Source organism: Salinarimonas ramus, assembly GCF_014645695.1.
Lineage (GTDB): Bacteria > Pseudomonadota > Alphaproteobacteria > Rhizobiales > Beijerinckiaceae > Salinarimonas > Salinarimonas ramus.
In genome coordinates this window covers 1-48533 of the sequence record NZ_BMMF01000019.1, presented here as the reverse complement: position 1 = coordinate 48533, position 48533 = coordinate 1, and the positions used below count along the sequence as shown (strand labels likewise).

The window sequence follows — 48533 nt, the reverse complement described above, 5'->3', positions numbered from 1 at the left end:
TCCCGCCGTCAGCCTGCCAGCGATGGAGCCCTGACGAACGATCCGGCCACGCCCAGGATCGTCCATGGCACCGCGTCAGCTACACCACGCCTCGGGACATGATCAATCGCCCGATTGCGGGCGAGCTCGATCAGGTCGGTCACGATGAGTGAATCGACGCCCTTCTGCTGTCCCTGAGAGTTCATGAAGCCGAGGCGCAGTTTCACGTGATCCACGTGCGCGATCGAGACGTGCTCCGGCGTCAATCCCCGAGCACCGGGTGCCCCGTCGTACCAGTAGACGCGCAGCAGTTCCGCGTTACTCTTCTCCCGAGCGAGGTCGATCAGGCGCTGAAGAACCACGGCTTCGTCGAGAAGGAGGGTGCTGCGAGAGCGTTTGGAGCCGAACAACGCTGCCGAACCCTGGGCGAACAGATATCCGGCATCGACGAAGACGGCCACACGCGACACGACAGCCCCCGAAAATAGAAAGGGCTCCCGCAGGAGCCCTTTGCATAGGCCGATGCCGTCCATAAGGTTAGCGGACAACATCCAGCTTCGATTGCAATATGTGTTCTAGCGCCCTTGCTGTCAAGGCCATCGATCTATCGCCATCCCCCGCACCCGTTCTCCCGCCACGCTTTGACTTCCCCATCCGCATCGGCCACAAGGCCCGCCTTTCCGGACGTCGCGCCCGCGGGGCTCGCGACGTGGGAACCCGAGAGGCGTTCAGATGAACAATCCCGTTCTCGTCGAGGTGACGCGTGGCGCGCTCGTCGAATCCCGCCATCGCGGCGCGGTGGCGGTGGTGGACAGCGAGGGCACGGCGGTGCTCACGGTGGGCGACGTCGACGAGCCCGTCTTCCCGCGCTCGGCGGTGAAGGCGATCCAGGCGCTGCCGCTGGTGGCGAGCGGCGCCGCGGACGCCTACGGCCTGACCGACGCCGAGCTCGCGCTCGCCTGCGCCTCCCATTCGGGCGAGCCGGCCCATGTCGAGGCCGCGGCGGCGATGCTCGCCAAGGCCGGACGCGGGGAGGGCACGCTCGAATGCGGCTGCCATTGGCCGCTCGACCAGAAGGTCGCCCGCGCGCTGGCCGAGAGCGGGGCGAAGCCCGGCGCGCTCCACAACAATTGCTCGGGCAAGCACGCGGGCTTCGTCTGCCTCGCCTGCGCGTCCGACGTCGATCCCGCGGGCTACGTGCGGCCCGAGCATGCCGTCATGGAGACCGTCCGCGCCGCCCTCGAGGAGGTGACCGGGGCGACGCACACGCAGGATCATCGCGGCATCGACGGCTGCTCGATCCCCACCTATGCGATTCCGCTGCCCGCGCTCGCCTACGGCTTCGCCAAGTTCGGCTCCGGCCTCCATCTGTCGGAGGCCTATTCCGCCGCGGCGGCGCGCATCCGCAAGGCGGTGGCGGCGAACCCGTTCATGGTGGCGGGGACCGGGCGCTTCGACACGCGGGTGATGGAATGCCTCGGCCCGCGGGTCTTCCTCAAGACCGGGGCGGAGGGCGTCTATTGCGCCTCCTTCCCGGAGCTCGGGCTCGGCGTCGCGCTCAAGTGCGACGACGGCGCGACGCGGGCGTCCGAGGCGATGATGGCGGCGATCATCCGCCGCTTCCTCGACCTCGACGACAAGGAACGCTGCCTCGTCGACGCCGTCGCAGACGCGACGCTGAAGAACTGGGAAGGCGTCGAGGTCGGCGCCGTGCGGGCGGTCGGGCCACTCTCCGCCTGAGCGGCGCGCGCGACCCTCACGGCCTGGCGAGCACGATCTGGCGGACGTCGGTATTGCGGGTGGCGAACCCTACCTCGCAATAGGCGAGATAGTAGGTCCACATGCGGCGGAAGCGCTCGTCGAAGCCGAGCGGCGCGATGCGCGGCCAGGCCTCGGCGAATCGGCCGCGCCAGGCGCGAAGCGTGAGCGCGTAATCCTCGGCATAGGACGCGTCCGAGACGATCGGCATGCCGTGCCGCTCGCTCAGCCGCGCGACGACGGCGTCGGAGGGCAGCATCCCGCCGGGGAAGACGTGGCGACGGATGAAGTCGACGCGCCCGCGATAGGCCTCGTAGCGCGTGTCGCGGATCGTGATGAGCTGCAGCCCCGCGCGTCCGCCGGGGGCGAGGCGCGCCTTCATCGTCTCGTAGAACGCGTCCCAATAGGCCTCGCCGACGGCCTCGAACATCTCGATCGACACGATGCGGTCGTAGGTGCCGCCGACGTCGCGGTAATCCTCGAAGCGCAGCTCGATCAGGTCCGAGAGGCCGGCTTGCGCGATCGTGCGTGCGGCGTGCTCGTGCTGGGCGCGCGAGATGGTGAGCGCGGTGACCCGGCAGCCGATCTCGCGCGCGGCGTAGAGGGCGAACGAGCCCCAGCCGCAGCCGATCTCGAGCACGTGGTCACCCGGGCCGATGCCGGTCGCCTGCGCGAGAAGCCTGTGCTTCTCGGCCTGCGCCTCCTCCAGCGACCGCGCGCCGGTGGCGTAGACGCCGCTCGAATAGGTCATGGTGGGGTCGAGCCAGGCGGCGTAGAAGGCCTCGCCCAGATCGTAATGGTCGGCGATGTTGCGCCGCGCGCCGGTGCGGGTGTTGCGGCGCGTCGCCTCGCGCAGGCGCCGCCACAGGCGCAACGGCAGCGGCTCGGAGACGACGCTCTCGCTCTCCTTCCGGTTGATCGCGAAGAGCGTGAGGAGCGCGCCGAGATCGGGCGTGTCGAACAGCCCGTCGCAATAGGCCTGCGCGAAGCCGATCTCGCCCTTCAGGAAGACGCGCGATGCCAGGCGGGCGTCGGCGATCGTCATCCGTGCGTCGGGGCCGGGCCGGGTGCCGCCGAAGGCGAGCACGCGTCCGTCCGGCGCGACGATCTCGAGGCGTCCGGCCTCGATCCGCAGGGCGATCGCCAGCAGCCGCCGCAGCAGGAACGGCAGGCCGCGCGTCGCGGCGGCGAAGCTCGTCGTGGTGAGCGGTGCTTGTCGCACGTCTGCCGGGCTCCTTCCCCGTTCGCCGCAGGATGCGGGCGATCGGGGAAGGGCTTACAGCGAAGCCGCCGGGCGTGTCATCCCGTGGCGATCGTCACGGCGATCGGCTCAGGCGGCCTGGGCCTTGGGGCGCACCTCGGACATGTAGTCGTCCATCAGGGTCGCCGTGATGGTGGCGGGCGTGTAGCGGTGGGCCGCGATCTCGGAGACCGGGGTCACCTCGGCGGCGGTGCCGGTGATGAAGCACTCGTCGAAGGTCGAGAGCTCGTCCGGCATGATCCGGCGCTCCACCACCTCGAAGCCGCGGCGCTTGGCGAGGTCGATCACCGTGCGCCGCGTGATGCCGTCGAGGAAGCAGTCGGCGATGGGCGTGTGGATCGCGCCGTCGCGGGTGAAGAACACGTTGGCGCCGGTGCATTCCGCCACGCGGCCCTGCCAGTCGAGCATGAGGGCGTCGGCGTAGCCCTTGCGCTCGGCGGCGTGCTTGGAGATCGTGCAGATCATGTAGAGGCCCGCCGCCTTCGAATGGCACGGCGCCGTCGCCGGGTCGGGGCGGCGATATTGCGCCATGTCGAGGCGGATGCCCTTCATGCGCTCCTCGGGCTTGAAGTAGCTCGGCCAGTCCCACGCCGCGATGGCGAGGTGGATCGTGTTCGACTGCGCCGACACGCCCATCATCTCCGACCCGCGCCAGGCGACGGGGCGGATGTAGGCGTCGCTCAGGCCGGCCTTGGAGAGGACGAGCGCCTTCGCCGCGTCGATCTCGGCGACCGTGTAGGGAATCTCGAAATCGAGCACCTCGGCGGAGCGGCGCAGCCGCTCGGAATGCTCGGTCGACTTGAAGATCAGGCCGCCATAGGCCCGCTCGCCCTCGAATACGGAAGACCCGTAGTGCAGGCCGTGCGAGAGCACGTGCAGCTTCGCCTCGGCCCACGGCACGAACGTGCCGTCGACCCAGATGAGACCGTCCCGTTGATCGAAGGGCAGAGGGGACATGGGACCGCTTCTCCTTGGCATGCGGGTCTTGCGCGCCGGTCCGGGCCGGCTCCGTTGCTTCTCGCGCCGTGTCGTGGAATGCCGGGGATGAGACACGGCATTGCCGCTGAGGGCGCGAGAACGATCGATCCTTTCGCCGATCGGGGTTGACGAGTAACAATCGGCCTGAGATATGTCAACAAGGCTGACGTATAGGCGACGAGGATTTTTTCGGACGTGACCCAGGCGACCGCCAAGACACTGCCCGATGCCCCGCCCGAGACCCGGCCGGACGCCGCCGCGCTCCGGCTCGCCGGATCGGACGCGACCCGGGTGCGCGAGGCCGCGCGCGCCCATGCCCGCGAGGCGCCGGGGCAGGATCCGGACCTGCCGGCCTACGACCTCATCGAGCTGTTCTTCTTCGCCTATCGCGACTTCGTCGGCGACCCCGACCGCATCCTCGACGATTACGGCTTCGGGCGGGCGCATCACCGGGTCCTGCACTTCGTCGCGCGCAATCCCGGCCTCACGATCGCCGAACTCCTGGAGATCCTGCGGATCACCAAGCAGAGCTTGAACCGCGTGCTGAAAGAGCTGATCGAGAAGGGCTTCGTCGAGGCCCGCCCCGGGACAACGGACCGCCGCCAGCGCCTCCTCTTCGTGACGGAGGCCGGCGGCTCGCTGGCGCTGCGGCTGTCGCGGCTGCAGACGCAGCGCATCGGCCGCGCGCTGGCGGACATTCCGGCGGAGGGACGCTCGGCCGTGGCGGACTTCCTGCTCGCGATGATCGACCCCGGCGAGCGCGACGCCGTCGCGCGGCGCGTGGACGGCCCGGGAGAGGGCTCATGACGGATCTCGAGATCGCCGCCGGCAGCCCGGCGCCGGACGCGAGCGGGGAGGGGCGCGTCGAGCTGCCCGATCACGCGCCCCACGTCCTCGTCGTCGACGACGACCGGCGGCTGCGCGACCTCATCGGCAAGTACCTCACCGAGAACGGCTTTCGGGTCACCACGGCGGCGAGCGCCGCGGAGGCGCGGGCGAAGTCGGAGAACTTCGTCTTCGACGCCCTCGTGCTCGACGTGATGATGCCCGGCGAAACCGGCTTCGAATTCGCTCGCTCCGTGCGCGAGAGCGCGGACACGCCGATCCTGATGCTCACCGCGCGCTCGGACACGAGCGACCGCATCACCGGCCTCGAGATCGGCGCGGACGACTATCTCGCCAAGCCCTTCGAGCCGCGCGAGCTCGTTCTGCGGCTGGGCAACATCCTCAAGCGCGCGGCGCCGGTCGCCGCCTCCGGCGAGGCCGGCCCGGGCGACGAGATCCGTTTCGGCCCCTTCGTCTTCCGGCTGGATCGCGGCGAGCTGCGCCGCGGCGAGGAGGCGATCCGCCTGACCGAGCGCGAGCGCGAGATCCTCACCATCCTCGGCTCGCGCGCCAACGAGAACGTTCCGCGCGAGGATCTCTCGGGAGCGGGCGCGGCGCTCAACGAGCGAACCGTCGACGTGCAGATCAACCGCCTGCGCCGCAAGATCGAGGTCGATCCCGCCAACCCGCTGGTGCTCCAGACCGTGCGTGGGGTCGGCTACCGGCTCGTCGCGGAGCGCTGAGGGATGGACGGCGCCGGCGCCGCCCCTCGCGAGACGACGCCCCGCCGCGGCCCGCTGCGGCGCACGGCCTCGGCGCTGTGGGCGCCGATCGCCGGCTCCGGCCGCGCCTATCGCCGCAGCGCCCGCTGGCTCGGCTCGATCATGCCCAAGGGCCTCTACGCGCGCTCGCTGATCATCGTCATCGTGCCGATCGTGCTCCTGCAGTCGATCATCGCCTACGTCTTCATGGAGCGGCACTGGCAGACGGTGACGATGCGCCTGTCGTCGGCCGTGACGGCGGACATCGCGGCGCTCATCGACATCTGGGAGACCTACCCGCAGGACGAGGAGGGGCGCACGCTGCGCCGAATCGCCTCCCAGAGGCTCGGGCTCGACGTCGAGGTGCAGCGCGGCGTCGACCTTCCGCCGCCGGGGCCCAAGCCCTTCTTCTCCATCCTCGACGCGGCGCTCTCCGAGCAGATCGCCCGCCAGATCGGCCGGCCGTTCTGGATCGACACGCTCGGGCGCTCGAACCTGATCGAGATCCGCATCAAGCTCGACGACGCCGTCATGCGCGTGGTGGCGCGGCGCAGCCAGGCCTACGCCTCGAACTCGCACATCTTCCTCCTGTGGATGATCGGCTCGTCGCTGGTGCTGATGGCCATCGCCATCCTCTTCCTGCGCAACCAGATCCGCCCGATCCTCACGCTGGCGGAGGCGGCGGAGAGCTACGGCAAGGGCCGCGACGCCGATTTCCGGCCGCGCGGCGCCCGCGAGGTGCGCCAGGCGGGTCACGCCTTCGTCGAGATGAAGCGGCGCATCGAGCGCGCCCGCGAGCAGCGCACGACGATGCTCAACGGCGTCTCGCACGACCTGCGCACCATCCTCACCCGCTTCAAGCTCTCGCTCGCCTTGATGGACGCGCCCGACGTCGAGGACCTGCGCCGGGACGTCGACGAGATGAGCCGCATGCTCGAGGGCTATCTCGCCTTCGCGCGCGGCGACGCCGGCGAGAGCGCGATCGAGGTCGATCTCGGCACGTTGCTGGAGGAGCTGGTCGCCGATGCGCGTCGCCAGGGGCATCCGGTCGACCTCGCCATCGAGGGCGACACGACGATCATCGTGCGCCCCGACGCCTTCCGCCGCATGCTGATCAACCTCGTCTCCAACGCCGCCCGCCACGGCACGACGATCGCGGTGCGGGCGGTGCACGAGGGGCGCTGGCTGACGATCACCGTGGACGACGACGGGCCCGGCATCCCGGCGGACATGCGCGACGAGGTGTTCAAGCCGTTCGTTCGCCTCGACGAAGCGCGCAACCAGGACGAAGGCGGCTCGGGCCTCGGCCTGCCCATCGCCCGCGACATCGCCCGCGCCCACGGCGGCGACATCGCGCTCGACGAGAGCCCGCTGGGCGGCCTGCGCGCGACGGTGCGGCTGCCGGGTTGATGCGTACTTGATGCTTGATTTGAAGCGGCTTCGCGCGAGTCATTCATGGGTGCAAAAAGTCGGCGGCGGAGTAGAACGCCTATGAAGTCTGTCTAGCATAGGAATCGCGTACGACTTTCTCCAGTATGTCCCGAATTCTCATCAATGACAGGGCCCTGTTCCGGGCTTCGCACATTTTGTTGAATATAAATGGAGATTCAGTGAGTAATCTATTCAACTCAATTAGGATATTGTTTATCTGTTCGATGCTGTTTTTGTTAAATTCGGTTATATTGTTCATCTCATCAAACACGGATCTCCCACGATCAATCAATCGTCTTGCTACTAAGTCAATCCTGTCATCTCGATCTGCCGATTTCCATTCCACGTCATCTTTCGGAAAGACTGTGTAGAGACTTACTGGAGACCTGCCATGCCTAGAGCTTGTATGTCCCAGATACACTGTTCTGCTCCTGTGGATTTGTTCGAAAGCATAATACAATCTAAGATGATATTCCTCATACTCTGTTCGTGTCAGGCTTGTGCTCAATGTTTGTTCCATCAAATCGACCTGCTTTGAATTCGCATCGGCTGTTGCGCGGAGCTCCTCCCTTTGAGCATTGAGTACTTCGCGCGTAGCAATAAGCTCCTTTCTTTGAAGCCATGTAGCCATAAAGAACCACACAAAAGCAAGAGGTGCAAAGAATCCTGCTAGCATGTCGCCCAATTCATTGAGGGTGTAGGCGCCCAAAATTAGGTTGTCAGATCCAAGGAAGGGCGAAAACATAAGTGATGCTGCAAAGATCAGCCACAATATAGAGGCTATGCATACAATAGCGAACAGGGTCATTGTGTCATCCCGACCGACGAAGAAGCGCATTCAATTTATAGGTCAAGATCATGATCACGGACAAGCGATCATGGTGCCTAAAAAGGCTTCAAGCGGGCAAGCGGTGCCTAATCCACGTCCGTCGCTGCCGGACGCTCCACCGTGCGGGCGAGCTGCAGGCGCAGCATGATCACCGACGCGCCGAGCGCCCAGACCGCGCCCACCGTCCAGCCGGCGAGGACGTCGGTCGGCCAATGGACGCCGAGATAGACCCGGCTCGCGCCGACGAGAAGCGTCAACATGACGGCGAGCGTCACGAGATAGATCCGCAGCCGGCGCCGCTCCAGCACCCGCGAGAGGAGGGCGGCCAGGGTCAGGTAGACCGTCGCCGACATCATCGAGTGCCCGGAGGGGAAGCTCGCGGTGTAGACGATGCTGCCGTGGGGCACGAGGTCCGGGCGCGGCCGGTCGAAGCCGGACTTGAGCAGCGTCGAGAGCAGGATGCCGCCGCCGATGGCGAGGGCCACCGCGAGGGCGGCTCGCGGTGCGCGCGCCACGAGCAGGAAGCCGACGACGGCCAGCGTGATCAGGGTGAGGACGCCCGTGCCGCCGAGCGCGGTGAAGTCGCGCATCATCTCCTCGAACCAGCCGGGGCCGAGCGGATCCGACAGGTCGCCGGGCACGCGAAGCGCGACGAGGATCGCTTCGTCGATGGCGTGGGTCTCGCCTTCGAGCACCTCGTCGGCGAGCGCGATGAAGCCCCACAGGCCACCGGCCGCGAGGGCGAGGAGGAGGAGGGCCGCGCGGTTCTCGAGCGCGGCGTGGACGAGGAGGGAAGGCCGTTTCATCGCGACCCCAACGCCGAGCCTGGCGCGATCGATCCAGCCCGTCATGGCGCGGCGTCTCGCGTGGGCGGCGGCAGGCGCCAGGCGACGAGGGCCGCGATCGCCGCCCAGGCGGCCGCGAGCCAGAGCGCGGCGCCGAACCCCGAGAGAAAAGCCGCCTCGAGCGCGGCGCGGGCGGGATCGCCCGGCGGCGGCAGCGTGCCGAACCGCGCCTCCGTCCCGGCGGCGTCGCCGGCGCGGGCGAAGAACAGCGCGCTCGCGAGCGATCCCGCGATGGCGACGCCGAAGAGCCCGGCGAGGCGGCTCGCCGCGTTGTTGACCCCCGACGCCGCGCCGGCGCGGGCCTCGTCGACGGCGTTCATCACGCTCGTCGTCAGGGGCGCGACGGCGAGCGCCATGCCGCAGGACATGACGACGATGGGCGCGAGCACACCGAGCCAGTACGAGGAGAGCCCCGCGGCGAGCCCGGCGATCCCGAGCGCCACCACGGCCGATCCGAGCGCCAGCGGCAGCTGCGGCCCCACCCGGTCTCCCCAGGCGCCGGAGAAGCGCGAGGCCGTGCCGATGATCAGCCCGATCGGCAGCATGGTCAGCCCCACCTGCGTCGCCGAGAGCCCGCGCCGGCTCTGCAGCTCGAACGGCACGAGGAAGAGCGCCGTCACGAACGCCGCGTAGAGGAAGAGCGTGACGACGTTGGCTCCCGTGAACGCACGGCTCGAGAAGAGCGAGAGCGGCATCAAGGGGCTCCTCGCCCGCGCCTCCACCGCGACGAAGGACGCGAGGGCGCCGGCGCCGGCGACGAAGAGCGCGATCGGCAGAGCGAGGCCGATGCCGGTCTCCGAGCCGAGCGTCAGCGCCAGCGTCACGAGGCCGAAGCCGAGGATCGCCAGCAACGCGCCCGGCCAGTCGAGCGGCCCCGCGGCCTCGCTGCCGCTCGCGCCGCGATCGTCCGGCATGTGCGCGAGCGCGATCCAGATCGCGGCGGCGGAAAGCGGCAGGTTGATCCAGAACACCGCGCGCCAGGAGAGCGCGTCGACGAGGAAGCCGCCGAGCGGCGGGCCGAGCGCCGTCGTGATGGCGGAGGCGCCGGCCCAGATGCCGATGGCGCGCCCGCGCACGTCCTTGGGGAAGGAGGCGGCGATGATGGCGAGGGATTGCGGCACGAGCAGCGCCGCGCCGACGCCCTGGACGAGGCGCGCGGCGACGAGGGCGGCGGCGTTCGGCGCGAGCGCGCAGGCGAGGGAGGCGAGGGCGAAGAGGGCGATGCCCCACACGAAGATGCGCCGGCGCCCGACCCGGTCCCCGAGCGCGCCGCCCACCAGGATGAGCCCGCCCAGCGTCAGCGCGTAGCCGTTCACCACCCATTGCAGTGCGGTGAAGCCGGCCTCGAGGTCGCTCTGCAGCGCCGGAAGCGCGACGTGCACCACCGTGCCGTCGATGAAGGCCATCGCGGAGGCGAGGATCGTGCCCGCGAGCACCCAGGCCCGGGCGGCCGCCGAGAGGGCCGGGGCAGGTGGAGGAGGATGGGAGGTGGTGCTCGCCGCGGCGTCGTCCATCGCGTCCTCCCGCCGCGGCTTTTTCGTGCGCGCGTCAGCCGAGCGCGGCGACCACCGCGTCGAGGGCGGCCTGCGCCTTGGCGCCGTCGGGGCCGCCGGCCTGGGCCATGTCGCGGCGCCCGCCGCCGCCCTTGCCGCCGAGCGCCTCGGAGGCCGCGCGCACCAGCGCCACCGCGTCGTAGCGCTCCGTCAGGTCCTCGGTGACACCGACGACGACGCCGGCCTTGCCGTCCTCGGAGACGCCGACGATGGCGACGATGCCCGAGCCGAGCCGGCGCTTGCCCTCGTCGACGAGGCTCTTCAGGTCCTTGGGCGCGACGCCCTCGACGGCGCGGGCCATGAGCTTGACGCCCGCGACCTCGCGCACGTCGTCGGCCCCGCCGCCGGCGCCGCCGCCGCCCATGGCGAGCTTCTTTCTCGCCTCGGCAAGGTCGCGCTCGAGCTTGCGACGCTCCTCGACGAGGGCGGCGATGCGCCCTGGCACCTCGTCGACCGTGGTCTTGAGGAGGCCCGCCACGCCGTGGAGCGCCTTCGATTCCTCGGCGAGATGCCGGCGTGCGGCCTCGCCCGTGAGCGCTTCGATGCGGCGCACGCCGGCGGCGACCGCGCTCTCGCCGACGATCGAGACCATGCCGATCTCGCCCGTGCGCGTCACGTGCGTGCCGCCGCACAGCTCGATGGAATACGGCTTGCCGGCGAGGGCGCCGTCGGGGTTCGTGCCCATGGACACGACGCGGACCTCCTCGCCGTACTTCTCGCCGAAGAGCGCTCGCGCGCCCGAGGCGATGGCGTCGTCGACGCCCATGAGCTTCGTCACCACGGGCTCGTTCTGCAGGACGAGGGCGTTGGTCAGCGCCTCGACCCGGCCGAGCTCCTCCTCGGTGATCGGCTTCTGGTGGGAGATGTCGAAGCGCAGGCGATCGGGCGCGACGAGCGAGCCCTTCTGCGCGACGTGGTCGCCGAGCACCTGGCGCAGCGCCTCGTGGAGGAGGTGCGTCGCGGAATGGTGCGCGCGGATCGTCGCGCGGCGCACGTGATCGACGGTGAACTCCGCCGGATGCCCGACGACGAGGTGGCCGTCCTCCACGGTGACGTGGTGGACCCACAGGTCGCCCAGCTTCTTCTCGACGTTCGTCACCCGCGCGCGGAAGCCCGCGCCGGCGATGATGCCGGTGTCGCCGACCTGGCCGCCGCTCTCGGCGTAGAAGGGCGTCTGGTTGGCGACGAGGAGACCCGTGTCGCCCACGCCGATCGTGTCGACGCGCTTGCCCTCGCGCACGAGCGCGGCGACGACGCCCTCCGCCTTCTCGGTCTCGTAGCCGAGGAACTCGGTGGCGCCGACCGCGTCGCGGATGCCGTACCAGACGGTCTCCGTCGCGGCCTCGCCCGAGCCCGCCCAGGCGGCGCGGGCCTTCTCGCGCTGGCGCTCCATGGCCGCGTTGAAGGTGGAGACGTCGACGCCGATGCCGCGGGAGCGCAGCGCGTCCTGCGTCAGGTCGAGAGGGAAGCCGTAGGTGTCGTAGAGCGTGAAGGCGGTCTCGCCGGAGAGTTCGTCGCCGCGCCCGAGCGCCTTCGTCTCCTCGTCGAGGATGCCCAGCCCGCGCTCCAGCGTCTTGCGGAAACGCGTCTCCTCGAGCTCGAGCGTCTCGCGGATGAGCGGCTCGGCGCGGTTCAGCTCGGGATAGGCCTCGCCCATCTCCCGCACGAGGGTGTGGACGAGCCGGTGCATCAGCGGCTCGCGGGAGCCGAGCAGCTGCGCATGGCGCATGGCGCGGCGCATGATGCGACGCAGCACGTAGCCGCGGCCCTCGTTCGACGGCAGCACGCCGTCGGCGACGAGGAAGGCGGAGGCGCGCAGGTGGTCGGCAATGACGCGGTGGGAGGCCTTCTGCGGCCCCTTGGCGTCGACGTTCGTGAGGTTCTCCACGGCGCCCGTGAGCAGGCGCATCGTGTCGATCTCGTAATTGTCGTGCGTGCCCTGCAGCACCGCGGCGATGCGCTCGAGGCCCATGCCGGTGTCGATGGAGGGCCGCGGCAGGTTCACGCGCTCCTCCGGCGAGAGCTGCTCGTATTGCATGAACACGAGGTTCCAGATCTCGATGAAGCGGTCCCCGTCCTCGTCGGGCGAGCCGGGCGGGCCGCCGGGGATGTGCGGGCCGTGGTCGTAGAAGATCTCCGAGCAGGGGCCGCAGGGGCCGGTGTCGCCCATCTGCCAGAAATTGTCGGAGGTCGGGATGCGGATGATCTTGTCGTCCGACAGGCCGGCGATCTTGCGCCACAGCGCGGCCGCGTCCTCGTCCTCCGAATAGACGGTGACGAGAAGGCGATCGGCGGGCAGGCCGTATTCCTTCGTGATCAGGTTCCAGGCGAGCTCGATCGCCCGCTCCTTGAAATAGTCGCCGAAGGAGAAGTTGCCGAGCATCTCGAAGAAGGTGTGGTGCCGGGCGGTGTAGCCGACATTGTCGAGATCGTTGTGCTTGCCACCGGCTCGCACGACCTTCTGCGCCGTCGTGGCGGTGGTGTAGGGGCGCTTCTCGACGCCGGTGAAGACGTTCTTGAACTGCACCATCCCGGCGTTCGTGAACATCAGGGTCGGGTCGTTGCGCGGGACGAGCGGGGACGAGGGGACGATCTCGTGCCCGTTCTTGGCGAAGTAGTTCAGGAAGGCCGACCGGATCTGGTTGACGCCGCTCATGGAGACACTCTGCGATGAAATGGCGGACCGACGCCGCCGAAAGCGTTGCGCGGTTTTAGAGTTGGGGAGGGAACTTGTCGAGGGAAAGGGCGCGTGCGCCGCCGACGCGTCCTCACGCGTGCAGCGGGCCCGCGTCCGGATCGCCGATGAAGTTGCCGTGGAAGCCGAAGGTGACGATCTCCGGCGCCTGGGCCCGGGCCACCTCCTCCAGCGTCGCCGCGTCTAGGACGAGGAGGAAGGAGCGCTCCGCCCGCGCGTCGAGCACGACGGAGAGGAGCACGCCGTCGTCCTCCGCCTCGCTTCCCGGCCGGCGCACGAGGACCGGCTCGCCCGGCCAGGCGCCGTCCTCGCGCCAGACGCGCGCGTTCGCGGCGGGATCGCCGGCGAGATCGAGCTTCACGATGGAATCGAGGAAGTCGCCGCCGGCCTGCCCGTTGCCCCAGACGTAGCGGTAGGCACGCCCCTGCCGGTTCGGATAGTCGATGCGCGGCAGCTCGATCGGCGTGTGCGAGAGCGTGCGCATGGCCACCGGGCCGCCGCCGGGAGGAAGTGTCAGCCGGGTGAGGCGCCCCACCGCGCGCACCGGGGTCGAGCCGCGCAGGCGCGCGAGATAGAGGTCGTCGATGACGGAGGCGTCGTCGTAGGCGACGAGGTCGACCTCGAGCCCGGCCTCGGTCTCCACGGCGTTGACGTGGTGGAAGGCGAAGAGCGGCGGCGCGCTCCAGCGCCCGACGAGCGCGCCCGTCTCCTTGTCGAGGACGGTGAACGTCGTCCCGCGCGTCGGGTCCCAGCGATAGTTGCGGATGAAGGGCTCGTTCGAGAGGTAGAGCCGCAGCGGATTGACCACGAAGGGGAACTCGGCGAGCACGATCCGCCGCGCGCTCATGCCGAAGGAATGCATGTAGGACGGCCGATCGACGGGAATCCGCGCGATCTCGCGCTCGGTGCCGGCTTCGTCCACCGCATGGACATGGTAGGCCGAGCGGCGCCCGAACGAGATCAGGTAGGTGTAGGCGCGCTCGCCGTCGTGATGGGGATGCGCGGTCGAGACCGACCCGTCGACGGACGAGCCCCAATCATGAACGCCGAGCGTCTCGAGGGTCTGCGGGTCGAAGCGCACCGGCAGGCGCGTCTCGGTGAGCGCGACCATGTCGCCGCCGATTCGGTTGACGCTGACGACGGCATTGTCGGTGATCGTCGGCTCCAGAATCGCCTGGACGCGCCCGAACAGGCTGCGGCAGGGATCGGTGGCGAATTCCGCATGGACGATGCGGCCCTGCCGCTTCGCCTCGCCGAACGCCTCGGAGCGCAGGAAGCGGCTCGCATAGCGCACCCGCCCGTCCACGACGCCGAATCGGTGGAGGCGCGCGAGCCCGTCGAACCAATGCGCGTAGGATTGCGCGCCGACCTCGAACTGAGCGGGCGCGACGCGCAGGAGCGCGCCCGAGAGCCAATCGGGCAAGCGGCCGGTGACGGGGAGCTCGATCTGCGCGACCTCCCGATCCGTCGAGCGAAAGCCCGCTTCGTAGGGGGCCGCATCAGGGGAAGCCGCGTCGTCGGAGGTCGTTCGGCGGCGTGTCGCGTCCATTCGCATCCTCGGCCTCGCCACCCTTCCGCCAACAGCGGCCGGGACGAGCGGTTCCGGTATAGCGCGTTTCGCCCGCATGTGGTCATGACGCTTGCCGACAGGACCACACCCCGCTATCCCGTATGCTCGCAGAACGGGTTGGCGCGCACGCGCCGCACCCATCGATCGGGCGAAAGCCAGGGCGGGCCAGCGCCCCGCGCCGGGAGACGGGCTCCCGGCGCCGTAGGGCATACGCCTTGCCCGATCGATCGGAGGATGAGCGATGAAGTGGCTTTGGCCGCGGCTGAGCTTGTCTGTCACCATCCGCAGCGTGCGGAAGACGAGTTGGACCCTCGCCTTCCGCGTCTCGCTGGGAGCATGACAAAACGAGAGGGGAGGGGAAACTCTCCTCTCTCACTCCGCCCTCACGATATAGCGCATGGGCGCCCGAGATACAACGTCGCGAGCGGAGCCGCGCCCCGCCCGCGACCTTCGGGCAGCGCGGCCCGCCTTGATTTCGCCCGGCGTCCGCGCGACACCGCGGCGCGCGCCGAGCGCCTTCGCCGTTTGACTTTTCGGGCCGGATCGCGGAGATGACCCCCGCCGCCGGAGCCCCTGATGACGACACTCTCCCTCCACCGGGACGGAAGCTTCCGCAAGCCGGACCGCGGCTCGGCGGGAAGCCGGATCCTCGCCTTCGCCGAAGGCGGGCACGGGCGCGCGGCCTTCCTCCTCGTCCTCGTGTGCCTCGCCTGCTTCCTGCCGGGCCTCGTCTCGCTCCAGCCGATGGACCGCGACGAGCCACGCTATGCGCAGGCGACGAAGCAGATGATCGAGACGGGCGATTTCGTCGACATCCGCTTCCAGGACGAGGCGCGTCACAAGAAGCCCGTGGGTATCTACTGGATGCAGAGCGCCGCCGTCGCGACCGCGCAGGCGCTCGGGCTCGACGAGGCGCGCACCACGATCGCCGTCTATCGCGTGCCCTCCTTCCTCGGCGCGACCGCCGCGACGCTCCTCGCCTATTGGGCGGCGCTCGCGCTGGCGCGCCGACGCGAGGCCTTCCTGGCCGCGGCGCTGATCGGCGCGAGCGTGATCCTCATGGTCGAGGCGCGCCTCGCCAAGACGGACGCGGTGCTGCTCGCCTGCAGCGTCGCGACCATGGGCGCGCTCGCCCGCGCCTGGATGGCGCAGGGGACTGTCCGGCTGCCGAGGCGGGTCTTCCTGGCCTTCTGGCTCGGCATCGGGATCGGGGTCCTCGTCAAGGGACCGCTCGTGCTGCTCTTCGCCGGCCTTCCGGCCGTCGCGCTCTCGCTGCACGCGCGCTCCCTGCGCTGGCTCGTGCCGCTGCGGCCCGTGTCCGGGATCGCGCTCGCGCTGGCGATCGCAGCGCCCTGGTTCGTGCTGATCGCCATGCGCTCGGGCGCGGACTTCTTCGCGGCCTCCGCGGGGCAGGACCTGATGGGCAAGGTCGGAACGGCGCAGACCTACCATTGGGCGCCGCCGGGCTTCTATCTCGTGGCGTTCTTCGCGACCTTCTGGCCCGGCGCGCTGATGGCCGCGATCGGGGCCGAGTTCGTCTGGATCAACCGTCGGGTCCGCGAGGCGGCGTTCCTCGTCGCCTGGGTCGTGCCGGCCTGGATCGCTCTCGAGCTCGTCCCCACGAAGCTGCCGCACTACGTGATGCCGCTCTATCCCGCGCTCGCGATCGCGGCGGCGTTGGGGATAGGCCACGGCTTCGTCGGCCCCTTCCGGCGGCGCTTCCGGATCTTCGGCTTCCTCCTCGCCCTCGTGCCCGTGGGGCTGCTGATCGGCCTGCCGATCGCCGCCTACACTCTGGGCGACCGGCTCGGCGTGGCGGCGATCGCCGTGCTCGCGGTGGCGGCGGGGATCGCGCTCGTCTCCTGGCGGCTGTGGGCGACCGCGCGGGTCGAGGACGCCGCCATCGCCGGCATCGTCTCCGCCATGGCGCTCTCCATCGCCGTCTTCGGCGTCGCGCAGCGCGACCTCGAGGCCTTGAAGCTCTCGCCGAATCTGGCGAGCGCGGTCGAGCGCGCGCTCGCCTGCGAGACGCCGCGCGTGGGCACGCTCGGATATCGCGAGCCGAGCCTCGTCTTCCTCGCCGGCACCGATCTCGTCATGCTCGACGCCCCCGCCGACGCCGCCGCCTTCCTGGCCGAGGGCGCGTGCCGCGCTGTGCTCGTCACCGACGCCTTCGAGGTCGGCTTCGGCCAGGCGCTGGCGCAGGCGGGTATCGGGGCCGTGCAGGCGGAGCGGGTCATCGGCTTCAACATCAACGGCGGCGATCCGCTGGGCATCGGCGTCTACGTCCGCTCGGCGGACACCGGGGAGGCCGCGCGATGAGCGAGCCCGTCCTCTCGATCGTCGTGCCCGTGAAGAACGAGGCCGGCAACATCCTGCCGCTCGTCGAGGAGATCGAGGCCGCCTGCGCGACGCTCGGCGCCATCGAGATCCTCTATGTCGACGACGGCTCCACCGACGCGACCCCCGCCGAGCTCGAGGCGGCGCGCGCAACGCGCCCGCATCTGCGGGTGATCCGCCACGAGGCGAGCTGCGGGCAGAGCGCCGCCGTGCGCTCCGGTGCCCGCGCCGCCCGCGCGCCGCTCGTCGCGACCATCGACGGCGACGGGCAGAACGATCCGGCCTTCATCCCCGCGCTCGTCGCGGCGCTGGAGGCGGCCGGACCCGGCTGCGGCCTCGCGGCCGGGCAGCGCACGAGCCGCAAGGGCCGATTCAAGGCGCTGCAGTCGCGCATCGCCAACGGCGTGCGGCGGCGCGTGCTGAACGACGGGACCCGCGACACCGGCTGCGGGCTCAAGGTCGTGCGCCGCGACGTCTACCTGATGCTCCCCTATTTCGACGCGCTCCACCGCTTCATGCCGGCGCTCGTAGCGCGCGAGGGCTTCGGCGTCGTCCACGTCGACGTGGTGGATCGCCCGCGCAACGCCGGCACCTCGAAATACGGGATGCTCGATCGCCTGTTCGTGGGCATTCTCGATCTCGCGGGCGTCTGGTGGCTGATCCGCCGGCGCCGACGCATCGCCCGGGCGAGCGAGGTCTCCGCCGTCGCGTCCCCCGTCCCCGCGCGGCCGCCGCTCGCGCAAGAACCGTCTCGATGAGGTCGTCCCGATGATCGCCAACCTGATCCACGATCTCGGCGGGCGCCTGCACACGATCTTCATCGACAGCTTCGACGTGGTCGTGCTGATCGGGCTGCTCGGCCAGCTGCTCTTCACGGCACGATTCCTCGTGCAATGGATCGCCAGCGAACGGGCGGGGCGCAGCGTCGTGCCGATCTCGTTCTGGTTCTTCTCGCTGGGCGGGGGCTTCATCCTGCTCGGCTACGCCATATACCGTCAGGATCCGGTCTTCATCGTCGGCCAGGCGTTGGGCTCGCTCATCTATCTGCGCAACCTGATGCTCATCGCCAAGTCGAAACGCGAGACGAAGACGCTGACCTCCTGAACGGCGAAAGGCGCCCGATGCCCGACCCGCGCGAAACCCCGGCTTTCGCGAACGACCTCGACGAGATGCTCGCGCACGCCTGGCGCCAGCTCGCCCGCGGCGTGAAGGACAGGCACTCGCCCTTCCACTGCCCGTCGGTCGCGACGATCGGCCTCGACGGCCGCCCACGGCTTCGCACGGTCGTGCTGCGCGGCGTCGAGCCCTCGGCCGCGCGCCTGCGCTTCCACACCGATCGGCGCGCCTTCAAGGTGGCGGAGATCGCGGTGGACCCGCGCGTCGCGCTCCACGCCTACGATCCGGCCGGCAAGCTCCAGGTGCGGATCGAGGGACGCGCCCGCGTGCACGCGACGGATGCCGTCGCGGAGGACGCCTGGACCGGCTCGCGCATGGCGAGCCGCGCCTGCTACGCGACGACGCCCTCGCCCGGCGAGGTGATTCCCGCACCCGACGCCTTCACGTTGCCGCAGAGCGATGCGGAGATCCTGGCCGGCCGCCCGCACTTCACGGCCGTCATCGTCGAGATCGACACGATCGAGACCCTCTGGCTCGCGCATTCCGGCCACCGCCGGGCGCGGTTCGACCTCGCGACGGGGGAGGGCGCCTGGCTCGTCCCGTGAGCCGGGCGCCCTGCGCACGCACCTCAGCCCGCCGCTCGCAGCCGCGCGAAGCCGGCGTCGAGGTCCTCCTGCAGGTCGGCGACGTCCTCGAGGCCGATGGAGAAGCGCAGGATCGGGCCCTCGTGCGCGAAGGTCGTGGCGGTGCGCAGCTTGTTGGGCTCGCAGGGGATGACGAGGCTCTCGAAGCCCGCCCACGAGAAGCCCATCCCGAAGAGCCTCAATCCGTCGAGCATGGCCGCGAGCGCCTCGCGCGAGACCGGCTGGAGCTCGACGCCGAACAGGCCCGAGGCGCCGGCGAAGTCGCGCTTCCAGATCTCGTGGCCGGGGTTTTCGGGGAGCGCCGGATGCAGCACGCGGCGTACCTCCGGGCGTGCGGCGAGCCAATGCGCCATGGCGAGCCCCTGGCTCTCCGCCTCGCGCAGGCGCAGGCTCATCGAGCGCATGCCGCGCAGGCACAGGAAGACGTCCTCCGGCCCGGGGCAATTGGAGAAGAGGTCGTAGGTCTCGCGCAGGCGCGGGAAGTACTCGGCATTGGCCGACACGAGCCCCATCAGCAGGTCGGAGGAGCCCGAGAGGTATTTCGTGCCCGCCTCGATGGCGATGTCCGCGCCGCGCGCGTGCGGCGGAAAGAGGAGCGGCGTCGCCCAGGTGTTGTCGATGATGGTGACGGCGCCCTTCTCCTCGGCGATCGCCGCCATGGCGGGCACGTCCTGCACCTCGAAGGTGAGGGAGCCCGGCGATTCGAGGAAGAGCACCTTGGTGTTCGGGCGAATGAGCTCGGAGACGCTCGCGCCGATCATCGGGTCGAAATAGCTCGTCTCGACGCCGAGCTTCGCCAGCATTCCGCCGCAGAAGGCGCGGGTGGGCCAATAGACGTTGTCGGTGACGAGGACGTGGTCGCCCGCCTCGACCACGCTCAGCAGCGCGAGGGAGATCGCGCCGAGGCCGGAGGGGGAGAGCACGGTCCCGGCGGCGCCGGAGAGCTCGGTCCAGGCGGTCTCGAGCGCCTCCGTCGTGGGCGTGCCGCGCGTGCCGTATGTATACTTCGCTCGCCGATTGAGCAGATCGTCCATCGTGGGGAATAAAACAGTCGATCCACGGTAGATCGGCGTATTCACGAACCCGTGCTGGCTTGAAGGATCCCGTCCCGCATGGACGAGGCGGGTACGATCGCGCCAGCCGGCGCGTGCTTCATCTTCCGTCATTTGCATCCTCGACTTGCATAACTTGCAGGCAACCGCTCCTCGGGGGCGATCACGACGTGGAAAAACGCGCTTCCGACCTTCTCGGAAGCGCTCATCGCCTCTTGACCGCGCCCCAACCGTGGCCTGAGATGCACGCGTGAAGCGACCCGCGACCGCACGGGGCTCCCGCGAAGGCGACATCGGCATTGACGCACGGTTCGCGTCCCGCCACAAAGTCGCCACGCGAGCCGACGTGCGGAGGTAGCGGGTCGGGACGCGCCATCAAAGGGGCTGACTTGATGAACGGGTCGGCGTACGAGACCTTCCTTGGGAGAGCAAGAAGCATGAAAAAAGCGCTTAGCACCATCGCCTTCGGCTTCGCCGCCACGGTCGCCTTCACCGGCGTCGCCGCGGCACAGACCACGCTCGAGCAGGTACGCGAGCGCGGCGAGCTGATCTGCGGCTCGAACCCCGGCCTCGCCGGGTTCGGCGTGCCGGACGCGCAGGGCAACTGGACCGGCTTCGACGTCGATTATTGCCGCGCCACCGCCGCGGCGATCTTCGGCGACCCGAACGCCGTCTCCTTCATCCCGCTCTCCGCGAAGGACCGCTTCACCGCGCTCCAGGCCGGCGAGATCGACGTCCTCTTCCGCAACTCGACCTCGACGATCACCCGCGACACGTCGCTGGGCCTCGACTTCCCCGGCATCAACTACTACGACGGCCAGGGCTTCCTGGTGTCGACGGAGCTCGGCGTCACCTCGGCTCTCGAGCTCGACGGCGCGTCGGTCTGCGTGCAGCAGGGCACGACGACGGAGCTGAACCTCGCGGACTACTTCCGCCGCAACAACATGGACTACGAGCCCGTCACGTTCGCCCAGTCGGTCGAGGCGGTCGAGGCCTACCTGAGCGGGCGCTGCGACGCCTTCACGACGGACGCCTCCGGCCTCGCCTCCGAGCGCCTGCGCGCGCCCACGCCGAGCGATCACATCATCCTCCCCGAGATCATCTCGAAGGAGCCGCTCGGCCCGGTCGTCCGTCACGGCGACAACCAGTGGGCTGACATCATCCGCTGGGTGCACTACGCCATGCTCGAGGCCGAGGAGTACGGCATCACCTCGGAGAACGCGGCCGAGCTGCGCGACACCTCCGAGGCGCCGGGCATCCGCCGCATCCTCGGCACCGAAGGCAATTTCGGTGAGATGCTGGGCCTCGGCAACGACTGGGCCTTCAACATCATCAGCATGGTCGGCAATTACGGCGAGGTGTTCGACCGCAACATCGGCGAGGGCTCGCCTGTTGGCCTCAGCCGCGGCCTGAACGCGCTCTACACCGACGGCGGCCTCCAGTACGGCCACCCGATCCGCTGACGGATCGTCGCAGGGCGCCGCGCTCGCCAGGGTGCGGCGCCCTTCTTGCATCCGGAACGTAAAGAGCCGCCCCTGGGACAGCGGCCGCGGACGACGATCCGCCGTTCGGGATGACGTGGACCGGCGCTGGCCGGCTTGTGGAGGGTATTCGAGGTGGCGAGCGTCGTCGATCAAGCGCCGCCGCGAACATCGTTGATCTATGATCCGAAGGTTCGCGGCTTCTTCTTCCAGGGCGTTCTGGTCCTGGTCATCGGGTGGCTGGCCTACGAGGCCGTCACCAACGCGATCGAAAATTTGCGCGCGGCGCGGATCGCATCCGGCTTCGGCTTCTTCGGCGAGGCCGCCGGCTTCGACATCAACCAGGCCTTCATCCCCTATTCGTCGGCCTCGTCGACCTATTTCGACGCTTTCATGGTGGGGCTGCTCAACACGCTCGTCGTGGCGGCGATCGGCATCGTGCTCGCGACGATCATCGGCTTCGCGGCCGGCATCGCGCGCCTGTCGAAGAACTTCATCCTGGCGAAGGTCGCGGCGACCTACGTGGAGCTCATCCGCAACCTGCCGCTCCTCCTGCAGCTGCTGTTCTGGTACAACGCGGTGCTGGCGACGCTGCCCGCCGCGCGAGACGCCATCCCGCTCGGGCCGGGCATCTATCTGAGCGTGCGCGGCCTCTCCATGCCGGCACCGATCTACCATTGGGACGCTTTCGTCATCCCGCTCGCCTTCGCGATCGGCCTCGTCGCCAGCATCGTCATCCGGCGCTGGGCCAAGGCGCGCCAGGCGGCGACGGGCGAGCAATTCCCCGTGGGGTGGACGACCTTCGGGCTCCTCGTCGGCCTGCCGGCCCTCGTCTGGGGCGTGCTCGCGCTGTTCGGCGCGAACCCCATTTCCTTCGACGTGCCGGAGCAGGGGCGCTTCAACCTCACCGGCGGCATGCAGCTCTATCCCGAGTTCGTGGCGCTCGTTCTCGGCCTGTCGGTCTATACCGGCGCCTTCATCGCCGAGGTCGTGCGCGCAGGCATCCTCGCGGTGTCCCGCGGGCAGACGGAGGCCGCGTCGTCGCTGGGGCTGAAGCCCGGGCAGACGATGCGCTTCGTCGTCATCCCGCAGGCGATGCGCGTCATCGTCCCGCCGCTGACGAGCCAATATCTCAACCTCACGAAGAACTCGTCGCTGGCCGTCGCCATCGCCTACCCGGATCTCGTGCAGGTCTTCATGGGGACGGTGCTGAACCAGACCGGCCAGGCGGTGGAGGTCGTCACGATCACCATGCTCGTCTACCTGACGATCTCGCTCGTGACCTCGTTCTTCATGAACATGTACAATCAGCGCATCGCGCTGGTGGAACGCTGAGGAGGTCGTCATGAACGTCGTCGCGCCTCAGCGCTCCTTCGTCCGCGCCGAGCAGGTGGACGCCCTGCCGCCGCCGCGCACCGCCAGCGGACCCGTGCTCTGGATGCGGGAGAACCTGTTCTCCGGCCCGATCAACACGGTCGTCACGCTCGTCATGGCATGGGTTCTCTTCTGGACCATCCCGCCGATCATCGACTATCTCATCGGCAGCGCCGTCTGGACCGGGTCCGACGGCAGCGCCTGCCGCGAGGACACGACCGGTCGCGAGGTCGGCGCCTGCTGGGCCTTCGTCATCGACCGCATCAACTACTTCGTCTACGGCTCCTACCCGATGGAGCTGCGCTGGCGGCCGAACATCTTCTTCCTGGTGCTCGCCGTCGGCATCGTGTGGATGCTCTGGCTCGACGCGCCCAAGCGCGGGATCGGCGCGATCTACTTCTTCATCGTCGTGCCGCTCCTATCCTACTGGCTGCTGGCCGGCTTCCCGATGATCGGCCTGGAGGAGGTCCCGACCGGCCTGTGGGGCGGCATCCTCGTGACGATCGTCGTCTCGGCGGTGGGCATCGTCGTGTCGCTGCCCTTCGGCGTGCTGCTGGCGCTCGGGCGACGCTCGCACCTGCCCATCGTGCGGCTGGTCTGCGTGATCGTCATCGAGTTCACCCGCGGCGTGCCGCTCATCACCGTGCTGTTCATGGCGAACACCATGCTGCCGCTCTTCCTCGCGGAAGGCGTCACCGTGGATCGCCTGGTGCGCCCGCTCATCGGTGTCGCCTTCTTCGCGTCCGCCTACATGGCCGAGGTGATCCGCGGAGGCCTTCAGGCGATCCCGAAGGGACAGTACGAAGGGGCGATGTCGCTCGGCCTGTCCTACCCGAAGATGATGTACTTCATCATCCTGCCGCAGGCCCTGCGCATCGTCATCCCGGGCATCGTCAACACCTTCATCGGCCTGTTCAAGGACACGACGCTCGTCTCCATCGTCGGCATCTTCGACCTGATCCGCACGGTGGAATCGGCGCGCGTCGACCCGGTCTGGTCGGCGCCGTCGGTGAACTATTCGGGCTACGCCTTCGCGGCGATCTTCTACTTCCTCTGCTGCTGGGGCATGTCCTGGTATTCACAATCCGTCGAGCGTCGGCTCGCCGCTAGCGAAAAACGATGAGAGAGGGGATCGAGATGGCCGATACGACGAGCCTCGAGAAGCCACAGGTGAAGACGAGCCAGGCGTCTGAGACCGAAATCGCCGTCGAGATGCAGGGCGTGCACAAGTGGTACGGCGAGTTCCACGTCCTGCGCGACATCAACCTGCGCGTCATGCGTGGCGAGCGCATCGTGGTCTGCGGGCCTTCGGGCTCTGGCAAGTCCACGATGATCCGCTGCATCAACCGCCTGGAGGAGCACCAGAAGGGCCGCATCATCGTCGACGGGATCGAGCTCACCAACGACCTCAAGCGGATCGACGAGATCCGCCGCGACGTCGGCATGGTGTTCCAGCACTTCAACCTCTTCCCGCACCTGACGATCCTCGAGAACTGCACGCTCGCGCCGATCTGGGTGAAGAAGATGCCCAAGAAGGACGCGGAAGAGGTCGCGATGAAGTACCTCACCCGCGTGAAGATCCCGGAGCAGGCCCACAAGTATCCGGGCCAGCTCTCCGGCGGCCAGCAGCAGCGCGTGGCCATCGCCCGCTCGCTGTGCATGAACCCGAAGATCATGCTCTTCGACGAGCCGACCTCCGCTCTCGACCCCGAGATGGTCAAGGAGGTGCTCGACACCATGGTCTCGCTCGCCGAGGAGGGCATGACGATGATGGTCGTCACCCACGAGATGGGCTTCGCCCGCCAGGTGGCGGACCGGGTCATCTTCATGGATTACGGCCAGATCGTCGAGATGAACGAGCCGGAAGCCTTCTTCTCCAACCCGCAGCACGAGCGCACGAAGCTCTTCCTCGGCCAGATCCTGCACTGATCGGCGGGGTCACCTGCGAAAGGCCGGGAGGCGGCGGCGTTGCGCGCATGCGCGGCCGCCGCCCTCGGTCGCACCCCTCCGGGGTTCTCTTTTCCCCGCAACCGTGATGTACTTCCCCGAGCGCGGGTGAGAGCGAGCCGTCAGAGCCGCCCCCGAGAGCGCGCGGGAAAGCGTACGGTTCGGGCGCGAGTGACGCGAGGCGCCCAGAGCCGAAGTCGGCCGTTCGCCGGCGGGGGCTCGGTCGCGCGGAAAGTCGCTCTCGTGGACGTGCTGGTCTTCGGGCGAGCAGCGCTCGCCTGCTATTTCACCTTCATCGCCGTGTTCTACACGGCGAAGCTGTTCGCGTTGCGCGCGCGGACCGGTCGCTCGCACGCGCATCGCGGCCGCACCTATTCCGCCCAGTACGTGGGACGCATCCTCTTCAACGTCTTCCGCTTCGCGATCTGGGGCATCTGCGTCGTGCGCGTGCCCTATCCCGGCATCGACCCGTGGCTCGGGCGCTTCGAGCCGCTCTACACGCCGGCCTTCGTGGCGAGCGGGCTCCTCTTCCTCCTCGCCTCGCTGGCGCTCGTCGTCTATACCCATTCGTACATGTCGGAAGACTGGATGTCGGGCGTGAGCGACGACGGCCCGCGGCGGCTCATCACCGGCGGACCCTTCGCGGCCATGCGCCACCCGCTCTTCGTGGCCGTGGCGCTCGGCCAGATCGGCTTCTTCCTGGCGCTGCCGAGCGTGTTCTCGCTCGTGTCGCTCCTCGTCGGCCTCTCCGTCCTGCGCGTCCAGGCCCATGTCGAGGACCGCGCGCTCGACGCCCGCTTCGGCGTCGCCTGGCGCGACTATGCCGAGCGCGTCCCCGCCTTCGCGGTGCCTGGGCCGTTCAAGCGAAAGGTGCGAGAGTGACGAAACGCCCCACGCTTGCCCGCCGCGGGCGTATGCGACATATGTCGAGGACCGACCGTCGAACCGGCTGTTGATTCCCGCGAGACCATCTCATGTCCGATCCCGTGCACGACGGCGACCCGACGCGCCTCACCGACGACGCTCGCCTCACCGAGGACGGCCTCATCGCGCGCTTCTTCGCGCCCATCGCGGGGGAGGGGGCCTTCGGCCTGCGCGACGACGCCGCGCGGATCGTGCCGGGGGAGGGGATGGAGCTCGTCGTCACCCTCGATACGCTGGTCGCCGGCGTGCACTTCTTCCCCGACGACCCGCCCGGCGCCATCGGGCGCAAGGCGCTCGGCGTCAACGTCTCCGATCTAGCGTCCAAGGGCGCCGAGCCTCGCGGCTTCCTGCTCTCGGCCGCGCTGCCGCAGGACCACGGCGCGCGCTGGCTCGGGCAGTTCGCGGCGGGCCTGAAGGACGCCGCCGAGGCCTTCCGCTGCCCGCTCCTCGGTGGCGACACGGTGAAGATCCCGGGCCCGCTCACCCTCTCCGTCACCGCCTTCGGCGAGACGCCGCGGGGCGCCATGGTCCACCGGTTCGACGCGCGCCCCGGCGACCGCGTCGTCGTCACCGGGACGATCGGCGATTCGGCGCTGGGCCTCCTCCTGCGAACGGCTCCCGGAGCGCCGTGGACCGATGCGCTCGGCGTCGAGGGGCGCGTCTTCCTCACCGACCGCTACCTGCATCCGCGCCCGCGGCTCGCGGCGATCGCGGCGTTGCGCGCCCATGCGCGCGCGGCGATGGACGTGTCGGACGGGCTCGCGGGCGATCTCGCCAAGATGTGCCGCACGTCCGGCGTGAGCGCGGAGGTCGACGTCGCCCTCGTGCCCCTCTCCGATCCCGTCCGCGCCGCGCTCGCGGTCGACCCGACCCTGATCGACACGGTGCTCACCGGCGGGGACGATTACGAGATCCTCTGCGCCGTCCCCGACGCGGCGCTCGCGCCCTTCCTCGACGCGTGCGACCGCGCGGGGCTTCGCGCCACCGCCATCGGAACCTTCGTCGAGCGCAACGGCGAGGAGGACGCGCTCCCCGTTTTCCGTGACGGCGGTGTGGAAACGCGCTATGCGTCGGGCTCCTACAGCCATTTCTGAGCGGGGCGGATGACGACGACGAAGGCGGGGGCGCTCGAGGCCGAGGCTGCGCCGGCGCATCCGGGCACCGACGACGCGCTCGCGCGCCGCAACGCCTTCGTCATGGCGGGCGCGCAGGCGCTCGGCGGCGCGAACCCTGCGATCGTCATCTCGCTCGGCGGCATCGTCGGGCAGAGCCTCGCGGAGAACCCCGCCCTCGCGACGCTCCCGGTGAGCCTGCTCAACCTGGGGCTCGCGCTCGGCACCATTCCCGCGGCGATGATCATGCGCCGCTACGGGCGGCGCGCCGGCTACGTGCTCGGCGCCTCGATCGGCGTCGTCGCCGGCGCCATCGCGAGCGTCGGCATCGTGCGCGAGGCGTTCTATCTGTTCTGCCTCGGCACCTTCGTGGCGGGGATGTACGGCTCCTACGTGCAATCGTATCGCTACGCCGCCGCCGACACGGCGAGCCCGGCCTTCAAGGCGCGGGCGATCTCCTGGGTGATGGCGGGCGGGCTCGTCGCCGGCATCATCGGCCCGCAGGTGGTGATCCTCACCCGCGAGGCGATCCCGGAAGCGCCCTTCGCCGGCGCCTTCCTGGCGCAGGCGGCGCTCGCCCTCGTCTCGATCCTCGTCGTCTCGCTCTTCCGCGCGCCCGCGCGCCCCGCGGCCTCCGCCGCGGCACTCCCGGGGTCGGCGGCGGCGAAGGCGGATACCGGGCGCCCGCTCTCGGTCATCGTGCGCCAGGGACGCTTCGTCGTCGCGGTGATCGCGGGCCTCGTCTCCTACGGCCTGATGAGCTTCCTCATGACGGCGACGCCGCTCGCCATGGTGGGCTGCGGCCTGCCGGTGGAGACGGCGGCGCTGGGTATCTCCTGGCACATCCTGGCGATGTTCGCGCCGGCCTTCTTCACCGGGCGCCTCATCGACCGCTTCGGCAAGGAGACGATTACCGCCATCGGCCTCGTCCTCACGGCGATCGCGGCGGCGATCAACCTTTCGGGGCTGACGGTCGCGCATTTCTGGGGCGGGCTCGTCCTGCTCGGGCTCGGCTGGAACTTCGGCTTCATCGGCGCCACCGCCATGGTGACGGACTGCCATCGCCCCGAGGAGCGCACCAAGGTGCAGGCGGCCAACGACTTCCTCGTCTTCGGCTCGGTGGCGATCGCCTCCTTCTCGGCGGGCAAGCTGCTCGATCTCGGCGGGTGGGAGACGCTCAACTGGCTCGTGTTCCCGCCCATCGTGCTCGCCCTCGTGCTCGTCGCGCTGCAAGCGCGCGCGAAGCGGCTCGCCGCGGCCTGAAACCGGGCACCGTTCCCCGTCCGCGTTCACGAAACCGGTGATTTGCGTGCGTAAACGCCGCAGAACGCATTTGCGCACCGCCGCAAAGTTTGGCACGACTCGGAGCGGAGAACCTCGAGGGGGCGAGCGCCGGCCCCGGCGCGTCGCGACGCGCCGGCACGGAACGGACACGTCGCCGACCCCGATCCCAAGGACGGTCAGATGCTCGCACTCACACTCATCATCCTGGGCGGTGCGCTATCCATCGCCTACGGCCTGTGGGCCATCAACGACGTCATGAAGCGTGACGCCGGCACCCTGCGGATGCAGGAGATCGCCGGCGCCATCGCCGAGGGCGCGCAGGCCTATCTCAAGCGTCAATATTTCACCATCGGCATCGTCGGTGTCATTCTCTTCGCCGCGATCGTCTGGCTCCTGGGGATCTGGGTCGCCATCGGCTTCGCCATCGGCGCGATCCTGTCGGGCGCCGCCGGCTTCATCGGCATGAACGTCTCGGTGCGCGCCAACGTGCGCACGGCGCAGGCCGCCTCCACGTCGCTCGCCAAGGGCCTGGACGTCGCCTTCAAGTCCGGCGCCGTCACCGGAATGCTGGTGGCGGGCCTCGCGCTGCTGGGCGTCGTCGTCTACTACGCGATCCTCACCCGCGGGCTCGGCAACGACCCCGGCTCGCGCATCGTCATCGACTCGCTCGTCGCGCTCGGATTCGGCGCCTCGCTGATCTCCATCTTCGCGCGGCTCGGCGGCGGCATCTTCACCAAGGGCGCGGACGTCGGCGGCGACCTCGTCGGCAAGGTCGAGGCCGGCATCCCCGAGGACGACCCGCGCAACCCGGCCACCATCGCCGACAACGTGGGCGACAACGTCGGCGATTGCGCCGGCATGGCGGCGGACCTGTTCGAGACCTACGCCGTGACCTTCGTGGCCACCATGGTGCTCGCGGCGATCTTCTTCGCCGGCCAGAGCGTCATGGAGACGATGCTGATCTACCCGCTCGCCATCGGCGCGGCGTGCATCGTGACCTCCATCGCCGGCACGTTCTTCGTGAAGCTCGGCGCCAATTCCTCGATCATGGGCGCGCTCTACAAGGGCTTCATCGCCACTGGCGTTCTCTCGATCGGCGCGATCGCAATCGTCACGCTCGTCCTGTTCGGCGGCTTCGGGGCGGAGTTCACGGCGGTCGTGCCGACGCTCGGCGGCGGCGAGAACGTCACGGTCTTCACCGCGCTCGACCTCTTCCTGGCGGCGGTGCTCGGCCTCGTCGTCACCGGCCTGATCGTCTGGATCACGGAATACTACACGGGCGTCGGCTTCCGGCCGGTGCGCTCGATCTCGCAATCCTCCGTGACGGGCCATGGCACCAACGTCATCCAGGGCCTCGCGATCTCGCTCGAATCCACCGCGCTGCCGACGATCGTGATCTGCTTCGGCATCATCGGCGCCTATCTGCTGGCGGGCCTGTTCGGCATCGCCATCGCGGTCACCGCGATGCTGGCGCTCGCCGGCATGGTGGTGGCGCTCGACGCCTTCGGGCCGGTGACCGACAATGCCGGCGGCATCGCCGAGATGGCGGGCCTGCCCAAGGAGGTGCGCCGCTCCACCGACGCGCTCGACGCGGTCGGCAACACGACCAAGGCCGTCACGAAGGGCTACGCCATCGGCTCGGCGGGGCTCGGCGCGCTCGTTCTCTTCGCCGCCTACACGTCTGACCTCAACTACTTCATCCTCGAGGCGAACCGCGAGGGATCGACGCAATACCAGTACTTCGCGGGCGTGACGCCGGACTTCTCGCTGGCCAACCCCTACGTGGTGGTGGGCCTGCTCTTCGGCGGCCTCATCCCCTTCCTCTTCGGCGGCATCGCCATGACGGCGGTGGGCCGCGCCGCCGGCGCGGTGGTCGAGGAGGTCCGGCGCCAGTTCAAGGAGAAGCCGGGCATCATGGCGGGCACGGACCGGCCGGATTACGGGCGTGCGGTCGACATGCTCACCAAGGCCGCCATCCGCGAGATGGTGGTGCCCTCGCTCCTCCCGGTGCTCGCGCCGATCGTGACCTACTTCGTCATCTACGCCGTGGCGGGCAAGAGCCAGGCCTTCTCGGCGGTGGGCGCCATGCTGCTCGGCGTCATCGTCACGGGCCTGTTCGTGGCGATCTCCATGACCTCCGGCGGCGGCGCCTGGGACAATGCCAAGAAGTCCTTCGAGGACGGCTTCGTCGACAAGGACGGCGTCAAGCACATGAAGGGCTCGGAGGCGCACAAGGCGTCGGTCACCGGCGACACCGTCGGCGATCCCTACAAGGACACGGCGGGCCCCGCCGTGAACCCGGCGATCAAGATCACCAACATCATCGCGCTCCTGCTCCTGGCGATCCTCGCCCACAACTGAGCCGCGCGCCGAGACGAGGCCCGCCGCGGCCCGGGGGAGATCCCCGGCGCGGCGGGCTTCTTCGTTTCGACCCTTCAACGGGCCCGGCGCGGCTCAGCGCCGGGCCGGCGTCATCCAGCCCTGCGCCGCGCCGCGGGGATCGGCGAGGATGGCGATGCGCCCGACGTCGGGAACGTCGAAGGGCTCGCGATAGACGATCGCGCCCCGCTCCCTCGCAGCCGCGAGCGCAGCGTCGAGGTCGTCCACGGCGATGTAGGCGAACCAGCCCTCCGGCCCCGCCTCCGTCATCGACGCCATGTCGAAGAGCCCCGCCGCGGGCTGGCCGCCGGCCATGGCGACGGTGTAGACCGTGCCGTCGCCCATGGGCATGTCCTCGAAGGTCCAGCCGAGCACCTCGCCGTAGAACGCCTTCGAGGCGGCGATGTCCTTCGTCATGAGCTCGTTCCAGTGGAATTGGCCGTGTCCCGTCATCGCCCTCTCCCTCGCGCTTCCGCTCGCCCTCCAGTCCGGGGCGGAGCGTAGATCGTGACGCAGGCCTGCGGCATCCGGGCGCACCCGGAGAGCGGCGGCGCTCACGCCCTCGTGATGCCCATTCCGCCGCAGCGCCGCCCACTCGCCGTGCGCGCGGGGCACGCCTAGATTAGGCCCATGGCGCTCGTTCTCGGCCTTCTCGGCATCCTCTTCCTCGCTGCGGTCTTCCTGCCGCAATGGTGGGTGCGCACGGTGATGCGCCGCCACGCGGTGGAGCGCGCGGATTTCCCCGGCACCGGCGGCGAGCTCGCCCGCCATCTCCTCGATCTCGCCCGGCTCCAGAGCGTGCGCGTCGAGATCGCCCCGCCGGGCGGTGACCATTACGACCCGATCGAGAAGGTCGTGCGGCTCTCCCCCGACAATCACGACGGCCGCTCCATCACCGCCGTCGCCGTTGCCGCGCACGAGGCCTCCCACGCCATGCAGGACGCCGACGGGGATCGTCTCCTCGCGACGCGCCTGAAGCTCGCCGGCTCCATCCGCAAGATCGAGGTGACCGCGGCCCTCGTGCTCGCGGCGGCGCCGCTCGTCATGCTCCTCGTCAAGTCGCCCGCGATCCTCGTCCTGCAGATCGGCGTCGCGGTGGCACTGATGGGCTCGCGCCTCCTCGTCCATGTGCTGACGCTCCCCGTCGAGCTCGACGCGAGCTTCGGCCGGGCGCTGCCCATCCTCGAGAAGGGCGGCTTCCTCGGCGAGGGCGACCTGCCCAAGGCGAAGAGCGTGCTACGCGCGGCGGCGCTCACCTACGTCGCCTCCGCGCTGGTCTCGCTCCTCGACGTGGCGCGTCTCTTCCGCGTGCTGCGCTTCTGACCCGGTGACGGCGCGCCGTCACGCGGCGCGCGCGTTCGCTCCGGCGGCGAGGCGCATTGTCGCCGTCTCGCGCTCGAGGGCGGCGAGATCGCCGATCCCGAAGGGACGCCGCTCGGCCTCCCCCGCCTCCTCCCCGAGACGCGTGCGAAAGGCGGCGAGCGCCGCGCGGGTGCGCGGTCCCATGCGCCCGTCGACCGAGCCGGGGGCGAGCCCGGCATAGAGGAGCCGCAGCTGCGCCGCGCGCAAGGCGAGGTCCGGCGGGGCGCCCTCGATCAGCGCCGCGTGGGCGGCGGCGAGGCGGGCGTCATAGAAATTGCGGGCGAAGGCAGGGCCGTTGTAGCCCCGCGCGAAGGCTCTCCAGTCCCGCGCGGCGAGGGCGCCGGCGAGCCCGGCCTCGGCGATGAAGGTGCACATGGCGGCGAGCTGGGCGTCCTCCCCCGCCCGCATCGCCGCGAGCATCGCCTCGACGTCGGCGAAGCCGGCGCGCCCGGCGTTGAAGCCCATCACCTGGCCTAGCCCCCAAGACGCGCTCTCCAGCGCCGCCCGCCGGTCGAGCGCGATCGCCGCCGAAAGCCGCGCGTGCTGATGCGCGCCGGACGCGCCGTAGCCGCCGGGCTTGGGATTGGAGACGTCCGCGTGCGAGCCGGAGAAACGCCCGCTGGTGCGGCGATGGAAGACGTGGCGCTCGAAGAGGATGACCGGCCGCCGGTCCGGCTGGAAGCCGCAGGAGCGGGCCTCCACCGCCATCACCGCCCAGAGTATCGCAGGCGCGACGCCGAGGCGCGCTCGTGCGGCCTCGAAGCCGCTCGGCGTCAGCGGCGTGCCGCGTTCCTCCGCGGCGGCGGGATCTTGGGTTCGAGACGAAGCGGATCGCAGGGACATGATGCCGGCCTCCCGAAGACACTCCGAGAGGCTAGCGCCACGATAGGACCGAAGTCAAGAACAAAAAGAGAACAGAAGAACGCTTCCGCTCACGTCTTCTTGCGGAACGCATCGAGGCTCACGACCTCGGCACCCGCGGGCGCCTTCTCGGCCTCGCCATTTCCGGCGGCCGACGCGGCATCCTCGCTCGCGCCGTCGCCAGCACCGTCGCCCTTGGCCGCCTTGCCCTTGCCGGAACCGGCTTTCGCTCGATCGCCCTCGGCCGGATCGCCTTTGCCCTGCTGCTCGGCGGAGGCGGGCGTCTGCTCCGGCGCCTTGCCCCCGGCAGCCGGGATGCGCGGCGTCACCGACGAGGGCCGGCGCGAGAAAGCGTCCGAGGGCTCGGTCTCCGCCGGCTCGGACGCGGCCCCGCGGGCGGGCTGGCGCGGCGCCTCGGCGAGGACGGGCCCCGTGGCCGGCGTCGGCGCGGGCGCGGCCTCGCGGATCTCGAACTTGAGCCCGAACTGCACGGAGGGGTCGAAGAAGCCGGTGAGCGCGTCGAAGGGCACGAGCAGCCGCTCGGGTACGCCGCCGAAGGAGAGCCCGACCTCGAAGGCGTGCTCGTTGACGACGAGGTCCCAGAACTGGTGCTGCAGCACGATCGTCATCGTGTCCGGGTACTTCTCGCGCATGCGCGAGGAGAGGCGCACGCCGGGGAAGGTCGTCTGGAAGGAGACGTAGAAATGGTGCTCCCCCGCCAGCCCTTCGCGCGCGGCGTCGGCGAGGACCTTGCGCACCACCCCCTTGAGCGCGTCCTGCACCAGGAGGTCGTAGCGGATCAGGTCTTGGGTCATGGGCGCGCTCGACGGTCCGGCTCGGTTGGTCGTCGTCGGCTTATGCCGCGTCTCGTCCAGAAATGAAAGTGGAGGCTTCTGTTGCCAGGCGCCTCCGGGCCCCGCCTGAAAGTGCTACCCCTCAGGACTTGGTTCGGATGTCGCTAGACCGCATTACGCAGCCGCGCGGACGTCCATAGCATAGTTGTCGTTGGCAACTATAATTCGGCCCGATAACGGCGGAACCATGCCGGACGAAAGGCTGCCTTTTAGACCCCCGTCGATCCTATTTCGCCCCCACCGGAACCCAGGCCCCGCGACGCGGGCGATCTGGGCTCGGGTGGAGGCGCCGGGTACCGCCCCCGGGTCCGAAGGGCTTATTGCGACAGCCGTTTATCGCCATAGCCGCCTTGCGACGGCACCCACGAATATAAGGGCGTCGGCGGCGGATTCAACCGAGATCTCGCGCGATCCCGCGTCGATCGCCACCGCCGGCCCCTTCTACGCCGCCGCGGACGCGCGCCGCGGCGTCAGCCCGCGATGTATTCCTTGAGCATCTGCGCTTCCGCCTCGATGGCGGCGACGCGGCGCTTCACCACGTCTCCGATGGAGACGATGCCGACGAGCCGGCCGTCCTCCACCACCGGCACGTGGCGGAACTTGCCTTGCGTCATCGTCTGCATGAGATCGTCGATCGCCACCTCGCGGGCGCAGGTGACGACCTCGCGCGTCATCCACGCCTCGACGGGCGCGTCGAGCGCGGAGGCGCCGTCGCGGGCGATGGCCCGCACGATGTCGCGCTCCGAGAGAATGCCGTCCACGCGCCCGCCGTCGGCGCTGACGACGACGGCGCCGATGCGCCGCTGCGCCAGCATGTGCGCCGCTTCCGCGAGGCTGCTCGTGGGCGAGAGCGTGACGACCTCTCCGCCCTTCTCAGCGAGAACCTGCCTGACCGTCATGGTTTCCTCCGCAAACCGTGTCGCCTCGCGCGGCTCTTCACGGCCGGTTGCGTCGGCGACGGCAGGACAGGATGGAAGACGATGCGGGCTTTTTCAAGCGAAGCCGCGCGGCTCGCGCGGGAGATCTAGGCGAAGCCGCGCGGCTCGCGCGGAACGGGGTCGAAGAGCGGGAACAGGAACAGCCCCGCGACGAAGCCGCCCACATGTGCCTCCCAGGCGATGCCGCCGTCGGTGGCGAGGCCGAGCGGCACGGCGGCGACGCCGAAGACGAGGTTGATCACGAGCCACACGCCGATGAACAGCATGGCGGTGCGATTGCGCAGCATCTGCGCGAGGCCGAGCCGCGGCGCGAGATGCGCCGGGCGAAAGCCGAAGCCGCGGGGCGAGAAGGCGAACCGGGCGGCCGCCGCCATCATGCCTGAGACCACCGCCGAGGCGCCGACCATGGGCGTGACGTCGTAGGCGTGCGTCGCCCAGTGCAGCAGCGCGCCGCAGACGGCGGTGATGGCGGCGAGCCAGAGGAAGCGCTCCGGCCCGATTCGCCGCGCGATCGGCGAGCCGAAGGCGGCGAGCCACACCGCGTTGAGGCCGACGTGCATCCACGATCCGTGCAGGAACGCGTAGGTGAGGAGCGTCCACAGACCGCCCGATCCCTCCTGCATGACGATGCGCGCGAAGCCCATGTCCCGCTGCATGGCGATCGGGTCCCCATCGAGGATGCGCCGGGCGATCTCGTCGACGACGTCCGGGTCGAGCCACTCGGTCCACAGCGCCGGCACGAAGCCGAAGTCGATCAGGGCGCGAAACCGGCCCTCCAGGCCGAGCAGCCCCACGAGCGCGTGGATCGCGAGCAGCAGCCCGATCGTGCCGACGACGACCGTCGGCAGGTTGAACGCCGGCTCGCGCGGCGGCTTGCCGGGCGGGGGCGCGCCGGGCGGCTGGCTGTCGTCGAAGCGGTCCGGCTGCATGCTCTCTCCGAGCGGGGGGATGACGGGGGCTCCCCTCAGTGGCGCGAGCGCGCCCGCGACGCAAGCCCGCTCGGCAACCCGTCAGCTCGCCCTCACCCCTCGGCGAGCACCTCGATGTCGCGGTCGAGACCGCTCTCGACGCGGAACTCGCGGGTGAACACGCGGCCCTCGTGGCGGGCGATGAGCACGTAGTCGCCCTCCGCCAGCACCACCGACGGGAAAGCGCCGATCGCCTCGCGCACCACGTCGCCGCCCGGCGTCAGCACGGTGAAGGCGGTGCCGGCAAAGGCCTCGCCGCCCTCGTCGGCGACGAGCTTGAGCGTCACCCGCGCGGCGCGGTGGTTGAGCGTCGCGATGGTCACCTGGCCCGCCGAGACGCTGAGGTCGGCGCGCATGGAGGCGTTGGCATCGCCGTAGGTGGAGACGACGTGATAGTCGCCCTCCGGCAGGCGGATGAGATCGGAGGGCCGCGCCTCCGCGACCACGAGCCGCCCCTCGGCGTCGTCGCCCATGGGGACGTAGACGGCGTAGGTCAGGTCGTTCGTGGGGATCGCCCGGTCGCCGACGACGCCGCGGACCTGCAGGCCGCCGGCGCTGATGACGAGGCGCTCGACCACGTCGCCCCAGAGCATGGTCACCTGCCGCATGGCCGAGGCGAAGCCCCAGGAGACGTGGACCATGTAGTTCGCCGGCGGCAGCGAGACGCGCGGCGTCGCGCCCTCCTCGCGGGCGACGAGGACGGGCTCGCCCTCGCGCAATTCGAACACGCGCCAGATCAGGCCCTCGAGAATCGGCTGGCCGGTCTCGGCGTGGTAGGCGGCGAGCGTCAGCTCGCCGGCCTGCGGCAGAACGGGCAGGGCGCCGATCCCGTCCGGCGCGCCGGTTTGCGCCCGCGCGGGCGCGATCGTCAGCGCAGCGGCGACGAAGGCGGCGAGAAGCCAGGCGAGGAGGACTCGGGAGGAGGTCATCGCGGGGAGGTTCGGACGGGACGCGTGCATCGATGAAAGGAACCCATGCGCGCGGGCTGCTCGCGCCCGCGTCGCCGACGGCTTATATCGTTCGGCGTCGATTGTGGACAGATGATGGATGCGATGACCCTGCGAGACGCCCTCCACACCCGCCGCTCCACCCCGGCGAAGCAGCTCGAGGCGCCCGGCCCCGACGCCGCGACGCTCGACGACATGCTGCGCATCGCCTCGCGCGTGCCCGACCACGGCAAGCTCGCGCCCTGGCGCTTCGTCGTGATCGACGCGCAGGCGGGCGCGCGGCTGGGCGAGACCGTGGAAGCCGCCTTCGTCGCCGACAGGCCTGACGCGAGCGAGGAGGAGCGCGCCGTCGAGCGCGGGCGCTTCACGCGCGCGCCGGTGACGGTGGCCGTCGTCTCGTGCGCGGCGCCGCACCCGAAGATCCCGGAATGGGAGCAGGTCCTCTCCGCGGGCGCGGCCTGCCTCAACCTCCTCCTCGCCGCGGAGGCGCACGGCTTCGGCGCGAGCTGGATCACGGAATGGGTGGCCTACGACCGCCGGATCCTCGACGCGCTCGGCCTTTCGCCGCACGAGAAGGTGGCGGGCTACGTCCATGTCGGCACGCCGCGCATGCGCATGTCGGACCGGCCGCGCCCGGAGCTCGCCGCCATCGTCACGCGGCTTTGAGGGGGGCGACCATGTTCTACGAGATCGCCGCCGGCCATCCGCTGCCGCACGACCCGTTCAAGGCCATCGTCACGCCGCGCCCCATCGGCTGGATCAGCGCGCTCGATCGCGAGGGGCGGGTGAACCTCGCGCCCTATTCCTTCTTCAACGCCGTCTCGGACCGCCCGCACATGGTGGCCTTCTCGTCGGACGGGGAGAAGGACGCGCTCACCTTCGCGCGCGAGACCGGCGAGTTCGTCTGCTCGCTCGCCACCTGGGACCTGCGCGAGGCGATGAACGCCACCTCCGCCCCGCTGCCGCGCGGCGAGAGCGAGTTCGCGCATGCGGGCCTCACCCCCGCGCCCTCGCGCCTCGTCGCGCCGCCGCGGGTGGCGGAGAGCCCCGTGGCGCTCGAATGCAAGCTCCTGCAGATCGTGCCGCTGACCTCGCTCGAGGGCGTCACGCGCTACCACATGGCGATCGGGCAGGTGGTGGGCGTGCACATCGACGAGCGCTTCCTCGTCGACGGCCTCCTCGACACGGCGGCGATGAAGCCCATCGCGCGGGCGGGCTACCGGGACTATTTCGTCGCCACCGAGGAGACGCGCTTCTCGATCACCCGCCCGCCGGGAGGGTGACGATCAACGGGACGAGGATCAGCCCGGGCGCTGCGAGGACATCTCCACTTCCTTGCGGCGCTCGAGGCCGAGCTTGCGCTCGCGGTAGATGACGAAGATGCCGGAGGCGGTCACGAGCACCGCGCCCGCGATCACCGCCGCCTGCGGCCATTGCCCGAACAGGAACCAGCCGAGCAGCGTCGCCCAGATCATGGTCGTGTACTCGAAGGGCGCGACCAGCGACGCGTCGGCGTAGCGGTAGCTCTCGGTGAGCAGGATCTGGCCGATGCCGCCGAGGATGCCGATTCCGATCAGCATGGCGAGCGCGCCGGGCGTCGGCATCACCCAGCCGAAGAAGATGGTCGAGAGGCCGATCAGCGTCGTCACCGCCGTGAAGTAGAAGACGATCGCGCCGGTGCGCTCCGTCGCGGTGAGGCGCCGCACCTGGATCGTGGCGCCCGCGGTGCAGAAGGCCGCGCAGATGCCGAAGATCGCGCCGACGGAGGCGCCCTCCGCCAGCGCCTCCGAGCCGAGCCGGGGCGAGAGCATCACCAGCACGCCCACGAAGCCGACGCCCACCGCGCTCCAGCGATAGGCCCGCACGGTCTCGCGCAGGAGGAGCGCCGCCAGCACGACGACGATGAGCGGCGCCGCGTAGCCGATGGCCACGGCTTCCGTCAGCGGCAGGTAGGCGAGCGCCGAGAAGCCGAGCACCATGCCGGTCGCGCCGATGATGCTGCGCAGCAGGTGCCCTTTCACATTGTGCGTGCGCACCGCGTTGACGACGGTGTCCGTCACCGCGAGCCAGGCGAGGAGCGGCACGAGCGCGAAGGCGGAGCGGAAGAAGATCAGCTGGCCCGTGGGAAACGTCTCCGAGGCGAGCTTGATCGACGCCGCCATCAGGGTGAAGGCGAGGGCGGAGAGGATCTTGAGGCTGACGCCGAGGGCGGGATTCACGTGGGCCGGTCCGGGGGATCTGCCCACCATCTAGGCATGCGCGCGGGCTCACGAGAAGGTGCGTCGACGCGCCATCGGCTGCGCATCCTGCGCATGGCGGGGCCGCGCGACGGCGCGTGCCCCGGGCCCGAAGCCGATGCCGCACTCGAAAGCGATGGCGCACTTGCCCTGCGAGCCCGCGCCCCTTAACTGAGGCGCCCGAGAATTCCCGATCGCACGAGACACGCCGCCATGGTCGCCACGCACGCCGAAAGCCGCCCGCTCGCGCCCCTTCCGGGGGCGCGCGTCCTCATCGTGGAGGCGCGCTATTACGACGGCATCGCCGACGCGCTCCTGGAGGGCGCCCGCGCGGCCTGCGCCGAGGCGCGCACCGAGGTCGACGTGCTCACCGTCGACGGCGCGCTCGAGGTGCCGTCCTGCGTCGCCATCGCGCTCGACGCCGCCGCGGCGGCAGGGCGCCCCTACGAGGCCGTCGTGACGCTCGGCTGCGTCATTCGCGGCGAGACCGCGCATTTCGACATCGTCGCCTTCGAGAGCGCGCGGGCGCTGATGGACCTCTCGGTGGCCCGCAAGATCCCGCTCGGCAACGGCATCCTCACGGTGGAGGACGAGGCGCAGGCCTGGGTCCGCGCCAGGGTGTCGGAGATGGACAAGGGCGGCGGCGCCGCGCGCGCGGCGCTCGGCCTCGCGCACATCGCGCGCCGCCTGCGCGGGGAGGGCTGAGCCATGGCGAGCCCCAAGCCAAACCGTGCCGCAGCCCGTGCCGCAGCCCGCCTCGCCGCCGTCCAGGCGCTCTACCAGATGGACGTGTCCGGCAAGGGCGTGATCGATGCGCTCGCCGAGTTCGAGGCCTTCTGGATCGGCCGCGAGGTCGAGGGCGTCGAGGCCGCGCCGTCCGACCTCGACTTCTTCCGCGACGTGCTCACGGGCGTGGTGCGCGACCAGCGCGCCATCGACGTGAAGGTCGACGGCGCGCTCGCCGAGAAGTGGCCGTTGAAGCGCGTCGAGGCGGTGCTGCGCGCGATCCTGCGCGGCGGCGCCTACGAGCTGATGTACCGCAAGGACGTCCCCGCCCGCGTCGCGATCACGGAATACGTCGAGGTGGCGCATTCCTTCTACGGCGAGGACGAGCCCGGCATGGTCAACGCCGTCCTCGACGCCATCGCCCACGATGTGCGCGCGGAGGAGTTCGCCAAGGGGCGGTAAATGCCGCGCCCGACACCTCCCCGCAGGGGAGGTCGGCGGCCGAAGGCCGAGGGGTGGGGGCGAGAGGGTCGATAACTCGCCCCCACCGGTCCTCGCTCCGCTCGGCCCACCTCCCCTGCGGGGAGGTGCCGCCTCCCGCGTCTCACCCCTCCAGCGTCTCCCACGCCAGCGCGCCGACGTAGCGCCGCACGGTCTTGCCCTCGTCGGCGAGCTGGAAGAGGTGGAGCCAGCCGTTGTCGACGAGGTGGCGCACCGCCTCGTGCTTGGCGACGATGCGGTTCATCTCCTCGATGGGCGCCTCGATGAAGACGTTGAGCCGCAGCGGCTCGTGGACGAGGCGCGTGCCGTCGGAGACCGATTGCAGCGGCAGGCCGACCCGCAGGTCGCCGCCGTTGCCCTCGAGCACGCCGAGGCCGCCCACCACGTTGTGGAGCACCTTGTTGCCGGAGCCGAAGGCGCGGTTGTCTACGGACGAGCCGTAATATTGCAGGCTGATCCAGGAGGCGACGACCATCGGCGCCGTCATGATCAGCTCGAGGATGCCGAAACCCGTGTCCGCCTGCCACTCGTAATCGTGCAGGAAGGCGCGCCCGCCGAGATCGACGCCGCGGGTGCGCGCGCGAGGTGCGGCGACGAAGGCCGCGCAGCCGGCGAGACCCCATTCCGGGCGCACCTGCGACCAGTCCGTCGAGCGGGCGCGCACCTGCGCGTCGACCTGCGCGCCCGGCGTGTCGAGGCCCAGCAGCGCGGCGCGCTCGAGCCGCGTCAGCGCGCCCGCCTGGGCGAGCCAGGCCTGGAGCTGCGCCAGGTCGTGCGCGTGGCTCTGCGGCAGGAGCGCGGTGTCGAAGAGATGCACCTCGTCCGTCGTCGTGTCGTGGAGCGCCGGTACGAACCAGGTGTCGTCCGGCACGCCGGCGCCGGCCTCCTTCAGGGCGGCGCGCACGTCGGGATCGTTGAGGATCGCCGTCGTCACCCGCGCGTTCGCCTCGCCCGTGTGGCCGCCGCAGGCGCCGCAATCGAGGCCCGACGCGTGCGGATTGTTCACCGTCGACGAGCCGTGGCCCGCGAGCATGACGAGCCGGCCGTAGGGCCCCGTCAGCGACATCGCCTTCAGCACGGTCTTCGCCGTCGTGATGCGCTGCTCCAGCGTGATGCCGGAGAGCCGTCCGCCGATCTCGCCGGGCGCGATCGACGGCACGAGCCGCTTCGTCGTGGCGGCGTCGAGGCCGTCGGCGGCGGGATGCGTCACGGGCCGGGTGCGCCCGAGGGCGTCGCCGACGAGCTTGCCCGCGAACAGCAGGCCCGCCGCCTCGACATAGGCGAAGGAGGAGACGGCGGATTGCTTGAACGTCTTCCAGGACTTCGCCGCCTCCTGGCGCATCCGCCTCGATCCCGCGAGCTCCGTGCGCTCCGTCTCGCTCGCGCCCGACACGTCCTCGCAGACGACGAAGGCGGGCTTGAGCAGCACCGGGCATTGCGCGCCGCCCCGATGCCGGCCGAAGGGCACGACCTCGATGGGCAGGCCGAAGAAGCCGGCGAAGCCGATGGTCTGCACGCCGGGCGCCACCGTCTCGAGCGCCCGCCGGAACACTTCCGATCGCACGTCGATGCAGAACGCCGCTTGAGCGACGGGCCGCTCCGGTGCCTGGACTGCGGGCGTGTGCGACGCGCGATTGGCGTCGACGATCCGCGACACGAGCCCGCGCCGATGCGCGATCTCCGCCGCGTCCTGGAGCACGGCGTCGACGACCCGCTCGGGGTCGAGGGCGACCGGCGCGCTCATGGCCGCGAGCGCCTCCTCCCATGTCGTCCGCGCCTGCGGGACGACGGCGAGGAGCGCGGCGTCGTAGGAGAGGCGGATGGCGAGGAGGTCGCGCAGCACGGGGTCCGAGCCGCCGTCGAGCTCCGCCTGCCAGACGAGATAGCGCGCGTAGGAGGCCCAACCGTTGATCGAGACGAGCGCCTTGTGAAGCATCGGCGCCCACGCGCCCTCCGGCACGCCGAGATCGGCGACCGCCACGGCGATGGCCGCCATGGGATCGGCCGGCAGCTTGTCGAGCGCCGCGCGGAAGCCGGAAAAGCCCATCACCTCCGGCGTCAAGTCGAAGGCGGCCTGCGCCCGCCAGGCGTCGTAGAGACCGCGGTCGCGCGCGGGCACCCGCCACAGCGCCTGGCCCTCGTCGAAATAGCGCGCGCAGAACTTCGATATCTCCTCCACCACGAGCGCGGCGGCGCCGGCAGCGGGGTCGCGCCCGGTGGCGCGGTCGATCGCCTCGGCGGCGGTGATCGCGACGGGGGAGGGGGGCACGTCCTGGCGCATCCGCGCCTTCAGCGCCGCCACGTCCGCCGGCAGTCCGGAGGCTTCGCCGCTCGTCTTCGCCTGAGCCTTCGCGGCTTTGCGCAGCGCCTGCGCGAGGTCGGCATCCGCGATCTCGCCGGCGTCGACCTTGGCCGCGTAGTGCCCACGCGGCAGCGTGAGGCGCGCACCGGAGATCCGCGCCAGCGTCGTCGCGGCCTCGGCGAAGCTCTGCTCGAGGAGCCCGAGATACGGGTTGACCGCCACGAAGTGCTCGAGCGGCCAGAGCGGGGCGATGCGGCCGCAGGCGCGGGTCACCTCGGCCTCCAGGCTGGCCAGAGTGGTGCCGGTGTCCGCGTCGTCGGCGGCGTCGGCGCGGGCGAGGGCGGTGCCGTCCGCGGAGAGGTCGGCGAGGGTCTTCTTCGTCATGGCACGATCCTCCGGATCAGGACTTCTTCGCCGTCACCGGCGCGAGCCGGGAGACGAGCCGCGTGGCGTAGGCGTTCACGTACAGGCCGTTGGCGAGGTGGACCGACAGGGCCGCGAAGGCGCGGTGGCGCGACAGCGCCGGGGCGAAGGTCTGGAGCGCCAGCGCGGCGGCGAAGGAGGCGACGACGAGCGTGACCACGAGCCCGTCGAACGTGCCCTCGAGCGCGAGGTTGGGCGCGACGGCGCCCGCGAGCAGCGCCTCGGCCCCGGTCTGGAGCGCGTAATAGGCGACGACGACCAGCGTCGCGAGGCCGAGCGCCGAGCCCATGGCCTTCGCGGCGTTCTCGCCCGCGAGGACGCTCGCGAGGTAATGCGCGACGCCGAGCGCCACGACGGCGGCGAGCGCGAAGGCGCCGGGATTGTCGAGGACGCTCGTGCCGAACAGCGCGCCGACGGCGAGCGTCAGCGCGATCGAGGCCGCGAGCGTCGCGGCGTAGATCGCGGGATTGGGCAGCGTCGCCGGGCCCGCGGGCGCCGCCGAGCGGATCGTCTCCACCGCCGAGCCCGAGGAGAGGAAGGCGTGGGCCTTGTAGAGGGCGTGCGCGACGATGTGGAGCGCCGCCGCCGAGAAGGCGCCGAGCCCGCATTGCAGCAGCATGAAGCCCATCTGCGCGATCGTGGAATACGCGAGCGCCACCTTCACGCTCGGCACGGTGAGCATCACCAGCGAGCCGAAGAGTGCCGTGAAGCCGCCGATCAGCGCGAGAACGTCCATCGAGGGCGCCGAGAGCACGACGAGCGGCGAGAGCCGCACGACGAGGAAGCCGCCGGCATTGATGATGCCCGCATGCAGGAGCGCCGAGACCGGGGTGGGCGTCTCCATCACCTCGCCGAGCCAGCCGTGGAGCGGGAACTGCGCGGACTTCACGAGCGCCGCGACGACCACGAGGAAGACCGCGACGTGGACGGCGCCCGGCGCGGTTCCGGCCTGCGCCATGGTGGCGGCCTCGACGAGAATGACCGGGATCTCGAGCGTGCCGAAGACGCCGAGCAGCAGGGCCGCCGCGACGAGGAGGGCCGCGTCGCCCGCCCGGCTCGCGATCGCCTTCTTGCGCGCGGCGAGCACGGCCTGTGGCCGGTCCTTGTAGAAGACGAGGAGCTGATGCAGCGCGAGGCTCGTCGCGATCCAGGCGAGCGCCAGCTGGAAGAGGTTGCCCGAGCCCATCAGGAGGAGCGCGGCGGCGAGCGTGACGCACAGCCGCTTGAAGAAGCGCCCCTGGTTCTCGTCGCCGTCGAGGTAGTTCTTCGAATAGGCGACGACGATCGTGCCCACGAAGGAGACGAGGACGAGCATCAGCGCCGAGAACGCGTCCGCATAGAGCGCGAGGCCGACGCCGCCTATGCCGAGCGTCCCCGTGTAGAGCGGGCCCGACACGATCACCGCGATGCCGGTGGCGAGGCTCGCGCCGAGCGCCACGAAGGCGGCGAGGCGGGCGCGGCGCGCCATGGCGCGCGGCTCGGCATTGGCGCGGGCGGTGGGAATCGCCAATCCGACGAGGAGGAGGGCAAGCGGGCCGAGGGCTGGGAGCCAGGCGATGAGGGCCGACATACGGGTTTCTCCGGAATCTCACGTCTCCGGAGCGGATATAGGCCTGTGGATTGCTTCTGGAAAATTCAAAGATTGCAAGGAAACGTTCGTTTCAGTAGAACAATTCCATGGCGAGCCTGAACTACCACCATCTTCGCTATTTCTGGACCATCGCCCACGAGGGCGGGCTGACGCGTGCCGCGCGCCGGCTCAACGTCTCCCAATCGGCGCTCTCGGTGCAGCTGAAGGCGCTGGAGGAGCAGCTCGGCCACACGCTGTTCGATCGCGCCGGCAAGCGGCTCGAGCTCACGGAAGCGGGGCGCATCGCCCTCGATTACGCCGACAGCGTCTTCAAGACCGGCGAGGAGCTCGTCTCAACCCTGCGCGAGCGCCCCGGGGCGTCGCGGCGGACCTTGCGCGTGGGGGCGATCGCCACGCTCTCGCGCAACTTTCAGCTCGCGCTGCTGGGGCCGCTGCTGGGGCGCGCGGATCTCGATCTCGTCCTGCGTTCTGGGACCTTGCGCGAGCTTCTCGCGCGGCTCGACGCCCACGAGCTCGACCTCGTCCTCGCCAACGCGGCCGCACCGCGCGATGCCGCGTCGCCGCGCGAGAGCCGGCTTCTCGACGAGCAGCCGGTCTCGATCGTGGGCCGATCGCGACCCGAGGAGCGCCACTGGGGACCGGGGGCGCTTCGCGTGCCGGAGGATCTCGACGGCGCGCCGATGGTGCTTCCCTCCGCGGAGAGCGAGATTCGCCACGCCTTCGAGCGCTTGTGCGACGAGGCGCGGGTGCGCCCCACAATCCTCGCGGAGGTGGACGACATGGCGATGCTGCGCCTCCTCGCCCGCGAGAGCCCGGGCCTGACGCTCGTCCCCCCCATCGTGGTGCGCGACGAGCTCGCGGCCGGCATTCTCGTCGAGCACGCGCGCATGCCGCGGCTGACGGAGAGCTTCTACGCCATCACGTCGAAGCGCCGCTTCCCCAATCCGCTCGTGGCGGAATTGCTGCAGGGGAGGGGCGGAGGCTGAATGCGCGCGCCGCGCCTCAGCCCATCACCTCGAGCCGCACCTGAGCGACGCCCGAGCCGAGCATGCCCACCGCCGCGGCGGCGCCCTTCGAGAGATCGATCTCGCGGCCGCGCACGAAGGGGCCGCGATCGTTGATGCGCACCACGACGGACTTGCCGTTGGCCACGTTCGTCACGCGCACCTGCGTGCCGAAGGGCAGGGTCTTGTGGGCGGCGGTGAGGTCGTTCTGGTCGAAGCGCTCGCCGTTGGCGGTCTTGCGGCCGTGGAAGCCGGGACCGTACCACGAGGCGTGCGCGGTCGAGGCGTGGATGCCGGCGGCGGCGCTGCCGACGGGGCTCGCCAGGGCCGGAGCGACGCCGAGCGGGAAGAGGAGGGCGGTGGAGAGGGCGGCGGCGACGGCCGCGGTGCGGATCAGGGTCACTGGTTCGTCCGTGTCGGTTGGTCGGGCGCCTCGCGGCGGTGCGGTGTAGAGCGGCCCGAGCGGGCGCGAATGCGGTCCGCTTCGGGACGTCGCGGGGCGATTTCGCGACGGCGCCCGCCACATTTGCCGCGACGCTTCTCCGGGGTGGGCGAGGGCGTGGGCGAGGGCGCCCACCCGCGCGTGCGTCGCGAGCACTTCCCCGGAATGCCGCTCTCCTGTACGCCTTGCGAACCGACGTTCGAAAAGCGAGGATCAGCATGGCCGCCAGCGCTCAATCCGCCCCCACGCGCATCGCCCGCCTGCGGGAGGTGATGGCGGGGCAGGGGATCGATCTCGTGGCCCTCGCGCCCGGCGCGCACATGCACTGGATCCTCGGCTGGCACCCGCATCCGGACGAGCGCCCGACGCTCCTCCTGGTCGGGCGCGAGGCGGCGAGCGTGCTCGTTCCTTCGGTCAATTCCGAGGACTTCCGCGCCCAGATCGCCCGCGCCGGCGCCGATCTGCCCTGCTTCCCCTGGCGCGACGAGGACGGCCCCGTCGCCGCCCTCGACGAGGCGCTCGCCGCCTGCGGCGCGAAGCCCGGCTGCACGCTCTCCCTCGACGAGACGGCCCGGGCGGACGCCGCGCTGACCCTGCTGCGGGCGCTTCGCCTCTCCGATTGCCGATTCGCCGGCGAGACGGTGGGTGCGCTGCGGGCGCGCAAGGACGAGGGCGAGATCGCCGCGCTCCGGCGCTCGGCGGCCGTGGCGGACGCCGCCCTCGAAGCCGGCTTCGCGGCCATGCGCCCGGGCATGACCGAGCGCGAGGTCGCCCGCGTGATCCGCGAGACCTTTGCGGCGAACGGCGTCTCGACCTCCTTCACCCTCGTCGCCAGCGGCCCCAACGGCGCCTATCCGCACCATGCGACGGGTGATCGCCGGATCGAGGAGGGCGATGCGATCGTCATCGATCTCGGCGGAGCGCTCCATCATTTCGCCAGCGACATGACCCGCATGGCCGTGATCGGGGAGGGCCCGGAGGGCTACGACGCTGTCCACGCCGTCGTCGAGGAGGCGGTGCAGGCGGCGATGGCGGCGGCGCGCCCGGGCGTGCCGGCCAAGGCGGTCGACGACGCCGCGCGCGGCGTCATCGCGCGGGCGGGCTACGGGGAATACTTCGTCCACCGCACGGGCCACGGCCTCGGGCTCGAGGTGCACGAGCCGCCCTACCTGACGGCCACCTCCGAGACGATCCTGGAGGCCGGCATGGTGTTCTCGATCGAGCCGGGCATCTATCTGCCGGGCCGGTTCGGCATCCGGCTCGAGGACATCGTCGTCTTGGAGGAGGCGGAGCCGCGCGTCCTCTCCGCGCTGCCGCGAACCGCGCGACGGATCGGCTGAGGCGTCCGAGAGCAGCCTTCTCGCGCGCGGCGTCGCCCCTGCGTCGTGCGCGAAATCCCGCTTGGCAAGCGCCCGACGACCTGATTAGCTCGTGCGCACAAATGTTCGCAGAGCGTATCAGCTCGGTGGGCATGAAAGCCGGTCGGTTGCTTCGCGGCCGCAGAACCGGCGAGCCAAGAAGGGGAACAGCTTGAAGAAGACATCACTCCTCGTCGGTACCGCTCTCGTGCTCCTCTCCACCGCGGCCGGCGCCGAGACGCTGCGCTGGGGTCTCGCGGGCGATGCCATGACCCTCGATCCGCATGCGCAGAACGAGGGCGTCACCATCATGATCCAGTCGCAGATGATGGAGCCGCTCGTCTCGCGCGCCCCCACCGGCGAGCTCGAGCCGACGCTCGCGACCTCCTGGCGCGTCAAGGAGGGAGACCCGAACACGTGGGTCTTCTCGCTGCGCGAGGGCGTCACCTTCCACGACGGCGCGACCTTCGATTCGGAGGACGTCGTGTTCTCCTTCGAGCGGGCCATGTCGCCGCAGAGCCAGATGCGCGGGCTCATCGCGTCCGTCGCCGAGGTGCGCGCCACCGGCCCCTACGAGGTGGAGATCACCACCAAGGGCCCGAACCCGATCCTGCCCACCGCCCTCGTCAGCATCCTGATGATGGACAAGGACTGGGTGGAAGCGAACGACGCCGAGGTGCCCCAGGACGTGGCCTCGGGCGAGGTGACCTTCGCGGCGGTGAACGTCAACGGCACGGGCGCCTACGAGCTCGTCTCCCGCGAGCTCGACACCCGCACGGTGATGACGCGAAACGAGGAGTACTGGGGCCGCGACACCTTCCCCATGGCGGTGAGCGAGATCGTGTTCACGCCGATCGCCAACCCCGCGACCCGCGTCGCAGCGCTCCTGTCGGGCGAGCTCGACTTCGTTCAGGACGTGCCGGTGCAGGACATCGAGCGCGTGCGCCAGACGCCGGGCTTCGAGATCGCCACCGGCGTCGAGAACCGTGCGGTGTTCTTCGGGCTCAACGTCGCCGATACGCTGGAGCGGGGCGGCGGCGAGAACCCGCTGGCCGACGTGCGCGTGCGCCGGGCGATGAACATGGCGATCGACCGCGAGGCGATCCAGCGCGTCGTCATGCGCGGCCAGTCGGTGCCGGCGGGCGTGATCATGCCGCCCTTCGTCGACGGCTGGAGCGAGGAGCTCAACGCCTATCCCGCCCCGGATCCGGAGGCCGCCAAGGCGCTGCTGGCCGAGGCCGGCTATCCGGACGGGTTCGAGATCCAGCTCGATTGCCCCAACGATCGCTACATCAACGACGAGGCGATCTGCCAGGCGGCGGTGGGCATGCTCGGGCGCATCGGCATCGACGTCGCCCTCAACGCCATGCCGAAGGCGCAGTTCTTCCCGATGGTGAACGGGCTCGAGAGCGACTTCTACATGCTGGGCTGGGGCGTGCCGAGCTACGACAGCGAGTACATGTTCAACTTCCTCTACCATACGCGCAACGAAGCCTATGGCAGCTGGAACAACACCCGCTATTCCAACCCCGAGCTCGACGCGATGATCGAGGGCATCGCCCAGGAGATCGACCTCGAGAAGCGCGCGGCCATGGTCGACGAGATGTGGGCTATGGTGAAGGAGGACATGGTCTACGTGCCGATCCACCACCAGATGCTCAACTGGGCGATCCGCGACAGCTACGACATCGACGTCGACCCGGACAACCAGGCGCGGATGAAGTATTTCGGGCTGAAGTGAGGGGCGCTCAGCGTCTTCCAGTCTTGGATACGAAGAAGCCCCGGCGCGTGGTTCGCCGGGGCTTCTTTTGTTTTGGTTGCGGGGGCAGGATTTGAACCTGCGACCTTCAGGTTATGAGCCTGACGAGCTACCGGGCTGCT

The 48533-nt window shown here is 70.2% G+C and carries 43 protein-coding genes and 1 other RNA gene; 24 read left to right on the top strand and 20 right to left on the bottom strand.

All coding sequences use genetic code 11. From position 1 onward, the window contains the following. Nucleotides 1–8: 8 nt before the first annotated feature. The gene (locus IEX89_RS23325; RefSeq protein ID WP_188915691.1) at nucleotides 9–440 is read right to left on the bottom strand and encodes an NYN domain-containing protein; all 432 of its coding nucleotides are present in this window, start codon (nucleotides 438–440) and stop codon (nucleotides 9–11) included. Between the two features lie 271 nt (nucleotides 441–711). On the opposite strand from IEX89_RS23325, the gene IEX89_RS23320 reads away from it, so the two are divergent. Then, entirely contained in the window at nucleotides 712–1719 is a 1008-nt protein-coding gene (locus IEX89_RS23320; protein WP_188915690.1) for an asparaginase, read from the top strand. Between the two features lie 16 nt (nucleotides 1720–1735). On the opposite strand, the gene IEX89_RS23315 is transcribed toward IEX89_RS23320, so the two are convergent. After that, complete coding sequence (locus tag IEX89_RS23315; RefSeq protein ID WP_188915689.1) at nucleotides 1736–2959, bottom strand: SAM-dependent methyltransferase; 1224 nt, start codon at nucleotides 2957–2959, stop codon at nucleotides 1736–1738. A gap of 108 nt (nucleotides 2960–3067) precedes the next feature. Next, nucleotides 3068–3955 (bottom strand): branched-chain amino acid aminotransferase, encoded by an 888-nt coding sequence (locus tag IEX89_RS23310; RefSeq protein WP_188915688.1) that lies wholly within the window; start codon nucleotides 3953–3955, stop codon nucleotides 3068–3070. 312 nt (nucleotides 3956–4267) lie between these two features. Between IEX89_RS23310 and IEX89_RS23305 the strand changes: the two genes are divergently transcribed. The 3 genes from IEX89_RS23305 to IEX89_RS23295 are packed head-to-tail and all read left to right on the top strand — an operon-like array spanning nucleotide 4268 to nucleotide 6972. Continuing rightward, nucleotides 4268–4783 carry a MarR family winged helix-turn-helix transcriptional regulator gene (locus IEX89_RS23305; RefSeq protein WP_188915695.1) on the top strand — a complete coding sequence of 172 codons (516 nt, stop codon included), beginning with the start codon at nucleotides 4268–4270 and terminating at the stop codon, nucleotides 4781–4783. Continuing rightward, nucleotides 4780–5544 carry a response regulator gene (locus IEX89_RS23300; protein ID WP_188915687.1) on the top strand — a complete coding sequence of 255 codons (765 nt, stop codon included), beginning with the start codon at nucleotides 4780–4782 and terminating at the stop codon, nucleotides 5542–5544. The genes IEX89_RS23305 and IEX89_RS23300 overlap by 4 nt, the downstream gene beginning before the upstream one ends. A gap of 3 nt (nucleotides 5545–5547) precedes the next feature. Then, entirely contained in the window at nucleotides 5548–6972 is a 1425-nt protein-coding gene (locus IEX89_RS23295) for an ATP-binding protein (protein ID WP_188915686.1), read from the top strand. Nucleotides 6973–7051: 79 nt separating this feature from the next. On the opposite strand, the gene IEX89_RS23290 is transcribed toward IEX89_RS23295, so the two are convergent. The 5 genes from IEX89_RS23290 to IEX89_RS23270 form a co-directional block, all read right to left on the bottom strand. Continuing rightward, complete coding sequence (locus IEX89_RS23290; RefSeq protein WP_188915685.1) at nucleotides 7052–7801, bottom strand: hypothetical protein; 750 nt, start codon at nucleotides 7799–7801, stop codon at nucleotides 7052–7054. A gap of 107 nt (nucleotides 7802–7908) precedes the next feature. Next, complete coding sequence (locus IEX89_RS23285; RefSeq protein ID WP_244645663.1) at nucleotides 7909–8673, bottom strand: phosphatase PAP2 family protein; 765 nt, start codon at nucleotides 8671–8673, stop codon at nucleotides 7909–7911. Next, nucleotides 8670–10181, bottom strand: a complete 1512-nt coding sequence (locus tag IEX89_RS23280) for a DHA2 family efflux MFS transporter permease subunit (RefSeq protein ID WP_188915684.1) — start codon at nucleotides 10179–10181, stop codon at nucleotides 8670–8672. The genes IEX89_RS23285 and IEX89_RS23280 overlap by 4 nt, the downstream gene beginning before the upstream one ends. A 34-nt stretch (nucleotides 10182–10215) precedes the next feature. Beyond that, a complete protein-coding gene (gene alaS / locus IEX89_RS23275) occupies nucleotides 10216–12876 on the bottom strand; it encodes an alanine--tRNA ligase (protein WP_188915683.1) in 2661 nt (886 codons plus the stop codon). 112 nt (nucleotides 12877–12988) lie between these two features. Beyond that, nucleotides 12989–14464: a carotenoid oxygenase family protein gene (locus tag IEX89_RS23270; protein WP_188915682.1), complete on the bottom strand. Its 1476-nt coding sequence runs from the start codon at nucleotides 14462–14464 to the stop codon at nucleotides 12989–12991. 597 nt (nucleotides 14465–15061) lie between these two features. Here IEX89_RS23270 and IEX89_RS23265 point away from each other — a divergent pair. From IEX89_RS23265 to IEX89_RS23250, 4 genes are read left to right on the top strand one after another with little or no spacing between them, the layout of a single operon-like run. Next, on the top strand, nucleotides 15062–16807 hold the full coding sequence (locus IEX89_RS23265) for an ArnT family glycosyltransferase (protein ID WP_188915681.1): 1746 nt from the start codon (nucleotides 15062–15064) through the stop codon (nucleotides 16805–16807). After that, nucleotides 16804–17583 carry a glycosyltransferase family 2 protein gene (locus tag IEX89_RS23260; protein WP_188915680.1) on the top strand — a complete coding sequence of 260 codons (780 nt, stop codon included), beginning with the start codon at nucleotides 16804–16806 and terminating at the stop codon, nucleotides 17581–17583. The genes IEX89_RS23265 and IEX89_RS23260 overlap by 4 nt, the downstream gene beginning before the upstream one ends. 10 nt (nucleotides 17584–17593) lie before the next feature. Then, nucleotides 17594–17929, top strand: a complete 336-nt coding sequence (locus tag IEX89_RS23255) for a lipid-A-disaccharide synthase N-terminal domain-containing protein (protein ID WP_188915679.1) — start codon at nucleotides 17594–17596, stop codon at nucleotides 17927–17929. A 17-nt stretch (nucleotides 17930–17946) separates the two neighbouring features. Beyond that, on the top strand, nucleotides 17947–18546 hold the full coding sequence (locus tag IEX89_RS23250) for a pyridoxamine 5'-phosphate oxidase family protein (RefSeq protein ID WP_188915678.1): 600 nt from the start codon (nucleotides 17947–17949) through the stop codon (nucleotides 18544–18546). 23 nt (nucleotides 18547–18569) lie between these two features. Here IEX89_RS23250 and metC read toward each other — a convergent pair whose 3' ends face one another. Beyond that, complete coding sequence (gene metC, locus IEX89_RS23245; protein ID WP_188915677.1) at nucleotides 18570–19757, bottom strand: cystathionine beta-lyase; 1188 nt, start codon at nucleotides 19755–19757, stop codon at nucleotides 18570–18572. Nucleotides 19758–20074: 317 nt separating this feature from the next. Here metC and IEX89_RS23240 point away from each other — a divergent pair, with 317 nt between their 5' ends. From IEX89_RS23240 to IEX89_RS23205, 8 genes are all read left to right on the top strand, one after another. Next, complete coding sequence (locus IEX89_RS23240) at nucleotides 20075–21100, top strand: amino acid ABC transporter substrate-binding protein (protein WP_188915676.1); 1026 nt, start codon at nucleotides 20075–20077, stop codon at nucleotides 21098–21100. Between the two features lie 153 nt (nucleotides 21101–21253). Next, complete coding sequence (locus IEX89_RS23235; RefSeq protein WP_188915675.1) at nucleotides 21254–22453, top strand: amino acid ABC transporter permease; 1200 nt, start codon at nucleotides 21254–21256, stop codon at nucleotides 22451–22453. Nucleotides 22454–22463: 10 nt separating this feature from the next. Then, entirely contained in the window at nucleotides 22464–23615 is a 1152-nt protein-coding gene (locus tag IEX89_RS23230) for an amino acid ABC transporter permease (protein WP_188915674.1), read from the top strand. Nucleotides 23616–23629: 14 nt separating this feature from the next. After that, complete coding sequence (locus IEX89_RS23225; RefSeq protein ID WP_280513936.1) at nucleotides 23630–24421, top strand: amino acid ABC transporter ATP-binding protein; 792 nt, start codon at nucleotides 23630–23632, stop codon at nucleotides 24419–24421. A 261-nt stretch (nucleotides 24422–24682) separates the two neighbouring features. Then, nucleotides 24683–25321, top strand: coding sequence for a methyltransferase family protein (locus IEX89_RS23220; protein ID WP_188915673.1), 639 nt, complete (start codon nucleotides 24683–24685; stop codon nucleotides 25319–25321). A 92-nt stretch (nucleotides 25322–25413) separates the two neighbouring features. Further along, the gene (thiL, locus tag IEX89_RS23215) at nucleotides 25414–26457 is read left to right on the top strand and encodes a thiamine-phosphate kinase (protein WP_188915672.1); all 1044 of its coding nucleotides are present in this window, start codon (nucleotides 25414–25416) and stop codon (nucleotides 26455–26457) included. A 9-nt stretch (nucleotides 26458–26466) separates the two neighbouring features. Next, entirely contained in the window at nucleotides 26467–27738 is a 1272-nt protein-coding gene (locus tag IEX89_RS23210; protein WP_188915671.1) for an MFS transporter, read from the top strand. Nucleotides 27739–27939: 201 nt separating this feature from the next. Next, nucleotides 27940–30120 (top strand): sodium-translocating pyrophosphatase, encoded by a 2181-nt coding sequence (locus IEX89_RS23205; protein WP_188915670.1) that lies wholly within the window; start codon nucleotides 27940–27942, stop codon nucleotides 30118–30120. Nucleotides 30121–30213: 93 nt separating this feature from the next. On the opposite strand, the gene IEX89_RS23200 is transcribed toward IEX89_RS23205, so the two are convergent. Continuing rightward, a complete protein-coding gene (locus IEX89_RS23200; RefSeq protein ID WP_188915669.1) occupies nucleotides 30214–30591 on the bottom strand; it encodes a VOC family protein in 378 nt (125 codons plus the stop codon). A gap of 177 nt (nucleotides 30592–30768) precedes the next feature. Here IEX89_RS23200 and IEX89_RS23195 point away from each other — a divergent pair, with 177 nt between their 5' ends. Then, the gene (locus tag IEX89_RS23195) at nucleotides 30769–31461 is read left to right on the top strand and encodes a zinc metallopeptidase (RefSeq protein WP_188915668.1); all 693 of its coding nucleotides are present in this window, start codon (nucleotides 30769–30771) and stop codon (nucleotides 31459–31461) included. 18 nt (nucleotides 31462–31479) lie between these two features. On the opposite strand, the gene IEX89_RS23190 is transcribed toward IEX89_RS23195, so the two are convergent. The 6 genes from IEX89_RS23190 to IEX89_RS23165 form a co-directional block, all read right to left on the bottom strand. Beyond that, complete coding sequence (locus IEX89_RS23190; RefSeq protein ID WP_188915667.1) at nucleotides 31480–32343, bottom strand: N-acetylmuramidase domain-containing protein; 864 nt, start codon at nucleotides 32341–32343, stop codon at nucleotides 31480–31482. An 89-nt stretch (nucleotides 32344–32432) separates the two neighbouring features. Further along, nucleotides 32433–33176 carry an SspB family protein gene (locus IEX89_RS23185; protein ID WP_188915666.1) on the bottom strand — a complete coding sequence of 248 codons (744 nt, stop codon included), beginning with the start codon at nucleotides 33174–33176 and terminating at the stop codon, nucleotides 32433–32435. Between the two features lie 67 nt (nucleotides 33177–33243). Then, nucleotides 33244–33614, bottom strand: a transfer-messenger RNA (tmRNA) gene (ssrA, locus tag IEX89_RS23180). 71 nt (nucleotides 33615–33685) lie between these two features. Continuing rightward, the gene (locus tag IEX89_RS23175; RefSeq protein ID WP_188915665.1) at nucleotides 33686–34114 is read right to left on the bottom strand and encodes a CBS domain-containing protein; all 429 of its coding nucleotides are present in this window, start codon (nucleotides 34112–34114) and stop codon (nucleotides 33686–33688) included. A 125-nt stretch (nucleotides 34115–34239) separates the two neighbouring features. Continuing rightward, complete coding sequence (locus IEX89_RS23170) at nucleotides 34240–35082, bottom strand: rhomboid family intramembrane serine protease (protein WP_188915664.1); 843 nt, start codon at nucleotides 35080–35082, stop codon at nucleotides 34240–34242. Between the two features lie 92 nt (nucleotides 35083–35174). Further along, on the bottom strand, nucleotides 35175–36050 hold the full coding sequence (locus IEX89_RS23165; protein ID WP_188915663.1) for an RgsD C-terminal domain-containing protein: 876 nt from the start codon (nucleotides 36048–36050) through the stop codon (nucleotides 35175–35177). A 123-nt stretch (nucleotides 36051–36173) separates the two neighbouring features. Here IEX89_RS23165 and IEX89_RS23160 point away from each other — a divergent pair, with 123 nt between their 5' ends. Continuing rightward, nucleotides 36174–36734 carry a nitroreductase family protein gene (locus IEX89_RS23160; protein ID WP_188915662.1) on the top strand — a complete coding sequence of 187 codons (561 nt, stop codon included), beginning with the start codon at nucleotides 36174–36176 and terminating at the stop codon, nucleotides 36732–36734. An 11-nt stretch (nucleotides 36735–36745) separates the two neighbouring features. Next, entirely contained in the window at nucleotides 36746–37351 is a 606-nt protein-coding gene (locus tag IEX89_RS23155; protein WP_188915661.1) for a flavin reductase family protein, read from the top strand. 18 nt (nucleotides 37352–37369) lie between these two features. On the opposite strand, the gene IEX89_RS23150 is transcribed toward IEX89_RS23155, so the two are convergent. After that, nucleotides 37370–38287: a DMT family transporter gene (locus tag IEX89_RS23150; RefSeq protein ID WP_188915660.1), complete on the bottom strand. Its 918-nt coding sequence runs from the start codon at nucleotides 38285–38287 to the stop codon at nucleotides 37370–37372. Nucleotides 38288–38518: 231 nt separating this feature from the next. Between IEX89_RS23150 and ribH the strand changes: the two genes are divergently transcribed. Both ribH and nusB read left to right on the top strand, forming a co-directional pair. Beyond that, nucleotides 38519–39010 (top strand): 6,7-dimethyl-8-ribityllumazine synthase, encoded by a 492-nt coding sequence (gene ribH, locus IEX89_RS23145; protein WP_188915659.1) that lies wholly within the window; start codon nucleotides 38519–38521, stop codon nucleotides 39008–39010. 3 nt (nucleotides 39011–39013) lie between these two features. Then, nucleotides 39014–39493, top strand: a complete 480-nt coding sequence (gene nusB / locus IEX89_RS23140) for a transcription antitermination factor NusB (protein WP_188915658.1) — start codon at nucleotides 39014–39016, stop codon at nucleotides 39491–39493. 142 nt (nucleotides 39494–39635) lie between these two features. On the opposite strand, the gene IEX89_RS23135 is transcribed toward nusB, so the two are convergent. Then, nucleotides 39636–42218, bottom strand: coding sequence for a YbcC family protein (locus IEX89_RS23135; protein WP_188915657.1), 2583 nt, complete (start codon nucleotides 42216–42218; stop codon nucleotides 39636–39638). Nucleotides 42219–42234: 16 nt separating this feature from the next. Beyond that, entirely contained in the window at nucleotides 42235–43827 is a 1593-nt protein-coding gene (locus tag IEX89_RS23130; RefSeq protein WP_188915656.1) for a proton-conducting transporter transmembrane domain-containing protein, read from the bottom strand. A 107-nt stretch (nucleotides 43828–43934) separates the two neighbouring features. On the opposite strand from IEX89_RS23130, the gene IEX89_RS23125 reads away from it, so the two are divergent. Next, complete coding sequence (locus IEX89_RS23125) at nucleotides 43935–44834, top strand: LysR family transcriptional regulator (protein WP_188915655.1); 900 nt, start codon at nucleotides 43935–43937, stop codon at nucleotides 44832–44834. Nucleotides 44835–44850: 16 nt separating this feature from the next. Here the strand turns inward: IEX89_RS23125 and IEX89_RS24565 are convergent, their stop codons facing one another. Then, the gene (locus tag IEX89_RS24565; RefSeq protein WP_373290638.1) at nucleotides 44851–45255 is read right to left on the bottom strand and encodes a septal ring lytic transglycosylase RlpA family protein; all 405 of its coding nucleotides are present in this window, start codon (nucleotides 45253–45255) and stop codon (nucleotides 44851–44853) included. A gap of 257 nt (nucleotides 45256–45512) precedes the next feature. Here IEX89_RS24565 and IEX89_RS23115 point away from each other — a divergent pair, with 257 nt between their 5' ends. Then, on the top strand, nucleotides 45513–46634 hold the full coding sequence (locus IEX89_RS23115; RefSeq protein ID WP_188915654.1) for a M24 family metallopeptidase: 1122 nt from the start codon (nucleotides 45513–45515) through the stop codon (nucleotides 46632–46634). A gap of 190 nt (nucleotides 46635–46824) precedes the next feature. After that, nucleotides 46825–48393: an ABC transporter substrate-binding protein gene (locus tag IEX89_RS23110; RefSeq protein ID WP_188915653.1), complete on the top strand. Its 1569-nt coding sequence runs from the start codon at nucleotides 46825–46827 to the stop codon at nucleotides 48391–48393. Nucleotides 48394–48533 lie beyond the last annotated feature (140 nt).

Bases quoted from the DNA above. Each gene is read 5' to 3' on its own strand.
- IEX89_RS23320 (WP_188915690.1), top strand. From the start codon at position 712: ATGAACAATCCCGTTCTCGTCGAGGTGACGCGTGGCGCGCTCGTCGAA.
- IEX89_RS23310 (WP_188915688.1), bottom strand. From the start codon at position 3,955: ATGTCCCCTCTGCCCTTCGATCAACGGGACGGTCTCATCTGGGTCGAC.
- IEX89_RS23300 (WP_188915687.1), top strand. From the start codon at position 4,780: ATGACGGATCTCGAGATCGCCGCCGGCAGCCCGGCGCCGGACGCGAGC.
- IEX89_RS23295 (WP_188915686.1), top strand. From the start codon at position 5,548: ATGGACGGCGCCGGCGCCGCCCCTCGCGAGACGACGCCCCGCCGCGGC.
- IEX89_RS23290 (WP_188915685.1), bottom strand. From the start codon at position 7,801: ATGACCCTGTTCGCTATTGTATGCATAGCCTCTATATTGTGGCTGATC.
- IEX89_RS23285 (WP_244645663.1), bottom strand. From the start codon at position 8,673: ATGACGGGCTGGATCGATCGCGCCAGGCTCGGCGTTGGGGTCGCGATG.
- IEX89_RS23280 (WP_188915684.1), bottom strand. From the start codon at position 10,181: ATGGACGACGCCGCGGCGAGCACCACCTCCCATCCTCCTCCACCTGCC.
- alaS (WP_188915683.1), bottom strand. From the start codon at position 12,876: ATGAGCGGCGTCAACCAGATCCGGTCGGCCTTCCTGAACTACTTCGCC.
- IEX89_RS23270 (WP_188915682.1), bottom strand. From the start codon at position 14,464: ATGGACGCGACACGCCGCCGAACGACCTCCGACGACGCGGCTTCCCCT.
- IEX89_RS23265 (WP_188915681.1), top strand. From the start codon at position 15,062: ATGACGACACTCTCCCTCCACCGGGACGGAAGCTTCCGCAAGCCGGAC.
- IEX89_RS23260 (WP_188915680.1), top strand. From the start codon at position 16,804: ATGAGCGAGCCCGTCCTCTCGATCGTCGTGCCCGTGAAGAACGAGGCC.
- IEX89_RS23255 (WP_188915679.1), top strand. From the start codon at position 17,594: ATGATCGCCAACCTGATCCACGATCTCGGCGGGCGCCTGCACACGATC.
- IEX89_RS23250 (WP_188915678.1), top strand. From the start codon at position 17,947: ATGCCCGACCCGCGCGAAACCCCGGCTTTCGCGAACGACCTCGACGAG.
- metC (WP_188915677.1), bottom strand. From the start codon at position 19,757: ATGCAAATGACGGAAGATGAAGCACGCGCCGGCTGGCGCGATCGTACC.
- IEX89_RS23240 (WP_188915676.1), top strand. From the start codon at position 20,075: ATGAAAAAAGCGCTTAGCACCATCGCCTTCGGCTTCGCCGCCACGGTC.
- IEX89_RS23230 (WP_188915674.1), top strand. From the start codon at position 22,464: ATGAACGTCGTCGCGCCTCAGCGCTCCTTCGTCCGCGCCGAGCAGGTG.
- IEX89_RS23225 (WP_280513936.1), top strand. From the start codon at position 23,630: ATGGCCGATACGACGAGCCTCGAGAAGCCACAGGTGAAGACGAGCCAG.
- thiL (WP_188915672.1), top strand. From the start codon at position 25,414: ATGTCCGATCCCGTGCACGACGGCGACCCGACGCGCCTCACCGACGAC.
- IEX89_RS23210 (WP_188915671.1), top strand. From the start codon at position 26,467: ATGACGACGACGAAGGCGGGGGCGCTCGAGGCCGAGGCTGCGCCGGCG.
- IEX89_RS23205 (WP_188915670.1), top strand. From the start codon at position 27,940: ATGCTCGCACTCACACTCATCATCCTGGGCGGTGCGCTATCCATCGCC.
- IEX89_RS23200 (WP_188915669.1), bottom strand. From the start codon at position 30,591: ATGACGGGACACGGCCAATTCCACTGGAACGAGCTCATGACGAAGGAC.
- IEX89_RS23195 (WP_188915668.1), top strand. From the start codon at position 30,769: ATGGCGCTCGTTCTCGGCCTTCTCGGCATCCTCTTCCTCGCTGCGGTC.
- IEX89_RS23190 (WP_188915667.1), bottom strand. From the start codon at position 32,343: ATGTCCCTGCGATCCGCTTCGTCTCGAACCCAAGATCCCGCCGCCGCG.
- IEX89_RS23185 (WP_188915666.1), bottom strand. From the start codon at position 33,176: ATGACCCAAGACCTGATCCGCTACGACCTCCTGGTGCAGGACGCGCTC.
- IEX89_RS23175 (WP_188915665.1), bottom strand. From the start codon at position 34,114: ATGACGGTCAGGCAGGTTCTCGCTGAGAAGGGCGGAGAGGTCGTCACG.
- IEX89_RS23170 (WP_188915664.1), bottom strand. From the start codon at position 35,082: ATGCAGCCGGACCGCTTCGACGACAGCCAGCCGCCCGGCGCGCCCCCG.
- IEX89_RS23165 (WP_188915663.1), bottom strand. From the start codon at position 36,050: ATGACCTCCTCCCGAGTCCTCCTCGCCTGGCTTCTCGCCGCCTTCGTC.
- IEX89_RS23160 (WP_188915662.1), top strand. From the start codon at position 36,174: ATGACCCTGCGAGACGCCCTCCACACCCGCCGCTCCACCCCGGCGAAG.
- IEX89_RS23155 (WP_188915661.1), top strand. From the start codon at position 36,746: ATGTTCTACGAGATCGCCGCCGGCCATCCGCTGCCGCACGACCCGTTC.
- ribH (WP_188915659.1), top strand. From the start codon at position 38,519: ATGGTCGCCACGCACGCCGAAAGCCGCCCGCTCGCGCCCCTTCCGGGG.
- nusB (WP_188915658.1), top strand. From the start codon at position 39,014: ATGGCGAGCCCCAAGCCAAACCGTGCCGCAGCCCGTGCCGCAGCCCGC.
- IEX89_RS23135 (WP_188915657.1), bottom strand. From the start codon at position 42,218: ATGACGAAGAAGACCCTCGCCGACCTCTCCGCGGACGGCACCGCCCTC.
- IEX89_RS23130 (WP_188915656.1), bottom strand. From the start codon at position 43,827: ATGTCGGCCCTCATCGCCTGGCTCCCAGCCCTCGGCCCGCTTGCCCTC.
- IEX89_RS23125 (WP_188915655.1), top strand. From the start codon at position 43,935: ATGGCGAGCCTGAACTACCACCATCTTCGCTATTTCTGGACCATCGCC.
- IEX89_RS23115 (WP_188915654.1), top strand. From the start codon at position 45,513: ATGGCCGCCAGCGCTCAATCCGCCCCCACGCGCATCGCCCGCCTGCGG.